This window comes from Luteococcus peritonei (genome assembly GCF_039526385.1).
Classification (GTDB): Bacteria; Actinomycetota; Actinomycetes; order Propionibacteriales; family Propionibacteriaceae; genus Luteococcus; species Luteococcus peritonei.
On record NZ_BAAAIX010000003.1, the window covers coordinates 1 to 55,299 of the forward strand.

57 protein-coding genes and 4 tRNA genes are annotated in these 55,299 nt (G+C 68.0%); 49 read left to right on the plus strand and 12 right to left on the minus strand.

Translation table 11 applies throughout. The features are described from left to right. Positions 1-125: 125 nt before the first annotated feature. Positions 126-208 (plus strand) — tRNA-Tyr (locus tag ABD073_RS00975). A gap of 56 nt (positions 209-264) precedes the next feature. On the opposite strand, the gene deoD is transcribed toward ABD073_RS00975, so the two are convergent. Next, positions 265-984, minus strand: coding sequence for a purine-nucleoside phosphorylase (gene deoD / locus ABD073_RS00980; protein WP_343871845.1), 720 nt, complete (start codon positions 982-984; stop codon positions 265-267). Positions 985-1,200: 216 nt separating this feature from the next. Here deoD and ABD073_RS00985 point away from each other — a divergent pair. The 12 genes from ABD073_RS00985 to rplA all read left to right on the plus strand — a co-directional run bounded on the left by ABD073_RS00985 (position 1,201) and on the right by rplA (position 7,869). Then, positions 1,201-1,273, plus strand: a tRNA-Thr gene (locus tag ABD073_RS00985). 68 nt (positions 1,274-1,341) lie between these two features. Next, a tRNA-Met gene (locus tag ABD073_RS00990) sits at positions 1,342-1,416 on the plus strand. A gap of 57 nt (positions 1,417-1,473) precedes the next feature. Next, positions 1,474-1,644: a 50S ribosomal protein L33 gene (gene rpmG, locus ABD073_RS00995; RefSeq protein WP_343871846.1), complete on the plus strand. Its 171-nt coding sequence runs from the start codon at positions 1,474-1,476 to the stop codon at positions 1,642-1,644. 121 nt (positions 1,645-1,765) lie between these two features. Further along, complete coding sequence (locus ABD073_RS01000) at positions 1,766-2,203, plus strand: FAS1-like dehydratase domain-containing protein (protein WP_343871847.1); 438 nt, start codon at positions 1,766-1,768, stop codon at positions 2,201-2,203. Next, on the plus strand, positions 2,200-2,628 hold the full coding sequence (locus tag ABD073_RS01005) for a MaoC/PaaZ C-terminal domain-containing protein (RefSeq protein WP_343871848.1): 429 nt from the start codon (positions 2,200-2,202) through the stop codon (positions 2,626-2,628). The genes ABD073_RS01000 and ABD073_RS01005 overlap by 4 nt, the downstream gene beginning before the upstream one ends. Continuing rightward, entirely contained in the window at positions 2,625-3,767 is a 1,143-nt protein-coding gene (locus ABD073_RS01010; RefSeq protein WP_343871849.1) for a UDP-N-acetylmuramate dehydrogenase, read from the plus strand. The genes ABD073_RS01005 and ABD073_RS01010 overlap by 4 nt, the downstream gene beginning before the upstream one ends. A 199-nt stretch (positions 3,768-3,966) precedes the next feature. Next, positions 3,967-4,761 carry a WecB/TagA/CpsF family glycosyltransferase gene (locus tag ABD073_RS01015; RefSeq protein WP_343871850.1) on the plus strand — a complete coding sequence of 265 codons (795 nt, stop codon included), beginning with the start codon at positions 3,967-3,969 and terminating at the stop codon, positions 4,759-4,761. Positions 4,762-4,829: 68 nt separating this feature from the next. After that, positions 4,830-4,902, plus strand: a tRNA-Trp gene (locus ABD073_RS01020). 126 nt (positions 4,903-5,028) lie between these two features. Next, a complete protein-coding gene (gene secE / locus ABD073_RS01025) occupies positions 5,029-5,637 on the plus strand; it encodes a preprotein translocase subunit SecE (RefSeq protein WP_343871851.1) in 609 nt (202 codons plus the stop codon). 26 nt (positions 5,638-5,663) lie between these two features. Continuing rightward, positions 5,664-6,500 (plus strand): transcription termination/antitermination protein NusG, encoded by an 837-nt coding sequence (gene nusG, locus ABD073_RS01030; protein ID WP_343871852.1) that lies wholly within the window; start codon positions 5,664-5,666, stop codon positions 6,498-6,500. A 97-nt stretch (positions 6,501-6,597) separates the two neighbouring features. Beyond that, entirely contained in the window at positions 6,598-7,026 is a 429-nt protein-coding gene (gene rplK, locus ABD073_RS01035; protein ID WP_343871853.1) for a 50S ribosomal protein L11, read from the plus strand. Positions 7,027-7,167: 141 nt separating this feature from the next. After that, complete coding sequence (gene rplA, locus ABD073_RS01040) at positions 7,168-7,869, plus strand: 50S ribosomal protein L1 (RefSeq protein ID WP_343871854.1); 702 nt, start codon at positions 7,168-7,170, stop codon at positions 7,867-7,869. 238 nt (positions 7,870-8,107) lie between these two features. Here rplA and ABD073_RS01045 read toward each other — a convergent pair whose 3' ends face one another. After that, a complete protein-coding gene (locus ABD073_RS01045; protein ID WP_343871855.1) occupies positions 8,108-8,845 on the minus strand; it encodes a C40 family peptidase in 738 nt (245 codons plus the stop codon). A 743-nt stretch (positions 8,846-9,588) separates the two neighbouring features. Here ABD073_RS01045 and rplJ point away from each other — a divergent pair. The 9 genes from rplJ (at position 9,589) to tuf (ending at position 24,025) form a co-directional block, all read left to right on the plus strand. After that, positions 9,589-10,281, plus strand: coding sequence for a 50S ribosomal protein L10 (rplJ, locus tag ABD073_RS01050; protein ID WP_343871958.1), 693 nt, complete (start codon positions 9,589-9,591; stop codon positions 10,279-10,281). Between the two features lie 14 nt (positions 10,282-10,295). Further along, positions 10,296-10,694: a 50S ribosomal protein L7/L12 gene (gene rplL / locus ABD073_RS01055; protein WP_343871856.1), complete on the plus strand. Its 399-nt coding sequence runs from the start codon at positions 10,296-10,298 to the stop codon at positions 10,692-10,694. A gap of 358 nt (positions 10,695-11,052) precedes the next feature. Beyond that, entirely contained in the window at positions 11,053-14,538 is a 3,486-nt protein-coding gene (gene rpoB, locus ABD073_RS01060) for a DNA-directed RNA polymerase subunit beta (RefSeq protein WP_343871857.1), read from the plus strand. A 113-nt stretch (positions 14,539-14,651) separates the two neighbouring features. Then, entirely contained in the window at positions 14,652-18,533 is a 3,882-nt protein-coding gene (locus ABD073_RS01065; protein WP_343871858.1) for a DNA-directed RNA polymerase subunit beta', read from the plus strand. Positions 18,534-18,608: 75 nt separating this feature from the next. Then, positions 18,609-19,256, plus strand: coding sequence for an MOSC domain-containing protein (locus ABD073_RS01070; RefSeq protein ID WP_343871859.1), 648 nt, complete (start codon positions 18,609-18,611; stop codon positions 19,254-19,256). Between the two features lie 273 nt (positions 19,257-19,529). Then, positions 19,530-19,901 carry a 30S ribosomal protein S12 gene (rpsL, locus tag ABD073_RS01075; protein ID WP_077340453.1) on the plus strand — a complete coding sequence of 124 codons (372 nt, stop codon included), beginning with the start codon at positions 19,530-19,532 and terminating at the stop codon, positions 19,899-19,901. Then, the gene (gene rpsG, locus ABD073_RS01080; protein ID WP_343871860.1) at positions 19,901-20,371 is read left to right on the plus strand and encodes a 30S ribosomal protein S7; all 471 of its coding nucleotides are present in this window, start codon (positions 19,901-19,903) and stop codon (positions 20,369-20,371) included. Before rpsL ends, rpsG begins: the two co-directional genes overlap by 1 nt. A gap of 177 nt (positions 20,372-20,548) precedes the next feature. Then, positions 20,549-22,597, plus strand: coding sequence for an elongation factor G (fusA, locus tag ABD073_RS01085; RefSeq protein ID WP_386751653.1), 2,049 nt, complete (start codon positions 20,549-20,551; stop codon positions 22,595-22,597). 234 nt (positions 22,598-22,831) lie between these two features. Then, complete coding sequence (gene tuf / locus ABD073_RS01090) at positions 22,832-24,025, plus strand: elongation factor Tu (RefSeq protein ID WP_343871862.1); 1,194 nt, start codon at positions 22,832-22,834, stop codon at positions 24,023-24,025. A gap of 181 nt (positions 24,026-24,206) precedes the next feature. Here the strand turns inward: tuf and ABD073_RS01095 are convergent, their stop codons facing one another. Then, on the minus strand, positions 24,207-24,767 hold the full coding sequence (locus ABD073_RS01095; protein WP_343871863.1) for a LysM peptidoglycan-binding domain-containing protein: 561 nt from the start codon (positions 24,765-24,767) through the stop codon (positions 24,207-24,209). Positions 24,768-24,876: 109 nt separating this feature from the next. After that, positions 24,877-27,144 (minus strand): malto-oligosyltrehalose synthase, encoded by a 2,268-nt coding sequence (treY, locus tag ABD073_RS01100; protein ID WP_343871864.1) that lies wholly within the window; start codon positions 27,142-27,144, stop codon positions 24,877-24,879. Positions 27,145-27,280: 136 nt separating this feature from the next. Here treY and ABD073_RS01105 point away from each other — a divergent pair, with 136 nt between their 5' ends. Next, positions 27,281-27,712, plus strand: coding sequence for a DUF4112 domain-containing protein (locus ABD073_RS01105; RefSeq protein WP_343871865.1), 432 nt, complete (start codon positions 27,281-27,283; stop codon positions 27,710-27,712). A 23-nt stretch (positions 27,713-27,735) separates the two neighbouring features. On the opposite strand, the gene ABD073_RS01110 is transcribed toward ABD073_RS01105, so the two are convergent. Then, entirely contained in the window at positions 27,736-29,436 is a 1,701-nt protein-coding gene (locus ABD073_RS01110) for a glutamine--tRNA ligase/YqeY domain fusion protein (RefSeq protein ID WP_343871866.1), read from the minus strand. Positions 29,437-29,493: 57 nt separating this feature from the next. Between ABD073_RS01110 and gltX the strand changes: the two genes are divergently transcribed. After that, positions 29,494-30,963: a glutamate--tRNA ligase gene (gltX, locus tag ABD073_RS01115; RefSeq protein ID WP_343871867.1), complete on the plus strand. Its 1,470-nt coding sequence runs from the start codon at positions 29,494-29,496 to the stop codon at positions 30,961-30,963. 34 nt (positions 30,964-30,997) lie between these two features. Here the strand turns inward: gltX and ABD073_RS01120 are convergent, their stop codons facing one another. Continuing rightward, the gene (locus ABD073_RS01120) at positions 30,998-31,687 is read right to left on the minus strand and encodes an exonuclease domain-containing protein (RefSeq protein WP_343871868.1); all 690 of its coding nucleotides are present in this window, start codon (positions 31,685-31,687) and stop codon (positions 30,998-31,000) included. Position 31,688: 1 nt separating this feature from the next. After that, positions 31,689-33,590: a DUF294 nucleotidyltransferase-like domain-containing protein gene (locus ABD073_RS01125; protein WP_343871869.1), complete on the minus strand. Its 1,902-nt coding sequence runs from the start codon at positions 33,588-33,590 to the stop codon at positions 31,689-31,691. Between the two features lie 359 nt (positions 33,591-33,949). Here ABD073_RS01125 and rpsJ point away from each other — a divergent pair, with 359 nt between their 5' ends. From rpsJ to ABD073_RS01250, 25 genes are all read left to right on the plus strand, one after another. Continuing rightward, positions 33,950-34,261: a 30S ribosomal protein S10 gene (gene rpsJ, locus ABD073_RS01130; protein ID WP_015071250.1), complete on the plus strand. Its 312-nt coding sequence runs from the start codon at positions 33,950-33,952 to the stop codon at positions 34,259-34,261. An 11-nt stretch (positions 34,262-34,272) separates the two neighbouring features. Beyond that, entirely contained in the window at positions 34,273-34,935 is a 663-nt protein-coding gene (gene rplC, locus ABD073_RS01135) for a 50S ribosomal protein L3 (RefSeq protein WP_343871870.1), read from the plus strand. After that, positions 34,932-35,630 (plus strand): 50S ribosomal protein L4, encoded by a 699-nt coding sequence (gene rplD / locus ABD073_RS01140; RefSeq protein ID WP_343871871.1) that lies wholly within the window; start codon positions 34,932-34,934, stop codon positions 35,628-35,630. The genes rplC and rplD overlap by 4 nt, the downstream gene beginning before the upstream one ends. Next, on the plus strand, positions 35,627-35,938 hold the full coding sequence (gene rplW / locus ABD073_RS01145; protein ID WP_343871872.1) for a 50S ribosomal protein L23: 312 nt from the start codon (positions 35,627-35,629) through the stop codon (positions 35,936-35,938). Before rplD ends, rplW begins: the two co-directional genes overlap by 4 nt. 35 nt (positions 35,939-35,973) lie before the next feature. Then, the gene (gene rplB / locus ABD073_RS01150; RefSeq protein ID WP_343871873.1) at positions 35,974-36,810 is read left to right on the plus strand and encodes a 50S ribosomal protein L2; all 837 of its coding nucleotides are present in this window, start codon (positions 35,974-35,976) and stop codon (positions 36,808-36,810) included. A gap of 18 nt (positions 36,811-36,828) precedes the next feature. After that, positions 36,829-37,110, plus strand: coding sequence for a 30S ribosomal protein S19 (rpsS, locus tag ABD073_RS01155; protein WP_094763869.1), 282 nt, complete (start codon positions 36,829-36,831; stop codon positions 37,108-37,110). A 28-nt stretch (positions 37,111-37,138) separates the two neighbouring features. After that, positions 37,139-37,564, plus strand: a complete 426-nt coding sequence (rplV, locus tag ABD073_RS01160; protein WP_343871874.1) for a 50S ribosomal protein L22 — start codon at positions 37,139-37,141, stop codon at positions 37,562-37,564. Between the two features lie 2 nt (positions 37,565-37,566). Beyond that, complete coding sequence (rpsC, locus tag ABD073_RS01165) at positions 37,567-38,400, plus strand: 30S ribosomal protein S3 (protein WP_343871875.1); 834 nt, start codon at positions 37,567-37,569, stop codon at positions 38,398-38,400. A gap of 2 nt (positions 38,401-38,402) precedes the next feature. Further along, a complete protein-coding gene (rplP, locus tag ABD073_RS01170) occupies positions 38,403-38,822 on the plus strand; it encodes a 50S ribosomal protein L16 (RefSeq protein ID WP_343871876.1) in 420 nt (139 codons plus the stop codon). Continuing rightward, a complete protein-coding gene (rpmC, locus tag ABD073_RS01175; protein WP_343871877.1) occupies positions 38,822-39,049 on the plus strand; it encodes a 50S ribosomal protein L29 in 228 nt (75 codons plus the stop codon). The genes rplP and rpmC overlap by 1 nt, the downstream gene beginning before the upstream one ends. 2 nt (positions 39,050-39,051) lie before the next feature. Further along, positions 39,052-39,336 (plus strand): 30S ribosomal protein S17, encoded by a 285-nt coding sequence (gene rpsQ, locus ABD073_RS01180; protein WP_343871878.1) that lies wholly within the window; start codon positions 39,052-39,054, stop codon positions 39,334-39,336. A gap of 253 nt (positions 39,337-39,589) precedes the next feature. Then, on the plus strand, positions 39,590-39,958 hold the full coding sequence (gene rplN / locus ABD073_RS01185) for a 50S ribosomal protein L14 (RefSeq protein WP_343871879.1): 369 nt from the start codon (positions 39,590-39,592) through the stop codon (positions 39,956-39,958). A gap of 1 nt (position 39,959) precedes the next feature. Next, complete coding sequence (rplX, locus tag ABD073_RS01190) at positions 39,960-40,331, plus strand: 50S ribosomal protein L24 (RefSeq protein WP_343871880.1); 372 nt, start codon at positions 39,960-39,962, stop codon at positions 40,329-40,331. Then, positions 40,331-40,969, plus strand: a complete 639-nt coding sequence (rplE, locus tag ABD073_RS01195) for a 50S ribosomal protein L5 (RefSeq protein WP_343871881.1) — start codon at positions 40,331-40,333, stop codon at positions 40,967-40,969. Before rplX ends, rplE begins: the two co-directional genes overlap by 1 nt. A gap of 11 nt (positions 40,970-40,980) precedes the next feature. Then, positions 40,981-41,166: a type Z 30S ribosomal protein S14 gene (locus ABD073_RS01200; protein ID WP_343871882.1), complete on the plus strand. Its 186-nt coding sequence runs from the start codon at positions 40,981-40,983 to the stop codon at positions 41,164-41,166. Between the two features lie 181 nt (positions 41,167-41,347). Next, a complete protein-coding gene (gene rpsH, locus ABD073_RS01205) occupies positions 41,348-41,755 on the plus strand; it encodes a 30S ribosomal protein S8 (RefSeq protein WP_343871883.1) in 408 nt (135 codons plus the stop codon). Between the two features lie 27 nt (positions 41,756-41,782). Further along, on the plus strand, positions 41,783-42,325 hold the full coding sequence (gene rplF / locus ABD073_RS01210) for a 50S ribosomal protein L6 (protein ID WP_343871884.1): 543 nt from the start codon (positions 41,783-41,785) through the stop codon (positions 42,323-42,325). Positions 42,326-42,327: 2 nt separating this feature from the next. After that, positions 42,328-42,711: a 50S ribosomal protein L18 gene (rplR, locus tag ABD073_RS01215; RefSeq protein ID WP_343871959.1), complete on the plus strand. Its 384-nt coding sequence runs from the start codon at positions 42,328-42,330 to the stop codon at positions 42,709-42,711. 23 nt (positions 42,712-42,734) lie between these two features. Further along, positions 42,735-43,346 carry a 30S ribosomal protein S5 gene (gene rpsE / locus ABD073_RS01220; RefSeq protein WP_343871885.1) on the plus strand — a complete coding sequence of 204 codons (612 nt, stop codon included), beginning with the start codon at positions 42,735-42,737 and terminating at the stop codon, positions 43,344-43,346. Continuing rightward, positions 43,346-43,528 (plus strand): 50S ribosomal protein L30, encoded by a 183-nt coding sequence (rpmD, locus tag ABD073_RS01225; RefSeq protein WP_343871886.1) that lies wholly within the window; start codon positions 43,346-43,348, stop codon positions 43,526-43,528. Before rpsE ends, rpmD begins: the two co-directional genes overlap by 1 nt. A 1-nt stretch (position 43,529) precedes the next feature. Then, positions 43,530-43,970, plus strand: a complete 441-nt coding sequence (gene rplO / locus ABD073_RS01230; protein ID WP_343871887.1) for a 50S ribosomal protein L15 — start codon at positions 43,530-43,532, stop codon at positions 43,968-43,970. Between the two features lie 350 nt (positions 43,971-44,320). After that, the gene (locus ABD073_RS01235; protein ID WP_343871888.1) at positions 44,321-45,301 is read left to right on the plus strand and encodes an ABC transporter permease; all 981 of its coding nucleotides are present in this window, start codon (positions 44,321-44,323) and stop codon (positions 45,299-45,301) included. Between the two features lie 10 nt (positions 45,302-45,311). Further along, positions 45,312-46,319, plus strand: a complete 1,008-nt coding sequence (locus ABD073_RS01240) for an ABC transporter permease (RefSeq protein ID WP_343871889.1) — start codon at positions 45,312-45,314, stop codon at positions 46,317-46,319. Then, the gene (locus ABD073_RS01245; protein ID WP_343871890.1) at positions 46,316-48,577 is read left to right on the plus strand and encodes an ABC transporter ATP-binding protein; all 2,262 of its coding nucleotides are present in this window, start codon (positions 46,316-46,318) and stop codon (positions 48,575-48,577) included. The genes ABD073_RS01240 and ABD073_RS01245 overlap by 4 nt, the downstream gene beginning before the upstream one ends. A gap of 228 nt (positions 48,578-48,805) precedes the next feature. Further along, positions 48,806-50,518, plus strand: a complete 1,713-nt coding sequence (locus ABD073_RS01250; protein WP_343871891.1) for an ABC transporter family substrate-binding protein — start codon at positions 48,806-48,808, stop codon at positions 50,516-50,518. A gap of 78 nt (positions 50,519-50,596) precedes the next feature. On the opposite strand, the gene ABD073_RS01255 is transcribed toward ABD073_RS01250, so the two are convergent. The 5 genes from ABD073_RS01255 to ABD073_RS01275 are packed head-to-tail and all read right to left on the minus strand — an operon-like array spanning position 50,597 to position 55,255. Further along, positions 50,597-51,175, minus strand: a complete 579-nt coding sequence (locus tag ABD073_RS01255) for a hypothetical protein (RefSeq protein ID WP_343871892.1) — start codon at positions 51,173-51,175, stop codon at positions 50,597-50,599. Positions 51,176-51,216: 41 nt separating this feature from the next. Beyond that, positions 51,217-52,275, minus strand: a complete 1,059-nt coding sequence (locus ABD073_RS01260) for an ABC transporter ATP-binding protein (protein WP_343871893.1) — start codon at positions 52,273-52,275, stop codon at positions 51,217-51,219. Next, a complete protein-coding gene (locus ABD073_RS01265) occupies positions 52,268-53,314 on the minus strand; it encodes an ABC transporter ATP-binding protein (protein ID WP_343871894.1) in 1,047 nt (348 codons plus the stop codon). The genes ABD073_RS01260 and ABD073_RS01265 overlap by 8 nt, the downstream gene beginning before the upstream one ends. 8 nt (positions 53,315-53,322) lie before the next feature. Beyond that, the gene (locus ABD073_RS01270; RefSeq protein ID WP_343871895.1) at positions 53,323-54,333 is read right to left on the minus strand and encodes an ABC transporter permease; all 1,011 of its coding nucleotides are present in this window, start codon (positions 54,331-54,333) and stop codon (positions 53,323-53,325) included. Further along, entirely contained in the window at positions 54,326-55,255 is a 930-nt protein-coding gene (locus ABD073_RS01275; RefSeq protein ID WP_343871897.1) for an ABC transporter permease, read from the minus strand. The genes ABD073_RS01270 and ABD073_RS01275 overlap by 8 nt, the downstream gene beginning before the upstream one ends. Positions 55,256-55,299 lie beyond the last annotated feature (44 nt).

Consider the following 55,299-nt stretch of genomic DNA (forward strand, 5'->3'; position numbering starts at 1 on the left):
ACCGCCTCCGCTGCCTACTCATCGCCGGCGGCCTCGACACGTGACCCCCACCTCAAGTCCGAAGAGCCAGTTTGGCGGCGCGGCTCGAGGCTGCTAGTGTTTGTCCTCGCTGGGAGACCAGCAATGGCAGGTTGCCCGAGTGGCCAAAGGGAGCAGACTGTAAATCTGTCGGCGTACGCCTACCTAGGTTCGAACCCTAGACCTGCCACTCGAAAGCCCCGGATCTGATGATCCGGGGCTTTCGTGGTGTCGGGCCGGCGCGGCTCAGGCGAGCAGCCCGGCCGCGGCGATCTGCAGGGCATTGCCGAAGCTGGTCTCGCGCTCCTCGGCGCTCATGTCACCGGCGCCGTTGGTGAGATGGTCGCTGACGGTCAGCACGGTGAGCGCCTCGGCGTCCTCGGCCAACGCGCAGCCGAAGAGCGCCGCGGACTCCATCTCGACGCCCAGCGTCCCCAGCTTGTCCAGGCCGGCGACGATGTCGGGGCGGTCCAGGTAGAAGAAGTCGCTGGAGTAGACCGGGCCGACGTGCACCTGCACGCCCTCGGGGGCGGAGGCGCGGGCCTGGTCCACGGCTCCGCGCAGCATGTCGAAGCTGGCGGTCAGCGAGAGGTGCACGTCCGGCACCAGGATGGTCGAGATCGACGAATTGGTGTGGGCGGCGTTGGCGATGATGACATCGCGCACCTTGACCTTCGACGAGATGCCGCCGGTGGTGCCCACGCGGCAGATCCGGCGCACGCCGTAGAAGCGGAAGAGCTCGGTGGCGTACAGCGCCGTGGTGGGCACGCCCATCCCGGAGGCCATCACGCTCATCGGGGTGCCCTGGTGGCTGCCGGTGTAGATCTCGTTGCCGCGCACCTCGCTGACCAGGCGGGCGTCGTCCAGGAAGGTCTCGGCGATGCGGCGGGCGCGACGCGGGTCGCCGGGCATCAGCACCAGCTCGGCGATGTCGCCCTTCTCGCAACCGATGTGGGGAGTGGCCATGGTGGTTCCTTTCGGCCGTGACGGGGATGGGGCCGGGGCCCCTGGCAGGCCCCAGACTACGGGTGTACGGCGGGCCGGGAGCCCCGATTGGCGCCGGGGCCCGGTGTCCTCTAGCATTGTGCGGGTCGCCCGGAGCAGCTTGTTGCCGAGCCGGACGGCGCCGAAGGACTGGATTTGAAGTGAGCTCGCTCACCATGTAAGTTAGCTCCTCGGCAAGCCCCTATAGCTCAGTAGGTAGAGCGTCTCCATGGTAAGGAGAAGGTCAGCGGTTCGATTCCGCTTGGGGGCTCTGATTGTTCCTGGGCCTGCCGTCAACCCAAACGGTTTCGGGTCACCGAAGCGGCCCGGAGACAATATGGCGGGGTAGCTCAGGGGTAGAGCAAGCGGCTCATAATCGCTGTGTCGCGGGTTCGATTCCCGCCTCCGCTACCAGCACGGAAGACCTGCCGGCCGGCAGGTCTGCGCACACCAGCACATGAAGGACTGAAGATGGCCAAGAAGGGCGGGGACATTCGTCCCAAGATCACGCTTGCCTGCACCGAGTGCAAGGAGCGCAACTACATCACGAAGAAGAATCGTCGCAACGATCCTGATCGTCTGGAGCTGCAGAAGTTCTGCCCCAAGTGCAGCAAGCACACCGCTCACCGCGAGACCCGCTGAGCATCTGACTCTTCACGCAGGAGCCGTCACCCATGGGGTGGCGGCTCCTGCGTCGTTCCCGGTCCGGTGCCGATGGGCGGGTCAGCGACGCCCGGGGCGTCGGTTCGATAGCCTCGGCTGCATGCCGATCACCCCCGAGCACGTGGGCCGCAGCTACCCGCCCACCGAGCCCTATCGCGTCAGCCGCGCCAAGATCGCCGAGTTCGCCCAGGCCCTCGGCGGTCGTGACGGCGGCGACCCGAACCCGGCCTATGCCGGCTCCTCGCCGGTGGCGCCGCCCACCTTCGCCATGGTGATCGGGGCCCGCGCCTGGCAGGCCCTGTTCGACGATCCGGAGCTCGACCTGGCCCTGATGCGGACCATGCACGCCGACCAGCGCTTCGACTGGGCACGACCGATGCGCGAGGGCGACGACGTCGTGGCGCGGCTGACGATCGAGAAGGTCCGCAGCCGCGGCGCCACCGACATGGTCACCGTCGCGGTCCGGATGCAGACCGTCGACGGCGAGGACCTGTGCATCGCCACCAGCCAGCTGATCCACACCCGGGAGGACGCATGAGCTTCGACCCCGCCGCGGTCGCCGTCGGCGACCAGCTGCCAGGCCTCGAGGTGCGCCTGGGGCGCCCCGAGGTGGTGCGCTACTCCGGCGCCTCCACCGACCTGAACCCGATCCACTTCAGCGACCGCCACGCCCGGGCCATCGGCCTGCCGGGTGTGGTGGCCCACGGGATGTGGACCATGGGCACCGCGCTGCGTGTGGTCACCGACTGGTGCAGCGATCCCGGCCTGGTGCAGAGCTACTTCGTCCGGTTCACCCGGCCGCTGCAGGTGCCGGACGACGACGAGGGCCTGCTGGTCCGCTTCGGCGGCACGGTCACCCAGGTGGCCGACGGGGTGGCCACCGTGCAGCTGGAGGCCACCAGCGGCGACGAGAAGGTACTGGGCGCCGCCCGTGCCGAGGTGTGGTTGGAGGAGGCACGATGACCATCCCGATCGGGGGATTCTCCCTGGACGACGACACCGGCTGCGACATCACCCATGTCCCCGGGCCGGATCACCAGCCCGAGAGGGGCAGCGACAGTCCGGTGCTGGCCGAGCACACCACCTTCCGGCTCGGCGGGCCTGCGCGTCGCCTGGTGGTCGCCACCTCCGAGCAGGAGCTGCTGGCCGCAGTGCGCGAGGCCGACGCCGCCGGTGAAACGCTGTTGGTGCTCTCGGGAGGTTCCAACCTGCTGGTGGCCGACGAGGGCTTCGAGGGAACGGTGGTCAAGGTCGCCACCCGCGGCATCCGCGCCGACGTCTCCGGCTGCGGGGGAGCGGTGGTCACGGTGGCCGCCGGCGAGCCCTGGGACGACTTCGTGGCCTACACCCTGGAGCAGGACTGGTCCGGCCTGGAGACGCTCTCCGGGATCCCGGGCCTGGTCGGCTCCACCCCGATCCAGAACGTCGGGGCCTATGGCAGCGATGTCTCCCAGGTGGTCTACCGGGTGCGGACCCTGGACCGGGTCACCGGCGAGTACCGCACCTTCACCGCGGGCGAGTGCGACTTCTCCTACCGTGACTCAGTCTTCAAGCGCACCCGGATGCCGCAGGGCGGGCCGACCGGCCGCTACGTGGTGCTCGAGGTGGTCTTCCAGCTCGAGCTGGCCTCCCGCAGCATCCCGATCCGCTATGCCGAGCTGGCGCGGCGTCTCGGTGTCGAGGTGGGGGAGCGCAGCACCATCCACGCGGTCCGTGAGGCCGTTCTGGAGCTGCGCCGCGGCAAGGGCATGGTCAGCGATCCCACCGACCACGACACCTGGAGCGCGGGCAGCTTCTTCACCAATCCGGTGCTCACCCCCGAGCAGGCCCAGCTGCTGCCCCCCGAGGCGCCGCGCTTCGACGCCGGCGGCGGGATGGTGAAGTCCTCGGCCGCCTGGTTGATCGATCATGCCGGCTTCGCCAAGGGCTTCGGCCAGGGGCCGGCCAGGCTCTCGACCAAGCACACGCTGGCGCTGACCAACCGGGGCGGGGCCAGGACCGCCGACGTCGTGGAGCTGGCCCGCAGGGTGCGCGACGGGGTCGAGCAGGCCTATGGAGTCGTCCTGGAGGCCGAGCCGGTGCTGGTGGGCTGCTCGCTCTGAAGAAGTTGAGCGAAGTTGAGGATCTGCTGTCTGGGCAGCGCAGGATGCACGCTCACCAATGGCCAGTCAGGGCTTCCGCGGCCGCTTCGGATGTCCTTGTTGGCGCCCGCTTGTCGTAACCTCGAAGGCACGCGAAGATCTCGCGCGTCCGGACGGGACGGCCAGCGTGCCGCCCCCGGGCAGTGACTCGGGGAGCAACATGCACACCAGGACCAGCCCTGACGCGGAGCTGCAGACCGTCGACGTCGACGGGATCCCGCTGCACGTGCTGACCCAGCAGGAGACCGTCCAGCAGGTGATGCACGAACTGGACCAGGGCCGCGGTGGCCTGCTGCTCACCGCGAACGTGGACATCATGTACCGGCTGCGGATGCCCAGGCATCGCGACGTGCTGGATGGCTCCACCCTGATCGTCGCGGACGGCATGCCGGTGGTCTGGGCCTCCCGCCTGCAGGGAACCCCGCTTCCGGAGCGGGTGACCGGCGCGGACCTGGTCTGGGACCTGTCGCGCGAGGCCGCCCGGCGCGGGCGGACCGTCTTCCTGCTGGGCGCCGCTCCCGGGGTCGCCGAGCGAGCCGGCGTGGAGTTCGAGCGCCAGTTCCCCGGTCTGGAGGTGGTGGGTCACGACGCCCCGCCGAAGGGCTTCGAGCAGGACCCGGCCTACATGGCCGACCTGGTGGCCCGGATGCAGCAGCTCTCGCCCGACCTGTGCTACGTCGCCCTGGGCTTCCCCAAGCAGGAGCGGGTGGCGCTCATGCTGCGTGAGTCGTTGCCCAAGACCTGGTTCATGGGCTGCGGTGCGGCCCTCGACATGGCGGCCGGCGAGGTCAGGCGGGCGCACCCCAAGCTGCAGGACCTGGGTGCCGAGTGGGCCTTCCGCCTGCTGCAGGAGCCGCGTCGCCTGGGCCGGCGCTACCTGCTCGACGACATCCCCTATGCCGTCTCGCTGGTGGGACGCGCCGGGCTGAAGCGGCTGCGCGCCGCGCGCGGCTAGGCCCGGTTCGACTCCCCGGGCGAAAGCGCCTATACTTTTCATCTTGGTGGCACCTTCGGGGCCATCGAAGGGCAATAGCTCAATTGGCAGAGCAGCGGTCTCCAAAACCGCAGGTTGGGGGTTCAAGTCCCTCTTGCCCTGCGAAGCAGGTTCACACCTGCCGACCAGTCCAGGCCCGCCAGGGTCAGCCAGTCGATCCCGACCGGATCACCGACACGAGCCGAGAGGCGCGAACGAAGGAATACCGTGGCCGACGAGCAGACCCCCATGTCGCATGATGACGCGGTGGACCCGTCGGAGCCCGACTTCGAGGTGGCTGATCACCGGCCCGAGCCCGAGGCCGACCCTGAGGTGGTTGCTGACCAGGCCCGTCGCTCGCGTCCCCGTCGCCGCACTGCCGTGCCGGCCCAGGACCAGCCCGCGGACGAGCAGCCGGCCGCCGAGCGCGGAGAGGGTGGCGGTGCCACCGCGGCCCGGCCCGTGATGCCTCGTCCGGTGCGCCGGACGCGACCTCTCGACGAGCAGGCAGCCCCCGAGAGCACGGGCGAGGCCGACGAGCCCGAAGACCACACCGGTTCCGCGGCCGCACTGCAGCAGGTGCGCCCGGTGCGTCGTTCCACCGAGGTGGAGGCCGCGCCGGCCCGCTCGCGCGGTGGCCGCCAGCAGGCGACCACCTCTGGCAAGACCCGGCGCACCACCCCCGCAGCCTTCGTGGGGCAGTCCGCCGACGAGCTGCGCAAGGTGATCTGGCCCACCGGATCCCAGCTCAGCCAGTACTTCGTGGTGGTCCTCGCCTTCGTCCTGTTCATCGTCGCCTACGTGGGCGTGCTGGATCCGATCTTCGGTTGGGTCCTGCTGCAGGCCTTCGGCAAGTGACCCCGCCCCAACAACGGAGATTCCACGTGACCAACAATCCTGAGTTCGACGAGTCCGTCGACGAGACTCCCGAGGTCGAGATCGATCTGGGGCAGCTCGACGATGCCACCGAAGAGGCACCCGAGCAGGAGCTGAACCTCGACTTCGGTGAGGATGTCTCCGCCGAGGCCGACGACATCCAGCTCAACCTGGGCTTCGACGAGGAGGAGTCCGCCGACGAGCAGGCCGTCGCCGATCCCGACCAGGACGAGGCCCTGGAGGCCGCCCTGGAGGAGCTGCGCAGCGAGCTGCGCACCAAGTTCGGCGAGTGGTACGTGGTCCACACCTACTCCGGCATGGAGAACCGTGTGAAGCAGAACCTGGATGCGCGCGTCCAGACGCTGAACATGGAGGACTACATCTTCGAGACCGTCGTCCCCACCGAGACCGCGGTCGAGATCCGCAATGGTGCCCGCAAGACGGTCACCCGCACCGTCCTGCCGGGCTACGTGCTGGTCCGCATGGACCTGACCGACGAGTCCTGGGGCACCGTGCGCCACACGCCCTCGGTCACCGGTTTCGTGGGCCAGGGCCAGACCCCCGTGCCGCTGAGCCTGGACGAGGTCGAGAAGATGCTGACCCCCTCCGTCGTGGCCAAGGTGGCTGCCGAGCAGACCACCCCCAGCCCGAAGACCCGCAAGAAGGTGGAGGTCGTCGACTTCGAGGTCGGCGACTCCGTCCAGGTGGTCGACGGACCCTTCGCAGGCGTCCACGCCACCATCACCGAGATCAACGTGAACAGCCAGCGGCTCAAGGCCCTGGTCGAGATCCTGGGTCGCGAGACCCCGGTCGACCTGACCTTCCCGCAGATCGCCCGCATCTGAGCGGTCGGCGTCACGCGGCCGATCCGCCAGGTCGGCCACCGCAAGAACAGCGGCCGCACATCCCGTGCGACCCAGCCAAGGAAAAAGGACCCAACACATGCCTCCCAAGAAGAAGGTAGCGGCGCTCGTCAAGGTCGCCCTGCAGGCGGGTGCAGCCACTCCCGCACCGCCGGTCGGTACCGCTCTCGGCCCGCACGGCGTCAACATCATGGAATTCTGCAAGGCGTACAACGCCAAGACCGAATCCCAGCGCGGCAACATCATCCCCGTCGAGATCACCATCTACGAGGACCGCACGTTCACCTTCATCACGAAGACGCCCCCGGCGGCCGAGCTGATCAAGAAGGCTGCGGGCCTGTCCAAGGGCTCCGCCGTGCCGCACAAGGACAAGGTGGGCAAGCTCACCAAGGACCAGGTGCGCGAGATCGCCACGACCAAGCTCCCGGACCTCAACGCCAACGACGTCGAGGCCGCGATGAAGGTCGTCGAGGGCACCGCCCGCTCCATGGGCGTCACCGTCGAGTGACACCCCTCTCGTGACCTGCGGCCATGACGCAGCCACGAGACCCGCTCCGCACGGAGCACCTGGCAGGGCCGGCGCGGCCCGTACCAGAACCTGGTGGATCAGCCCACGAGGCTGACTGCAATACGAACGAAGGAACCAGACATGAAGCGCAGCAAGGCCTACCAGGCCGCCGCCGAGAAGCGTGACGAGAACGAGCTCTACTCCCCGGAGCAGGCCCTCGAGCTCGTCAAGACCGGCGCCTCGGCCAAGTTCGACGAGACGATCGATGTCGCCATGCGACTCGGCGTCGACCCCCGCAAGGCGGACCAGATGGTCCGCGGCACCGTCAACCTCCCCCACGGCACCGGCAAGACGGCAAGGGTCCTTGTCTTCGCCACGGGCCCGAACGCCGAGGCCGCCAAGGCCGCGGGCGCGGACGAGGTTGGCAACGACGACCTGATCGAGAAGGTGGCTGGCGGCTACCTGGACTTCGATGCAGTCGTGGCCACCCCGGACCTGATGGGCAAGGTCGGTCGCCTGGGCCGCGTGCTGGGCCCCCGCGGTCTGATGCCGAACCCCAAGACCGGCACCGTCACCATGGACGTGGCCAAGGCCGTCAGCGACATCAAGGGCGGCAAGATCGAGTTCCGCGTGGACCGCCACGCGAACCTCCACTTCCTGATCGGCAAGGCCTCCTTCGACGCCAAGCAGCTGCAGGAGAACTACTTCGCGGCCCTGGACGAGATCCTGCGTCTCAAGCCGAACGCCTCGAAGGGTCGCTACATCAAGAAGATCACGGTCTCCTCGACCATGGGCCCCGGCGTGGCCATCGACCCCGCCAAGGTCAAGCCCGCTGAGGCCTGATCCCCAGAGCTCCACGACGTATCCCCCGTCGGCCACCGGCCGGCGGGGGATTCGTGCGTCCTGGCCGGGCCTGGTCCCGGAAGGTGTCCGAGGTGCGCCGGCTGCGGGGGAGCGCGACCCCGGTCCTGCCGCTGTGACAGGGCCCGGGGGTGCGGGGGCCCGGCTGTCGGAACCGTCCGGGAATGCAGGAAGGCCCGGCCTCCCCCCGAGGGGAGCCGGGCCTTCTGCCGAGAAGGGATCAGGCGGGGCGCACGGCGGCGGTGAAGCCCATCGAACTCATCTTGACCTTCTTGACGTTCTGGCCGGTGCGCGGGGCGTGGATCACGTAGCCGTTGCCGACGTACATGCCCACGTGGCCGCCGCCGTAGAAGACGACGATGTCGCCGGGGCGCAGGCTGGACCTGCTGACCTTCTTCAGACCGCGCCACTGGGCGCCGGAGGTGCGGGGGATCTTCACGCCGGCGGCCTTCCAGGCAGCACCGGTCAGGCCGGAGCAGTCGTAGCTGGAGGGGCCGGTGGCGCCGTAGCGGTAGGGCTTGCCGATCTGCGCGTAGGCGAAGTTCACGGCCTTCTGCGCACGGCTGCTGGTGCTCTGGGCGGCGACGCGCTTCTTCACCTTCACGCCGGCGCCGACGCGCAGGGCGTGGCGGGTCTGGGGGCCGGTGTTGCCGGTGGTGGAGATCTTGCGGGAGGCCTGGTAGGCGCGAACGGCCTTGGTGGTCTGGCTGTCGTAGACGCCGGTGACCTTGACGCTGATGCGGACCTGCTTGAGGGCCTGCTGCAGGTTGCGCACCGCGGTGCCCTTGCTGCCGGGGACCAAGGTGGTCGGAACCTTCTTCGCGTAGGCCATCGAGCAGTACACATTGGGGGTGCTCGAGCAGACGGCTGCCTGGGCGGGGGTCGCCCCGGCGAGGCTGCCGGCGCCGACGGCCAGGGTGGCGGTGGCGGCGATGGCAGAGGTGCGGATCTTGGACATGGTCTCCCTTGAATGGTGCGCGGTCATCGAGTGGGTCGGTGACCGTTCGTCTTTCGCGGTACGTGGATGGCCCTTGCGGACCGACCTGAGGAACAGTACGTGGCTGAATGTTCTGGGACAACTCTCAGACTCCATTAAGACTTCTCAGCCGCCCACGCCAACTGTTTACGCCCAGCGGTGAACCGGGCTGAAAGCCCTTGTCTGCTTGGTTTCTTCGTTCGCGCTGAGGTGAACAACTGTGAAATTCATCACACATGATGGGCGGGCGTCCGAGTTGAGACTTCCCGGGCCGCCGTCGTCCGAGGTCCTCACCGGGCCCGTCGGGGCGGCAACTTTCTCAGGATCTCCGGGTCAGCGGGTCCGCTCGCTCGGGGGCGCGGGCGCCGGTGGTCCTCGCGCGCGTGTGTGCGGCGTCACAGGTGGTGCTGGGAGCCGAGCCGAGCCGCGCCGTCGGGTCAGAGGGGGAGTGGCCCGATTTGGTCGGGGCCCGTCGCTGGCCTAGAGTAGGAGGGCCGAAGACCGCTGGCAGCACAAAGTATCCGTCTCTTGACGGGTCGCCCGCGCAGGTGAACGCAGTACAACTCCCAGTTCCGGGGACCATGTCCGCATGGCTGTCGGATCCGGAAGTTGCCCCGCGCCACCTGGGCGACGGGGCTTTTTTGTTGCCCCGTGCCAGTGGGAAGGGCACCGGCGATCTGTCCCCGTGGCGGATCGCGAATCACAGGAAGTGGGAAGGAGACCCAATGGCGAGGCCAGACAAGGCAGCTGCGGTCAGTGAGCTGAAGGAGAAGTTCTCCAGCTCCGAGGCAGCCGTGCTGACCGAGTACCGCGGACTCACCGTGAGCGACCTGAAGGAACTGCGTCGGTCGCTCGGCGAGAACGCCACGTACGCCGTTGCGAAGAACACCCTGACCACGATCGCGGCCAAGGATGCCGGCATTGAGGGGCTCGACGAGCAGCTCACCGGTCCCACCGCCATCGCCTTCATCAACGGTGACGTTGCCACCGTTGCGAAGGGTCTGCGCGACTTCGCAAAGGCTAACCCCCTCCTGGTGATCAAGGGTGGTGTCATGGACGGAAAGGTCCTTGACGCCAACGAGGTCAAGAAGCTTGCCGACCTCGAGTCCCGCGAGGTCCTCCTCGCGAAGATGGCCGGCGCGCTGCAGGGCAGCCTGCAGCAGGCCGTCTCCCTGTTCGCCGCTCCGCTCTCCCAGGCCGCTCGCGCCCTGGGTGCGCTGGAGTCGGCCGCTCAGGCCGATCCCTCGATCATCGCCGGCGCCGGTCAGGCGCCTGCGGCAGACCAGGACGCCGAGGAGCCCAGCTCCGAGGCACCCGCCGCTGATGCGGCAACCGATGCAGCTCCTGCTGCTGACCAGGCAGCGGCCGCTGCCGATGCTGATACCACCGACGCGGCTGACGCTGCATCTGACAAGTAAGGAAAGGACCAGTCATGGCCAAGCTCAGCACTGAAGAGCTCCTTGATGCCTTCAAGGAGATGACCCTGATCGAGCTCAGCGAGTTCGTCAAGCAGTTCGAGGATGCCTTCGGCGTCACCGCTGCCGCCCCCGTCGCCGTTGCCGCCGCTCCCGCGGCCGGTGGCGCCGCTGGTGGCGACGACTCCGCCGCCGACGAGGGCTCCGACGAGGTCGACGTGATCCTCGAGTCCGCCGGCGACAAGAAGATCCAGGTCATCAAGGAGGTGCGCGCGCTCACCAGCCTGGGCCTCAAGGAGGCCAAGGACCTCGTCGAGGGTGCGCCGAAGCCCGTCCTGGAGAAGGTTGCCAAGGACGCCGCCGCCAAGGCCAAGGAGCAGCTCGAGGCTGCCGGCGCCACCGTCACCGTCAAGTGACGACATCCCCTGCGGGGGAGCGCTGAAGAACCACCGACGGGGTGGCCGGGAGACCGGCCACCCCGTCGTCGTCCATCCGGACCCGACCTGTCGCGCTGGTCCGGACGCGCCGGGGCGGGGATCTTGGAGCCTCCCGGTACGAGGGGTAGAGTTGGTCGAACTCGGGCAGGCTGCCGGGCGCAACGGGGCGCCGGGGCGGCAGAAGGGTCCGCGGCACCGCCGTGCACCCGTATTGATTTATTGCTGAAGAACGCGTATCGTGGCTTTTTGCCCCATCGCCAAACTGTCGACCCGTGGCTTGACACGGGCCGTTCTGCATGCAAAGAACCCTTTCCGAGTTCTTGGAAGGACCAATATCTTGGCCGCCTCGCGCACTGCGTCGAAGAACACCAACGTCGTCTCCTCCAGCGGACGAATCTCCTTCGCGAAGATCCACGAACCGCTCGAAGTTCCCAACCTGCTCGACCTCCAGACGAAGTCCTTCGACTGGCTGATCGGCAACGAGGCCTGGCGCGCGAGCGTCGACGAGGCCCTCGCCGCCGGCCGCACCGATGTCAACACCAAGTCCGGGCTGGAGGAGATCTTCGAGGAGATCTCCCCGATCGAGGACTTCTCCGAGACCATGTCGCTGAGCTTCCGCGACCACCGTTTCGAGAGCCCCAAGTACTCCGTCGACGAGTGCAAGGACCGCGACGTCACCTACGCCGCCCCGCTGTTCGTCACCGCCGAGTTCATGAACAACGACACCGGCGAGATCAAGAGCCAGACGGTCTTCATCGGCGACTTCCCGCTGATGACCGACAAGGGCACCTTCATCATCAACGGCACCGAGCGCGTCGTCGTCTCGCAGCTGGTCCGTTCGCCCGGCGTCTACTTCGAGCAGACCCCGGACAAGACGTCCGACAAGGACATCTTCACGTGCAAGATCATCCCCTCGCGCGGTGCCTGGCTGGAGTTCGAGGTGGACAAGCGCGACATGGTGGGCGTCCGCCTGGACCGCAAGCGCAAGCAGAACGTCACCGTGCTGCTCAAGGCCCTGGGCTGGACCGACGAGCGCATCCTCGAGGAGTTCAGCGAGTACGAGTCGATCCGCCAGACCCTGGAGAAGGACCACGTCTCCACCCAGGACGAGGCGCTGCTGGACATCTACCGCAAGCTGCGTCCGGGCGAGCCGCCGGCCCGTGACGCCGCCGAGGCGCTGCTGAAGAACTACTACTTCAACCCGAAGCGCTATGACCTGGCCAAGGTTGGTCGCTACAAGATCAACAAGAAGCTGGGCCTGGGCCTGCCCTTCGACCAGCAGGTGCTGACCGTCGACGACATCGTCGCCGCCATCCACTACGTGGTCGCGCTGCACGAGGGCAAGACCGAGATCGAGCGCGACGGCGCCCAGGTGATCGTCGAAGAGGATGACATCGACCACTTCGGCAACCGTCGCCTGCGCACGGTCGGCGAGCTGATCCAGAACCAGCTGCGCACCGGCCTGGGTCGCATGGAGCGCGTGGTGCGCGACCGGATGACCACCCAGGACATCGAGGCCATCACCCCGCAGACCCTGATCAACATCCGTCCGGTGACCGCCGCGCTGAAGGAGTTCTTCGGAACCTCCCAGCTCAGCCAGTTCATGGACCAAAACAACCCCCTGGCCGGCCTGACGCACAAGCGTCGTCTGTCCGCGCTGGGCCCCGGTGGTCTGTCCCGTGACCGCGCCGGCATGGAGGTCCGTGACGTCCACCCCTCGCACTACGGCCGCATGTGCCCCATCGAGACCCCTGAAGGCCCGAACATCGGCCTGATCGGATCGCTGGCCTCCTTCGCCCGGGTGAACGCCTTCGGCTTCATCGAGACGCCCTACCGCAAGGTCGTCGACGGTCACGTGACCGACCAGATCGACTACCTGACGGCCGACGAGGAGGACCGTTACGTCATCGCCCAGGCCAATGCCGAGGTGGACGAGAACGGCCAGTTCACCGAGGACCGTGTCCTGGTGCGCATCAAGCACGGCGACGTGGACACCGTCCCGCGCACCGACGTCGAGTACATGGACGTCTCGCCGCGCCAGATGGTCTCCGTGGCCACCGCGCTGATCCCCTTCCTGGAGCACGACGACGCCTCGCGAGCCCTGATGGGCGCCAACATGCAGCGCCAGGCCGTGCCGCTGCTGCGCAACGAGGCCCCCTTCGTCGGCACCGGCATGGAGTACCGCTCGGCCATCGACGTCGGCGACGTGACCGTCGCCGCGAAGGCCGGCGTGGTGATGAATGTCTCCGCGGACCTGATCGACGTGGCCTGCGACGACGGCACCTACCAGACCTACAAGCTGCAGAAGTTCAAGCGCTCCAATGCCGGCACCTGTATCAACCAGCGCCCGCTGGTCACCCAGGGGCAGCGTGTCGAGGTCGGCACCCCGCTGGCCGACGGTCCCTGCACCGACGGTGGCGAGATGGCCCTGGGCCGCAACCTGCTCGTCGCCTTCATGAGCTGGGAGGGCCACAACTACGAGGACGCGATCATCCTCTCGCAGCGCCTGGTCCAGGACGACGTCCTCACCTCGATCCACATCGAGGAGCACGAGGTCGACGCGCGTGACACCAAGCTCGGCCCCGAGGAGATCACCCGGGACATCCCGAACGTCTCCGAGGAGATGCTGGCCAACCTGGACGAGCGCGGCATCATCCGGATCGGCGCCGAGGTCGGCACCGGCGACATCCTGGTGGGCAAGGTCACCCCGAAGGGCGAGACCGAGCTGACCCCCGAGGAGCGCCTGCTGCGCGCCATCTTCGGCGAGAAGGCCCGCGAGGTGCGCGACACCTCGATGAAGGTGCCCCACGGCGAGACCGGCGTGGTCATCGGCGTGCGCGTCTTCGACCGCGAGGAGGGCGACGAGCTGCCTCCGGGCGTCAACCAGCTGGTCCGCGTCTACGTGGCCCAGAAGCGCAAGATCTCCAATGGTGACAAGCTCGCCGGCCGTCACGGCAACAAGGGCGTCATCTCGAAGATCCTGCCGGTGGAGGACATGCCCTTCCTGGAGGACGGCACCCCCGTCGACATCGTCCTGAACCCGATGGGCGTGCCCTCGCGCATGAACGTCGGCCAGGTGCTCGAGAACCACCTCGGCTGGATCGCCAAGACCGGTTGGGACATCGAGGGCATCGAGGGCGAGTGGGCCGAGCGCCTGCGCGACGTCGGCCTGGGCCATGTGGACGGCGACGCCCGCCTGGCCACCCCGGTCTTCGACGGCGCCAACGAGGCGGAGATCTCCGGCCTGCTGGCCAATGGCATCCCGACCCGCGACGGCGACCGGCTGGTCGACGCCGATGGCAAGGCCCGCCTGTTCGACGGCCGCTCCGGCGAGCCGTACCCGGAGAAGGTCGGCGTGGGCTACATGTACATGCTCAAGCTGCACCACCTGGTGGACGACAAGATCCACGCCCGTTCCACCGGCCCGTACTCGATGATCACCCAGCAGCCGCTGGGCGGCAAGGCGCAGTTCGGTGGCCAGCGCTTCGGTGAGATGGAGGTGTGGGCCATGGAGGCGTACGGCGCCGCCTGGGCCCTGCAGGAGCTGCTGACCATCAAGTCCGATGACGTCCCCGGCCGCGTGAAGGTCTACGAGGCCATCGTCAAGGGCGAGAACATCCCGGAGCCCGGCATCCCGGAGTCGTTCAAGGTCCTGGTCAAGGAGATGAAGTCGCTGTGCCTGAACGTGGAGGTCCTCTCCAGTGACGGCACCGTGGTCGAGCTCCGCGACAGCGAGGACGACTACCGCTCCGCCGAGGAGTTCGGCATCGACCTCTCCCGTCGTCCCGGCAGCGACTCGTTCGCCGTCGTCGACGAAGTCTGAGTCCACCTCAGTCCCTTGGTGCGCCCCCCGGTTCCGGCCGGGGGAGCGCGCCACCCGAACTCAGACATCGCATCAAGGCACCTGCGCCACAAGGCAGGGGAAAGAGAACCAACGTGCTGGACGTGAACTTCTACGACGAGCTGCGGATCGGTCTGGCCACCGCCGACCAGATCCGCGAGTGGTCGCACGGCGAGGTCAAGAAGCCCGAGACCATCAACTACCGCACCCTGAAGCCGGAGCGTGACGGCCTCTTCTGCGAGAAGATCTTCGGCCCCACCCGTGACTGGGAGTGCAACTGCGGCAAGTACAAGCGCGTGCGCTTCAAGGGCATCATCTGCGAGCGCTGTGGCGTCGAGGTCACCCGCTCCAATGTGCGTCGCGAGCGGATGGGCCACATCGAGCTGGCCGCCCCCGTGACCCACATCTGGTACTTCAAGGGCGTCCCCTCGCGGCTGGGCTACCTGCTCGACATCGCCCCGAAGGACCTGGAGAAGGTCATCTACTTCGCGGCCTACATGATCACCCAGGTGGACGAGGACGCCCGTCACCGCGACCTGCCCTCCCTGGAGGCGAAGGTCGAGAACGAGCGCAAGCAGCTCGAGAAGCGCCGCGACGCCGACATCGAGGCCCGGATGGGCAAGCTCGAGGCCGACCTGTCCCAGCTCGAGTCCGAGGGCGCCTCGGCCGACGTGGTCAAGAAGGTCAAGGCCGGTGGCGAGAAGGAGCTCAAGCAGCTGCGTGACCGCAGCCAGCGCGAGCTGGACCGCCTGGACGCCGTGTGGAGCCGTTTCAAGAGCCTCAAGGTCCAGGACCTCGAGGGCGACGAGATCCTCTACCGCGAGATGAAGAACCGTTTCGGCAAGTACTTCGAGGGCTTCATGGGTGCCGAGGCGATCAAGCGTCGCCTGGCCACCTTCGACCTGCCCGCGGAGGCCGAGAACCTCAAGGAGACCATCCAGAACGGCAAGGGCCAGCGCAAGACCCGGGCCCTGAAGCGCCTCAAGGTCGTCTCCGCCTTCCTGGACACCCGCAACTCGCCGGCCGGCATGGTGCTGGACGCCGTCCCGGTCATCCCGCCGGACCTGCGGCCGATGGTGCAGCTCGACGGTGGCCGCTTCGCGACCTCTGACCTGAACGACCTGTACCGCCGCGTGATCAACCGCAACAACCGCCTCAAGCGCCTGCTCGACCTCGGTGCCCCCGAGATCATCGTGAACAACGAGAAGCGCATGCTGCAGGAGGCCGTCGACTCCCTGTTCGACAACGGTCGTCGCGGCCGTCCGGTCACCGGCCCGGGCAACCGCCCGCTGAAGTCCATCAGCGACATGCTGAAGGGCAAGCAGGGTCGTTTCCGCCAGAACCTGCTGGGCAAGCGCGTCGACTACTCCGGCCGGTCGGTCATCGTGGTGGGCCCGCAGCTCAAGCTGCACCAGTGCGGCCTGCCCAAGGCCATGGCCCTGGAGCTGTTCAAGCCCTTCGTGATGAAGCGCCTGGACGACCTGAACTACGCCCAGAACATCAAGAGCGCCAAGCGCATGGTCGAGCGCCAGCGCCCGCAGGTCTGGGACGTGCTGGAAGAGGTCATCAAGGAGCACCCGGTGCTGCTGAACCGCGCACCCACGCTGCACCGTCTGGGCATCCAGGCCTTCGAGCCCCAGCTGATCGAGGGCAAGGCGATCCAGCTGCACCCGCTGGTCTGCACCGCCTTCAATGCCGACTTCGACGGTGACCAGATGGCAGTCCACCTGCCGCTGTCCGCCGAGGCCCAGGCCGAGGCGCGCATCCTGATGCTGTCCACCAACAACATCCTGAAGCCCGCCGACGGCCGTCCGGTCACCCTGCCCACGCAGGACATGATCATCGGCATGTACTTCCTCACCCAGGAGCGTTCCGGCAAGGGCGAGGGCAGCGCCTTCTCCTCGATCGCCGAGGCGCTGATGGCCTTCGACCGCAAGGAGCTGCTGATCGGTGCGCCGATCAAGCTGCGCCTGTCCGGCATCGTGGCCCCCGAGGGCGCCACGGTGAACTCCGACGGCACCGTCACCCTGGGGACCACGCTGGGCCGCGCCATCTTCAACGAGGCGCTGCCGCTGGACTACGCCTACATCAACGAGACCGTGGGCAAGAAGCAGCTGGGCGCCATCGTGAACGACCTGGCCGAGCGCTACCCCAAGGTCCTGGTGGGCCAGACCCTGGACAACCTGAAGGACCTGGGCTTCTACTGGGCCAGCCGTTCCGGTGTGACCGTCTCGATCGGCGACGTGCAGACGCCGCCGAACAAGCCGGAGATCATCGCCGGCTACGACGCCAAGGCCGCCAAGATCGACAAGCTCTACGAGCGTGGCGCGGTGACCGAGGACGAGCGTCGCCAGGAGCTGATCCAGATCTGGACCGACGCGACGGCCGAGCTGACCGTGGCCATGGAGAAGAACTTCACCGAGACCAACCCCATCTACATGATGGTGGCCTCGGGTGCTCGAGGAAACATGACCCAGATGCGCCAGATCGCCGCCATGCGTGGCCTGGTGGCCAACCCGAAGGGCGAGATCATCGCCCGTCCCATCAAGTCGAACTTCCGTGAGGGCCTGTCGGTCCTGGAGTACTTCATCTCCACCCACGGTGGCCGCAAGGGACAGGCCGACACCGCTCTGCGCACCGCCGATTCGGGCTACCTGACCCGTCGTCTGGTGGACGTCAGCCAGGACGTGATCATCCGCGAGGAGGACTGCGGCACCGAGCGCGGCCTCACCAAGGAGATCGCCGAGACCGACGAGACCGGCGCGCTGCGCATCCTCGGCAACGTGGAGACCGCGGTCTACGCCCGTACCCTCGCCGTCGACGTGACCGACGACAAGGGCGCCGTGGTGGTGCCGGCCGGCACCGATCTGGGTGACCTGGAGATCGAGGCGATGGTCGCTGCCGGGATCTCGACGGTCAAGGTGCGCTCCGTGCTCACCTGTGAGGCCGCCACCGGCACCTGCGCCATGTGCTACGGCCGTTCGCTGGCCACCGGCAAGCTGGTTGACGTGGGCGAGGCCGTCGGCATCGTCGCGGCCCAGTCCATCGGCGAGCCCGGCACCCAGCTGACCATGCGTACCTTCCACACCGGTGGTGTGGCCGGTGACGACATCACCCAGGGTCTGCCCCGAGTGGTCGAGCTCTTCGAGGCCCGCCAGCCCAAGGGCAAGGCCCCGATCGCCGAGGCCGCCGGCCGCGTCACGATCGAGGAGGGTGACCGTTCCCGCAAGATCGTCATCACCCGTGATGACGGCCAGGAGGACCTGGAGTACCCGGTGCCGCGCCGTGCCCGTCTGGACTTCGAGGACGCCAACGGCGTCAAGCACTCGATCAAGGACGGCGACCACGTCGAGGCCGGCGAGCAGCTCACCGCGGGCACCATGGATCCCCAGGACGTGCTGCGCGTGCGCGGCGTCCGCAAGGTCCAGGAGCACCTGGTGGAGGAGGTCCAGCGGGTCTACGGCACGCAGGGCGCCCCGATCCACGACAAGCACATCGAGATCATCATCCGCCAGATGCTGCGTCGCGTGACCGTCATCGACTCCGGCGACACCACGATGATGCCCGGTGAGCTCGTGGACCGTCCCACCTACGAGGCCCAGAACCGCAAGGCGCTGGCCGAGGGTGCGAAGCCTGCTGAGGGTCGTCCGGTGCTGATGGGCATCACCAAGGCCTCGCTCGCCACCGAGTCCTGGCTGTCGGCGGCCTCCTTCCAGGAGACCACCAAGGTGCTGACCGATGCCGCGATCCACGGCAAGTCGGACTCGCTGCTGGGTCTGAAGGAGAACGTCATCCTGGGCAAGCTGATCCCGGCCGGCACCGGCCTGGAGCGCTATCGCAACATCCGGGTGGAGCCCACCGCGGAGGCGAAGGCCACGGCCTTCACCATGAGCTACGACCCGTTCGACTACGACTTCGGGTCGGGCACGGGCGCGGCGGTCCCGCTGGAGGATCTCGACTTCGGCGACATGCGCTGAGTCACCTGCTGCACCCGACGGGGGCGCGTCCACCAGGACGCGCCCCCGTCGGCATGTCCGCACTAGGCTTCCAGGGTGCACATCCTGTCGACCAATCTGGGCACCGCGCGGCCCAACCCGGCGCTGCGGCCCGAGTTCACCGGCCACCACAAGCAGCCGGTGGACCAGCTGGTGGTCTTCGACCCCGGCCCGCGTGGGGGAGAGCACGCCTCGGGCGTGGTCGGTGACTACATCGGGGACCTGGAGCACCACGGCGGCGACATGAAGGCCGTCTACGCGGTGGGGCGCGAGGAGCTCGACGCCTGGTCCGAGCGCCTGGGGAGCCCGCTCGCGAACGGCTGGATGGGGGAGAACCTCACCACGGCGGGCGTCGACCTGCCCTCGGCGGTGGTCGGCAGCCGCTGGGAGGTCGGCACCGCCCTGCTGCAGGTCAGCCTGGCCCGCATCCCCTGCCGTACCTTCCAGGCCGTCGCAGGCCGCGAGGGCTGGATCAAGGAGTTCACCCTGGCCGGGGGAGCGGGCACCTACCTGCGCGTGCTGCGCGGTGGCACCATCCGCCCCGGCGACGAGCTGCGCCTCGTGCACGTGCCCGAGCACGGGGTCACGGCCCGCGAGCTCTTCCGGGCCCGCACGCTGGAGCCCGGGCTGGCGGGCCATGTGCTGCGCGCCGCCGGGGACCTGGACGAGCACAACATCGAGATCCTTCGTTCCAGGGCAGGCTGAGGGGCGCTGGAGAGGGCTGTTGGGGAGCCCGGCCATTTTGACCCGCGGCGCGCCAGCGACTAGATTGGACCACTGTGCTCGATTGAATCGGGCCTTGTGCGTGCCCTGGCAGTGGGGTCCGGCTCCTAAACGTTGCGAGGAGAAGGACAACGGTGCGGAGTTCGCACTGCAGACAGCTGCGCCAGACGACGGATAACGGTGGTCCTCGACTGATCGCGCGGAAGCTGCAAAGCCAGGGTAAGACCATCCAGACAACGAAAGAGATACCAGCCGGTGCCTACCATCCAGCAGTTGGTCCGCAAGGGCCGCACTGACAAGGTCAGCAAGAACAAGACTCCCGCGCTCAAGGGTTCGCCCCAGCGTCGTGGCGTGTGCACTCGCGTGTACACCACCACCCCGAAGAAGCCGAACTCGGCGCTTCGCAAGGTTGCCCGTGTCCGCCTCTCCTCCGGGATCGAGGTGACCGCCTACATCCCCGGTGTCGGCCACAACCTGCAGGAGCACTCGATGGTGCTCGTCCGCGGCGGTCGTGTGAAGGACCTGCCCGGCGTCCGCTACAAGATCATCCGCGGCTCCCTCGACACCCAGGGTGTCAAGGGCCGCAAGCAGGCCCGTAGCCGCTACGGCGCCAAGAAGGAGAAGTAATGCCTCGCAAGGGACCGGCGCCCAAGCGCCCCGTCATGGTGGATCCGGTCTACGGCTCCCCGCTCGTCTCCCAGCTGGTCAGCAAGATCCTGCTGGACGGCAAGAAGACCACCGCCCAGGACATCGTCTACACCGCTCTCGAGGGCACCCGCGAGAAGACCGGCGTCGACCCGGTGCAGACCCTGAAGCGCGCGCTGGACAACATCAAGCCCTCGCTCGAGGTCAAGAGCCGTCGCGTCGGTGGCGCCACCTACCAGGTGCCGATCGAGGTCAAGCCGGCTCGCGCCACCACGCTGAGCATGCGCTGGCTGGTCAGCTTCTCCCGCGCCCGTCGTGAGAAGACCATGGCCGAGCGCCTGATGAACGAGATCCTGGACGCCTCGAACGGTCTGGGCGCCTCGGTCAAGAAGCGCGAGGACACGCACAAGATGGCCGAGGCCAACAAGGCCTTCGCCCACTACCGCTGGTGATCCTCAGCCCCGTCGCCGAGCAGTCGGCGGCGGGGCACCATCACGTCCGGGCCCGGGTAGACTCAGGTACCGGACGTCTTTTTACCCTCCTGTTCAAACCCATAGAAGATTTGAGGTTGAAGCCCTGTGGCCATCGACTTGAAGATTGACCTGGCCAAGGTCCGCAACATCGGCATCATGGCCCACATCGACGCCGGCAAGACCACCACGACCGAGCGCATCCTGTTCTACACGGGCATCACCCACAAGATCGGTGAGGTCCACGACGGCGCTGCCACCATGGACTGGATGGAGCAGGAGCAGGAGCGTGGCATCACGATCACCTCCGCCGCCACCACCTGCTTCTGGCACGACACCCAGATCAACATCATCGACACCCCCGGCCACGTGGACTTCACCGTCGAGGTGGAGCGCTCGCTGCGTGTGCTCGACGGTGCCGTCGCTGTCTTCGACGGTGTGGCCGGCGTCGAGCCGCAGAGCCAGACCGTGTGGCGCCAGGCCAGCAAGTACGGCGTTCCCCGTATCTGCTACATCAACAAGCTGGACCGCACCGGTGCCTCCTTCGACCACTGCGTCAAGACCATCCGCGAGCGCCTGAACGCCACCCCGGCGATCATCCAGCTCCCCATCGGCGCCGAGAGCGACTTCCTGGGTGTCGTCGACCTCGTCGAGATGAATGCCAAGACCTACCGTGGCGAGACCACGATGGGCGAGATGTACGAGGTCGAGGAGATCCCGGCCGACATGGTCGAGAAGGCCCAGCAGGCTCGCGCCGAGCTGCTCGAGGTCGTGGCCGAGGCCAATGACGAGCTGATGGAGCTCTTCCTGGAGGGCGAGGAGCCCACCATCGAGCAGCTGAAGGCCGGCATCCGCCAGGGTGTGCTCGAGAACAAGTTCAACGCCGTGGTCTGCGGCACCTCCTTCAAGAACAAGGGTGTGCAGCCCCTGCTCGACGCCATCGTCGACTACCTGCCCTCCCCGCTGGACGTCCCGGCCATCGAGGGCTTCAAGCCCGGCGACGAGTCGGTCGTCCTGGAGCGTCACCCCAACAACGAGGACCCGCTGTCGATCCTGGCCTTCAAGATCGCCGCCGATCCCCACCTGGGCAAGCTGACCTTCATCCGCGTCTACTCCGGTGTCCTGGAGGCCGGCACCCAGGTGCTGAACGCCACCAAGGGCAAGAAGGAGCGGATCGGCAAGATCTACCAGATGCACGCCAACAAGCGTGAGGAGATCGACCGCATCGGCGCCGGCATGATCTGCGCCGTGATGGGCCTGAAGGACACCACCACCGGTGAGACCCTGTGCGACCCCGCCAACCCGATCATCCTCGAGTCGATGGAGTTCCCGAACCCCGTCATCGAGCAGGCGATCGAGCCGAAGACCAAGTCGGACCAGGAGAAGCTCGGCGTCGCCATCCAGCGTCTCGCCGAGGAGGACCCGACCTTCCGCGTCCACACCGACGAGGAGACCGGCCAGACCATCATCGCCGGCATGGGCGAGCTGCACCTCGAGGTGCTGATCGACCGCATGAAGCGTGAGTTCAAGGTCGAGGCCAACATCGGCAAGCCCCAGGTGGCCTACCGCGAGACCCTGCGCCGCCCGGTGCAGAAGGTCGAGTACACCCACAAGAAGCAGTCGGGTGGTTCGGGCCAGTACGGCAAGGTGATCGTCGACCTGGAGCCGCTGGAGCCGGGCTCGGGCTACGAGTTCGTCAACGCCGTCACCGGTGGCCGCATCCCCAAGGAGTACATCCCCGCGGTGGACGCCGGCATCAAGGACGCCATGCAGTTCGGCGTGCTGGCAGGTTACCCGGTCGAGGACATCCGCGTCACCCTGACCGACGGCGCCTACCACGACGTCGACTCCTCGGAGATGGCCTTCAAGATCGCCGGCTCGATGGTCTTCAAGGAGGCTGCCCGCAAGGCCGACCCGGCCCTGCTGGAGCCGATGATGGCCGTCGAGGTGACCACCCCGGAGGACTACCTGGGCACCGTCATCGGTGACCTGAACGCCCGCCGCGGTCACATCCAGTCGATGGACGAGCTGCACGGCAACCGCGTGGTGCGCGCCCTGGTGCCGCTGAGCGAGATGTTCGGCTACGTCGGCGACCTGCGCTCGAAGACCTCGGGCCAGGCCTCGTACTCGATGGAGTTCGACTCCTACGGCGAGACCCCCAAGACGGTCTCCGACGAGATCATCGCCAAGGCACGCGGCGGCGAGTGAGCAAGCCCTGATCCTGCGGTGGCCGGGGGATTCGTCCCCCGGCCACCGCAGATCCGCACAGACGAACCAGTTTGACTCTGGCGCGCCGGTGCACAAAACTTGGACGGTACCCTTGGCCGGCTTCGGCTGGCCTGGGGGCCGAGCCAGACAAGACCACGGTGCGGGACCCACCCGAGCCGGATGCAAACTAGTACGCCTCGCTGAGAGCGTGGCGGCAATCCAGAAGGAGCCCAAGTGGCAAAGGCCAAGTTCGAGCGGACTAAGCCGCACTGCAACATCGGCACCATCGGACACATCGACCACGGCAAGACCACCCTCACCGCGGCGATCTCCAAGGTGCTCCACGACAAGTACCCGGATCTCAACGAGACCTTCGCTTTCGAGAACATCGACAAGGCTCCCGAAGAGCGCCAGCGTGGCATCACGATCTCGATCGCTCACATCGAGTACCAGACCGAGAAGCGCCACTACGCGCACGTTGACTGCCCCGGCCACGCCGACTACGTCAAGAACATGATCACCGGTGCTGCCCAGATGGACGGCGCCATCCTCGTGGTCGCCGCCACCGACGGCCCCATGCCGCAGACCCATGAGCACGTGCTGCTCGCCCGCCAGGTCGGCGTGCCCGCCATCGTCGTCGCCCTGAACAAGTGCGACATGGTGGACGACGAGGAGCTCATCGAGCTCGTCGAGATGGAGGTCCGCGAGCTGCTGACCTCGCAGGAGTTCGACGGCGATGACTGCCCCGTCGTGCGCGTCTCCGCCTTCCAGGCCCTGCAGGGCGAGGAGAAGTGGGTCAAGTCCGTCGAGGACCTGATGGACGCCGTGGACGAGTACATCCCGCAGCCCGAGCGCGAGACCGACAAGCCCTTCCTGATGCCCGTTGAGGACGTCTTCACGATCACCGGTCGTGGCACCGTCATCACCGGTCGTATCGAGCGCGGCATCGTCAAGACCGGCGAGACCGTCGACATCATCGGCATCCGCGAGGAGAAGCAGACCAGCACCATCACCGGTGTCGAGATGTTCCGCAAGATCCTCGACGAGGGTCGCGCTGGTGAGAACGTCGGCCTGCTGCTCCGCGGCACCAAGAAGGAGGACGTGGAGCGTGGCATGTGTGTCATCAAGCCCGGCTCGACCACTCCCCACACCGACTTCGAGGGCAGCGTCTACATCCTGACCAAGGAGGAGGGTGGCCGTCACAAGCCCTTCTTCTCCAACTACTCGCCCCAGTTCTACTTCCGTACCACGGACGTGACTGGCGTCGTGCAGCTGCCCGAGGGCACCGAGATGGTGATGCCCGGTGACAACACCGACATGACCGTGCACCTCAACAAGCCCGTCGCCATGGAGGACGGCCTGAAGTTCGCCATCCGTGAGGGTGGTCGTACCGTCGGCGCCGGCCGCGTGACCAAGATCGTCAAGTGACCCTGCGTCACTGACACCTGGTCCGGCGACAAGCCAGACAGCAGCAGGGCCCCGATCCGCAAGGTTCGGGGCCCTGCTCGTCGTCCAGGGTCGGTGCGGGGGAGGGAGTCCCCGCCGCCCGGGGATGACGAAGGGCCGGCCCCGATGGGGACCGGCCCTTCGGCTCAGGCTGGGAGGAGGATCACTTCTCCGGGATGGTGAAGACCTGGCCCGGGTAGATCAGGTCGGGGTTCTTGATGTTGTTCGCGCGGGCGATGTCCATGTAGTTCACGCCGTACTTCTCGGCGATGGTGGACAGGTTGTCGCCGGGCTTGACGGTGTAGGTGCGCTTCGCGGCGGCGGCCTTCGCGGCAGCAGCCTTGTCCGCGGCCGCCTTGTCGGCAGCGGCCTTGGCCTTGGCGTCGGCGTCAGCCTTGGCCTTCGCGTCCGCAGCAGCCTTGGCCTTGGCGTCGGCCTCAGCCTTCGCCCTGGCGTCCGCCTCGACCTTCGCCTTGGCGTCGGCCTGGGCCTGGTCAGCAGCAGCGGCAGAGGCCTCGGCGGAGGTGCGAGCAGCCTCGGCGGCCTTGTCGGCGGCCTCCTGCTTCTGGAGGTCCTCGGCGGCCGCGCGAGCGGTCGCCTCGTTGGTGGCCTGGTCACGGTCGATCCGGGCCTGCTCCTCCGGGGTCTTCTCCGCGCTGGGGGCGGCGACCTTGTCGTCGTCGTGGCCGGTGAGCTTGTCCTTGATCTCGTCGAACAGTCCCATGGTTCTCTCCTTGCCGGGCCCCGGGCGGGCCCTTGACCGACCACGCTACAAGCACAGGCTCACCCTCAGGGGTGGGTGCGGGCATCTTCAGCCGGAGGCGTACAGAAGCTCAGTCGCGCACCAGCAGGGCCACCGGGCGCCAGTCGAGCAGCTGGCCCACCGGCACCTGGCCGTCGACCGTGGCGCCACCGATCTGGTCGGTCCAGCTGCCCGGCAGCTCAAGGGTGGTCTCGCCCCAGCCCCCGCGGCGCTGCAGGCCGACGGGCAGCCGGGTGGCCAGGGCCACCAGCCCGTCGCGCTCGAAGGCCAGCAGGTGCTCCGCCGCTTCGCCCTGCGCCCGCAGGGCCCGGTAGCCGGTGAACAGCTCCGGCCGGTCGCGACGCAGGCGCAGCGCGGTGCGCACCACCGTCTGCTTGAAGGCGGGATCGACGGCCTCGTGCGGTTCGGCGTCCAGCAGGGCCCGCAGCGCCTGGTAGTCCACCGGGCGGCGGTTGTCCGGGTCCACCAGCGAGTCCTCCCAGACCTCCGTGCCCTGGTAGACGTCGGGGACGCCGGGCATGGCGAGCTGGACCAGCTTGGCCGAGACGTCGTTGCTGTGGCCGGGTGCGGTGAGCAGCTGCTGGATCTGCTGCCAGGCCTGGCGCAGCACCTCGTCGTCGTAGGCGGCCTCGATGGCGGCGTGGACGCTGGCCTCGAAGGCCTCGTCGGGGCTCGTCCAGCCGGTGGCCAGGCCGGCCTCGCGCATGGCCTTGGTGGCGTAGTCGTGCAGCCGCTGGGGCGGTACGGCCCCCATCCCGGCCAGGGTCTGCGCCAGCAGGTGGGCGAAGGTGGGCTCGGCGATGCTGGTGCGTTCAGCGAAGGTGTCGGCGAAGCGGCTCCACTGCTCGGGGAGCTCGGCCAGCGCCGCCAGACGCGCCCGCACACCCTCGCCCCGCTTGGTGTCATGGGTGCTGAGCGCCGTCATGGAGCGGGAGAGCTCCGCCTCTCGACGTGCCATCGCCTCGTGGAAGACCTCGGGGGAGGTGCCGAAGCTGGCGGGATTGCCGCCCACCTCGTTCAGCGCCACGAAACGGTTCGCCCGGTACCAGGCGGTGTCCTCCACGCCCTTGGCCATCACGGCACCGGTGAACTGCTGGAAGCGACGGGCGGCCTCCCGCGAGGCGTCCAGCAGCTGCGGCTGCAGCACGTCCAGCACGTCGTCGAGCTCGGCCACCTCGCGCCGGGTGCGCTGCAGGGCGTCCACCAGGGCCTGGTTCTCCTCGGGGAGGTAGGTGCGGTAGACCTCGAGCCGGGCGGCCACCTCGAGCAGTGCCCGGGCGGCTCGGTCCCGCTCGATGCCGTCCAGGTCCAGCAGCTCGAGCAGGCGACGGGTCTCGGCCCCGAACTGGGTGCTGGCCACCATCAGCTTGCCCTGCAGCATGTGCTGCTCCACGGTGAGCTGGTCACCGGTGCGGCGGCGGTAGTCCTCGGTGAAGAAGCCCTCGGCGGCCGGGTCGACGAAGACCTGGTTCACCTCGGTCATCGCGTCGTAGCCGCTGGTGCCGTCGATCCGCCAGTCGGGCAGGGGCTCGCCGTGCTCCAGGATCTTCTCCGCCACCAGCCAGGCGCCGGGTGCCTGCGCGGAGAGCTGCTCGAAGTAGCCGCGCGGGTCACTGAGGCCGTCGGGGTGGTCCACGCGCAGCCCGGCCAGGCCGTCCTCGCGCACCATCCGCAGGACGCGCTCGTGGCTGGCTGCGAAGACCTCGGGATCCTCCTGGCGCACGCCGGCCAGGGTCGCGACCGTGAAGAAGCGCCTGTGGGTGAGCAGGTCGTTGCCCTGGCTGCCCGGCACCAGGCGGTAGTGCTGGCGGTCATGCACCTCGCGGGGGTCGTCGCCGGGGCGGGCCGTGCCCGCGGCGACCGGGAAGCGGTGCTCGTAGAAGGAGAGCTCGCTGGCGTCGGGGGAGAGTTCCAGCCGGTCCAGGTCGGACTCCTCGCCGAGCACCGGCAGCACGATCCGGTCGGCGGACCAGTCGATGTCGAACCAGGCGGCGTGGGCGGAGTCCTGGCCCTCGGCGAGCACGGACCACCAGGTGGGATTCTGCCAGGCGTTCTGGACGCCCAGGTGGTTGGGCACGATGTCCACCACCACCTCCAGCCCGGCCTCGCGAGCAGCGGCCACCAGCTCCTGCCAGCCCTGCTCGCCCCCTCGCTGGGGGTCGACGATGGTGGGGTCGGTCACATCGTAGCCGTGGCCGGAGCCCTCGGTGGAGGCGAGGACGGGGGAGAGGTAGACCGCTCCCACCCCCAGCTCGGCCAGGTAGTCGACGACCGCGGCGGCGTCCTGCAGCCGGAAGTCGGGGGTGATCTGGAGGCGGTAGGTGGAGGTGGGGGTCATGTCCTCCACCCTAGTGGTGGAGCTTGGAGCCACCTGTCATGGTGGAGGCATGGACAGGCGTGAATGGCAGCAGGCCACGGGGCAGCGCAGGCCGCGGTCAGGGGCTCGCGAACCCGGGACGGCGACCTCTGCCTCGATGGCACGTCTGCTCGACGACCTGCTCCGGATCCCCGGCACCAACATCACCCTGGGCGCGGACGCCCTGCTGGGACTGGTGCCCGGTGTGGGGGACGCGGCCACGACGGCGATGGCCGGGCTGATCCTGGTGGACGCGGTCCGCGCCGGGGTCCCGCTGCCGGTGCTGGCGCGGATGGTGACCAACTGCTGCCTGGACGCACTGGTCGGCCAGATCCCGATGGTGGGGGACCTGGCCGACATCGGCTTCCGGTCGAACCGGATGAACCTCAAGCTGCTGGAGCGGGCCGTCGCGGACCCGGACCGGGTCCGGCGCAGCTCGATTGCCTATGTGGCGACCGCCGTCGGCCTGGTGGTGCTGGCGCTGGGCGTGATGCTGGCCGGCACCCTGTTCGCCCTGTGGTGGGTGGGCAAGCTGCTCGGACTGTTCTGAGACCGCGGCTCTTCTCGGCCGGACTACTTCTTGGCGGCAGACTTCTGGATGCTCGCCCACTCGTCGCGCAGGCCCACCGTGCGGTGGAAGAGCATCGGCTGGTCAGGATCGCAGGCGAAGTAGCCGGTGCGCTCGAACTGGACCACCTCACCCGGCGCGGTCTCGGCCAGCGCGGGCTCGGCCTTGCAGCCGGTCAGGATGGTGCGCGAGTCCGGGTTCAGGTCGTCCAGCGGCTCGCCGGTGGCCTCGCCGGGGTGCTCCGCGGTGAAGAGCCGCTCGTAGAGCGCGACCGTGGCATCCACTGCATGGGTGTCGCTCACCCAGTGCATCGTGGACTTCACCTTGCGCCCGTTGGGGGCGTCGCCGCCGCGGGTCTCGGGATCATAGGTGGCCAGCACCTCCACCACCTGGCCGTTCTCGTCCTTGACCACGTCGGTGGCCTTGACGAAGTAGGCGCCGCGCAGCCGGACCTCGCGGTCCAGGGTGAGGCGGAAGTACTTCGGCGGTGGGACCTCGGCGAAGTCCTCCTGCTCGATCCACAGGCTGCCGCTGAAGGGTACCCGGCGCAGCCCGTCCTCGGGACGCTCAGGATTGTTGGTGACCTCGAACCACTCCACGACGGGGCTGCCGTCGGCCTCGGTGGGCCAGTTGGTGAGGGTCAGCTTCAGCGGACGCAGCACGGTCATCCGGCGCTGGCTTGAGTAGTTCAGCTCGGTGCGCACATAGCTCTCCAGCTCCTCGATGGAGCGACGCGAGTTGGTGCGGGTGGTGCCGGTGCCGTTGCAGAAGTTGCGCAGCGCCGCGGCCGGGTAGCCACGACGACGCAGCCCGCGCAGGGTGGGCATGCGGGCATCGTCCCAGCCGTCCACCAGCCCGTCGGTGACCAGCTGGCGCAGCCGACGCTTCGAGGTGACAGTGTGGGTCAGCTCCAGGCGGGCGAACTCGATCTGCTTCGGCTTGTCGCCGGGCAGCGGCAGGTGCTCCAGGAACCAGTCGTAGAGCGGGCGGTGGGAGTCGAACTCCAGGCTGCACAGCGAGTGGGTGACGCCCTCGATGGCATCGCTCTGGCCGTGCGCCCAGTCATAGGTGGGGTAGATGCACCAGGTGCTGCCGGTGCGGTGGTGCTCGGCCTTGCGGATCCGGTACATGATCGGGTCGCGCAGCTGCATGTTCTCGTGCTGCATGTCGATCCGGGCGCGCAGCACGTGGCTGCCCTCCTCGAACTCGCCGGCGCGCATCCGTCGCAGCAGGTCCAGGTTCTCGGATGCCGGGCGGTCGCGGAAGGGGGACTCGATGCCGGGCCTGCCGAAGCCGCCGCGCTGCGCCGAGATGGTCTCGTTGTCCTGCTCGTCGACATAGGCGAGGCCCTGCTCCACCAGGTGCTCGGCCCAGTCATAGAGCTGCTCGAAGTAGTCGCTGGCGTGCACCAGCTCGGCCGGGGTGTAGCCCAGCCACTCGATGTCGGACACGATCGAGTCGACGTACTCGGTCTCCTCGGTCTCCGGATTGGTGTCGTCGAGGCGCAGCTTGCAGATGCCGCCAAAGTCCTCGGCGATGCCGAAGTCCTCGATGATGGCCTTCGCGTGGCCGATGTGCAGGTAGCCGTTCGGCTCGGGCGGGAAGCGGGTCTGGACGCGCTGGCCGTAGGTTCCCTGCTCGTTGTCACGACGGATGATGTCGCGGATGAAGTCGTTGGTGGGAGCCACAGGTTCAGGCGCAGTCATGGCGGCAAAACTAGCATGCGGCACCTGCTCGGCCGGCGCCGGTAGGATCGAGCCATCATGACTGAACAGCCCACTCCCGCCCGTCTGCGCGTCGCCCCTTCGCCCACCGGCGATCCCCACGTCGGGACCGCCTACATGGCCCTGTTCGACAAGGCCTGGGCCCGTCGCACCGGCGGCGCCTTCGTGCTGCGCATCGAGGACACCGACCAGGCCCGGCTGGTGCCCGGCTCGGAGCAGCAGATCTACGACACCCTGGAGTGGCTGGGCCTGTCGCCCGACGAGGGGCCGCAGCAGGGCGGGGACTTCGGCCCCTACCGGCAGTCCGAGCGGCTGGACACCTACCGGCCCTTCGTCGACCAGCTGATCGCCGACGGCCACGCCTACCACTGCTGGTGCAGCCCGGAGCGGCTCAAGCAGATGCGCGAGCAGCAGCAGGCCGAGAAGCGCGAGGTGATCGGCTACGACCGGATGTGCCTGGGCATGACGCAGCAGGAGCGCTCCCAGCTGCCCGGCTACCAGGAGACCCCCGTGGTGCGGATGCTGGTGCCCGACGACGTCGAGCTGGTCTTCGACGACCTGATCAACGGCGAGACCGCCGCCCCGCGCCCCGACGACCAGGTGATCCTCAAGACCGACGGTTTCCCCACCTACCACCTGGCCGTGGTGGTGGACGACCACCTGATGGGCATCACCCACGTGGTGCGTGGCCAGGAGTGGATCAGCTCCACCCCCAAGCACCTGCTGCTCTACACGTGGCTCGGCCTGCCGGCCCCGCGCTTCGCCCACATGCCGCTGATCCGCAATACCGACAAGTCCAAGATCAGCAAGCGCAAGAACCCCGCCGCACGACTCACCTGGTTCCGCGAGCAGGGCTACCTGAGCGAGGCGCTGCTGAACTTCCTGATGCTGCTCGGCTACCCGCCGGTCCACGAGGGCGAGGAGGTGCAGAGCTTCGACGACTTCGTGGCCGCCTTCGACTGGTCCAAGGTCAACTCCGGCGGCCCGGTCTTCGACATGGACAAGCTGAACTGGCTCAACGGGCACTACATCCGCAGCCTGTCGGCCGAGCAGCTGGCCGCCCGGATCGAGGCCTACTGGGCCGAGCGCGGCGAGCCGGCCCTCGACGAGCGCGGCCGTGCGCTGCTGGTGGGCGCGGCCCCGCTGGTGCAGGAGCGCCTGGTGACGCTGTCCGAGGCGAAGGAGAAGCTCGCCTTCCTGTTCGCCGCCGATGCCGAGATCGAGCCTGACGAGGCCGCCGTGGCCAAGCTGCCGGAGAATGCGGCGCAGGTGCTGGACGCCTCGATCGCCGTGCTGGAGGGCCTGGAGCCCTTCGACGCCGAGACCATCCAGGCGGCACTGCGCGCCAAGCTGGTGGAGGACCTGGGCATCAAGCCGAAGTTCGCCTTCGGCCCGGCCCGCGTGGCCATCACCGGTACCAATGTCAGCCCGCCGCTCTTCGAGTCGATGGAGCTGCTGGGCCACGCCTCCTCGCTGGCCCGCCTGCGCCGCTTCCGCGACAGCCTGTGAGCCGACGGACCGGGGGCAGCCTCCGGGCCCGGGATCAGCGCAGCTGCTTCAGCGTGCTCTGCCAGCCCAGCTCGCTGACCTGGGCCAGGTAGAGCTCGGCGCAGGCCAGCGCATCGGTCAGCGCCTCGTGGGCCTGGTAGTGCGGCAGGCCATACTGGTCCCGCGCCGCCCACAGCCGCAGCGAGCCGGGCGGGGGCTCGTCGTCGAAGCCCTTGGTGAGCAGCCGGTACTGCAGCTGCAGGGTGTCGACGGCGGGGATCTCGATCCGGTGGCCGAAGACCTGTTCGACGGCGCGCTGCAGGAAGCCGGTCTCCATGGCCGCGTGGTGGGCGAGCAGAACCCGTCCGGCCAGTGCCTGCAGCAGCTGGCCCAGCGCCTCGGCGGCCTCCATGCCCTGGGCGAGCTGGTCGTCGGTGATCCGGTGGATGGTGGCGCTCTGGCCCACACCGGCCTCCTGCCCCACCCCGTCGCCCTGGCGCAGCACCAGGTGGCCGGCGCCGCCCAGGGCGATCGCCGGGCCGTCGACCGGCACGAAGCCGATGCTCAGCAGCCGGTCGGTGGCCGGGTCCAGTCCGGTGGTCTCCACGTCGACGGCCAGCAGCCGGAGCCGCTCCGCCGGGGTGGAGGACGGCGGTGAGCCCGCCTCGGCCCAGTCACGCAGCGGACCGGGCGGCAGCGAGGCGGCCTGTCGTTCGGGGGAGGGGGAGCGTCGGAAGAGGGCCATCTCAGCTCATCAGGTGGGTCTGGTAGGTGTAGGCGAGGCCCTCCTGGGCGGTCCGGATCAGGGAGAAGGCGTCCTTGAGGTGCCGCTTGTCGAAGCTGCTCAGCTCGTCGGCCCGCACCAGGTTGTCGGGCACCTGGCCGGCGTCGAGCTGTTTGGCCTGGTGGGCCAGGCGCACGTGGCTGATGAACTCGAAGGCATCGGCCAGCTCCTCCAGGCTCTGGCTCTCGGTGAGCCGGGCCACGGTGTGGAGACGGTCCAGCGTCCCCACCTGGTCCAGGCCGTGGGCCAGGGCGTGCACCCGGGCGATCTCGATCACCGCATGGACACCATTGGCCTTCAGGTCGAAGGTCTCGTGCTCCTCGCCGCGACGGGCCAGCACCAGTCCGCGGAAGAAGCCCACCGGTGGCTGGCGCTCCACCGCCTGGGCGGCCAGCTGGCCCAGGAAGCGCTTGGAGGCAGGCGTGGCGGCCAGCACGTCCTGGCGCACCTCGGCCAGCAGGCCGGGATCGCCGTGCACGGTACGGGCGTCGAAGAAGATCTGGCAGTGCATCACCGCATCCGGGTCCGGCTCGTTGATCCAGTGGGCGAACTGGCGCCGCCAGCCCCGCACGTCCTTGCGCCAGGCCGGGTTCGCCGCCATCACCTCGCCGCGACAGCGGGGATAGCCGCACTGCTCCAGCCCGTCGGTGACCCGCTCGGCCAGCGCCGCGAACCAGGCCTGCGCCGCCCCGTCGTCCACCAGGCCGTCGGCCATCACCAGGGCGTGGTCCTGGTCGGAGTTCACGCTCGACTCCCGGCGGGCCTGTGAGCCCAGCGTGATCCAGGCCCAGGGGCCGGGGGCCGGTCCGAGCTCCGCCTCCGCGAAGCCGATCAGCCGACGGGTCAGGGCATCGGCCACCGTGGTGAGCAGCCGTGTGATGTCGTCGGCCGAGGCGTCCTGGCGCAGCAGCTGGCCCACCAGGCCGTGGGAGCGGTGCGCGATCCGGGCCAGCTCCGAGACCTCCTGCTGGCGGGCGATGTCGCCCACCATGAAGACCGGGTCGGCCTGCTGCAGCCGCACGATGTCGCCGGCGGTGACCACGCCGAGCGCCCGTCCGTCCCGCACCACGGGCAGGTGGTGCACCCCGCGGGTGGTCATCTCGAGCAGCGCCTCGAAGGCCTGGGTGCCGGGCTCCACCTGCACCGGCTCGGCGGTCATCACCTCGGACAGCGGCCGTTCGGGGTCCACACCGGCCGCCACCACCTTGGAACGCAGGTCACGGTCGGTGACGATGCCCACCAACCGACCGTCGTCCACCACCAGCAGGGCGGAGATCCGGTGCCGGGTCATCAGCTGGGCCGCCTCGCGGATGCTGACCTCGCTGGTGGTGGTCACCGGCTCGCGGGTGGCGAGCTCGTCGACGCTGGTGCGCAGCCAGGCGGCCGAGCGGTCCTGGGCCGAGGACTGCACCGCCACCGCCTGGCGCAGCCGGCCACGGGCCTGGGCGTCGTAGAAGGTACGCACCTGCTCGTGGTGCTCGACCAGGTGGTGGAAGACCTCCGAGCCCATCACCAGGACCAGGCTGTCCTCGATGGTGGTGATGTCATAGCGTGAGGGAGCCCGCGAGAGCAGCGAGGAGGCGCCGAAGCTGCCACCCGGCTCGGTGCGCTCCACCAGGGCGCCGGAGGAGTCCACGATGTCGCAGGCCCCGCTGCGCAGGATGTGCAGCACGTTGTTCGGCTTGCCCACCTCCATCAACCGGGTGCCGCGGCGGTGGTAGCGCATCTGGAGCCGGGTGGGCAGCTCGTCGAGCAGGCGGTCGGGCAGGGTGGCGAAGGGCTCGTGCGCGGCCAGGAAGTCGCGCACCTCTCGAAGCTCCACGTCCATGCGGTCCTCGTCTCCGGCGTCGTTGTCGGTGGCCACCAATGTCCCAGCTGGGCAGCAGCTCGGCAAGGGCTGCGGGTGGGGGAGCGGGGCCACGCCGATTTGGCATGACGGCGCAGGCATGACAGAATCGTCAAGTTGCTCCGATGGGGTTTGCCCCTGGGCAGTCGTCGCTGGTCGGCACTGAGGAGAGCACCACACAACGGAAGAGTGCGTTTGTGAGTGCCATGAGTCAGTGCGACACGCCCGACCGCGGGGGTCGGAGGTGAAGGGTGTTGGGTCCGCAAGGACAGCCACCCGCGCCACCGCCATCCGAGGAGCATGCCGAGTCCCACCCGGGCCTCGGAGCGAAAGCCGGAATCCTCCGGACCAAGCTTGGACGAGTAGAAGGAACAACTGTGGCGGGACAAAAGATCCGCATCAGGCTCCGTGCCTATGACCATGAGGTCATCGACTCGTCGGCGCGCAAGATCGTCGACACGGTGACCCGTACGGGTGCCAAGGTTGCCGGCCCGGTGCCGCTGCCGACCGAGAAGAACGTGTTCTGTGTGATCCGTTCGCCCCACAAGTACAAGGACAGCCGCGAGCACTTCGAGATGCGTACCCACAAGCGGCTCATCGACATCCTCGATCCCACCCCGAAGACCGTCGACTCGCTGATGCGTCTCGACCTCCCGGCCGGTGTGGACATCGAGATCAAGCTCCCGTGAGGTCTGTGAACATGACTGCTACCGAACGCAAGGTCAAGGGCCTGCTGGGCACCAAGCTCGGCATGACCCAGCTGTGGGACGAGAACAACCGCGTCGTCCCCGTCACCGTGATCCAGGCCGGCCCCTGTGTCGTCACCCAGGTCCGTACCCCCGAGGTCGACGGCTACAACGCCGTCCAGCTCGGCTTCGGCGCCGTGAAGGCCAAGAAGGTCACCAAGCCCGAGGGCGGCCACTTCGACAAGGCCGGCGTGACCCCGCGCAAGCACCTCGTCGAGCTGCGCACCGCTGACGCCTCGGAGTACACCCTCGGCCAGGAGATCACCGCGGAGGCCTTCGAGGCCGCCGACGTGGTCGACGTCACCGGCGTCAGCAAGGGCAAGGGCACCGCTGGTGTCATGAAGCGCCACGGCTTCCACGGCCTGCGCGCCACCCACGGTGTGCACCGCAAGCACCGTTCTCCCGGTTCCATCGGTGGTTGCTCGACCCCCGGCCGTGTCTTCAAGGGCATGCGCATGGCGGGTCGCATGGGCAACGACAAGGTGACCGTGCAGAACCTGAAGATCCATGCTGTCGACGCCGAGCGCGGCCTGATCCTGGTCCGTGGCGCGATCCCGGGCAACACGGGCTCGCTGGTCGTCGTCCGCAGCGCTGCCAAGAAGGGTGATGTCGCATGAGCGAGTCGCTGAAGGTCGACGTCCTCGACGTCGACGGCAAGAAGTCGGGCACCGCCGAGCTCCCCGCCGAGCTCTTCGACGTGCAGACCAACATCCCGCTGATCCACCAGGTCGTCGTGGCCCAGCAGGCCGCTGCCCGCCAGGGCACCCACGCCACCAAGACCCGCGGCGAGGTCCGCGGCGGTGGCATCAAGCCCTGGCGCCAGAAGGGCACCGGCCGCGCCCGTCACGGCTCGCGTCGTTCGCCCATCTGGGTCGGCGGTGGCACCGTGCACGGCCCGCAGCCCCACGGCTACGCGCAGCGCACCCCCAAGAAGATGATCGCGGCCGCCGTCAAGGGCGCCCTGTCCGATCGCGCCCGTGACGGCCAGGTCTTCGTGCTGGACCAGATCGTCTCCGGTGAGACCCCCTCCACCAAGGCGGCCCTCAAGGCGCTGTCCAGCGTGGGCGACGTCAGCAAGCTGCTGGTCGTCATCGACCGTGGCGAGGACGTTGCCTGGCTGAGCCTGCGCAACATCCCCACCGTGCACGCCATCGCCGTTGACCAGCTCAACGCCTACGACGTGCTCGTCAACGACGGCGTGGTCTTCACCAAGGCTGCCCTCGACACCTACACCGCTGGCCCCGCCAAGGGTCGCAGCGTCAAGGCAGTGGCCACCGAGTCCGAGGCCGCCGCAGAGGAGACCGAGAAGTGACCGAATCTGTCAAGATCCGCGACCACCGCGACATCCTGCTCGCGCCCGTCGTGAGCGAGAAGAGCTACGGCCTGCTCGACGAGAACAAGTACACCTTCCTCGTCGCCCCGCATGCCAACAAGACCGAGATCAAGATCGCCGTCGAGGCCATCTTCGACGTCAAGGTCACCGGTGTGAACACCATCAACCGCCAGGGCAAGACGCGCCGCACTCGCTTCGGTATGGGCAAGCGCCCGAACACGAAGCGCGCCATCGTGACGGTGGCCGAGGGTCAGCGCATCGACATCTTTGGAGGTCCGGTCGCCTGACCGGACGGACACTGAGACAAGGAATCTGAGACCTCATGGGTATCCGTAAGTACAAGCCGACTACGCCGGGCCGTCGTGGCTCCAGCGTTGCCGACTTCGTCGAACTGACTCGTTCCACGCCGGAGAAGTCGCTGCTCGCTCCGAAGCCGAAGACCGGTGGCCGCAACAACAGCGGACGCATCACCACCCGTCACATCGGCGGTGGCCACAAGCAGGCCTACCGCATCATCGACTTCAAGCGCTACGACAAGGACGGCGTGCCGGCCAAGGTCGCTCACATCGAGTACGACCCCAACCGCACCGCCCGCATCGCGCTGCTGCACTACGCGGACGGCGAGAAGCGCTACATCATCGCTCCCCAGGGCTTGGCCCAGGGCGCGACCGTGTCTGCCGGCGAGAGCGCCGACATCAAGCCCGGCAACAACCTGCCGCTGCGCAACATCCCCGTCGGCACCACGGTGCACGCGGTGGAGCTGCGTCCCGGTGGCAGCGCCAAGCTCGGCCGCAGCGCCGGCGCGGCGATCCAGCTGGTCGCCCGCGAGGGCAAGTACGCCACCCTGCGCATGCCCTCGGGCGAGATGCGCATGGTCGACGTCCGTTGCCGCGCAACCGTTGGCGCCGTCGGCAATGCCGAGCAGTCCAACATCAACTGGGGCAAGGCTGGCCGCAGCCGCTGGAAGGGCGTCCGCCCGACCGTGCGTGGTGTGGTCATGAACCCGATCGACCACCCGCACGGTGGTGGCGAGGGCCGTACCTCGGGTGGTCGTCACCCGGTGTCGCCCTGGGGCAAGCCTGAGGGTCGCACCCGCGACAAGAACAAGGCCAGCAGCCGCCTCATCGTCCGTCGCCGCAAGTCCGGCAAGAAGCGCTGATTGGGAGCCTGAGAGAAAATGCCACGTAGCCTCAAGAAGGGTCCCTTCGTCGACGAGCACCTGACCAAGAAGGTCGATGCCCAGAACGAAAAGGGAACCAAGAACGTCATCAAGACCTGGTCCCGCCGATCGATGATCGTGCCGGACATGCTGGGTCACACCATCGCCGTTCACGACGGCCGCAAGCATGTCCCGGTCTTCGTGACCGAGTCCATGATCGGCCACAAGCTGGGCGAGTTCGCTCCGACGCGTACCTTCAAGGGTCACGTCAAGGACGACAAGAAGGCGCGCCGCCGCTGAGCGGGCGAGACAAGGAACAGATCAAGCAATGAGCAACAACGAAAGCCGGCCCAGCCGTCGCGCTGCCCTGCTCGGGGATCGTCCTGGCTCGTACGCGATTGCGCGTCACGTCAGGATGAGCCCGACCAAGGTGCGCCGCGTCGTCGACCTGGTGCGTGGGATGGACGTCAACGACGCCCTCGTCACGCTGAAGTTCGCCCCGCAGGCGGCCTCCGAGCCCGTCTACAAGGTGGTGGCCTCGGCCGTCGCCAACGCCGAGAGCACCGAGAGCCTCCGGGCTGACGACCTGTTCGTCTCCCAGGCATTCGTCGACGAGGGTGTGACCATGCGTCGCATCCGTCCCCGCGCCAAGGGTTCGGCCAGCCGAATCCTGAAGCGTGCGGCCCACATCACCGTGGTCGTCGAGCCCAAGAGCAACAAGTCCGTCAAGTCTGAGAGCAAGAAGGGAGCCTGAGCATGGGCCAGAAGATCAACCCGCATGGCTTCCGCCTCGGCATCACCACTGACCACAAGACCCGCTGGTACGCCGAGAAGCAGTACGCAGCCTTCGTCGGTGAAGACGTCAAGATCCGCCAGTACCTGCTCAAGAACCTTGAGCGTGCCGGCATCTCCTCGATCGAGATCGAGCGTCGTTCCGAGCGCGTGACCATCTTCCTGTACGCCGCCCGTCCGGGCATCGTCATCGGCCGCAACGGCGCCGAGGCGGAGCGCGTCCGTGGCGCCCTGGAGAAGCTGACCGGCAAGCAGATCCAGCTGAACATCCTCGAGGTCAAGAACCCCGAGATCGATGCCCAGCTGGTGGCGCAGGGCGTGGCCGAGCAGCTCGGCGCCCGCGTGGCCTTCCGCCGCGCGATGCGCAAGGCCCAGCAGACCGCCATGCGCTCGGGTGCCCAGGGCATCCGGATCAAGTGCTCCGGCCGTCTGGGTGGCGCCGAGATGAGCCGATCCGAGGGTTACCGCGACGGCCGCGTGCCGCTGCACACCCTGCGTGCGGACATCGACTACGGCTTCTACGAGGCCCGCACCACCTTCGGCCGGATCGGCGTGAAGGTGTGGATCTACAAGGGTGACGTCACCGGCACCCGCGCCGAGCGCGCCGCCCAGAAGGCTGCCCGCGCCGCTGCCCCCGGCAACCGTCAGCGCCCGGGTCGCCGTGGCGAGCGCGGTGGTCGTGGGGACCGTCCGGAGCGCGGCGGCCGCCGTCGCGCCGAGGAGGCGCGCAATGACAACAACGCCGAGGCCCCCAAGGCTGATGCCCAGGCCCCGGCGACCGAGAACGCAGGAGCCTGAGCATGCTGATTCCTCGTCGTGTTAAGTACCGCAAGCAGCACCACCCCAAGCGTGATGGCATGGCCAAGGGTGGCACCAAGCTGGCCTTCGGTGACTACGGCATCCAGGCGCTGGAGAGCTCGTACCTGACCAACCGTCAGATCGAGGCCGCTCGTATCGCCATGACCCGTCACATCAAGCGTGGTGGAAAGGTGTGGATCAACGTCTACCCCGATCGCCCGCTGACCAAGCACCCTGCCGAGTCCCGCATGGGCTCCGGCAAGGGCTCGCCCGAGTTCTGGGTGGCCAACATCAAGCCGGGACGCGTGCTCTTCGAGCTCTCCGGTGTCGATGAAGAGGTCGCTCGCGAGGCCATGCGCCTGGCAATCCACAAGCTGCCCTTCAAGGCTCGCTTCATCAAGCGCGAAGCAGGTGACATCTGATGGCCAAGACCACCGCCGCCGATCTGCGCGGCCTGAGCCGTGAGGACCTCAACTCCAAGGTCCTCGAGCTGAAGGAGGAGCTGTTCACGCTGCGCTTCCAGGCCGCCACCGGCCAGCTCGAGTCCCATGGACGTCTGCGTGAGGTCCGCAAGGACATCGCCCGGATCTACACCGTGCTCCAGGAGCGCAACCTGGGCATCGTCGACGACCCTGAGAAGAAGGCCTGAGCATGAGCGAGAACACCACCGCCGAGACCTCGGCGCGCACCTCGACCCGCAAGGTTCGTGAGGGCGTCGTCGTCTCCGACAAGATGGACAAGACCATCACCGTCGCCGTCGAGGACCGGGTCAAGCACCCCCTCTACGGCAAGGTCATGACCAAGACCGAGCGCCTCAAGGCGCACGACGAGAACAACGAGGCCGGTGCCGGCGACCGCGTGCGGATCATGGAGACCCGCCCGCTGTCGGCCACCAAGCGCTGGCGTCTGCTCGAGATCGTCGAGAAGGCCAAGTGACCTGCCGGCCAGGCGCCTGAGGGGCGATTCGCCCCACAGGCGCCTGGTCGTCTAAGCTTGACAAGTTGCTTGCAACGGCTCCGTCCCCGTCAGGGTGCGGAGCTCGTTGTGGGTCTTGCCGGGGCGGTTCGCCGCCCCACTGCCTGCGCTCCCGTGAGGGAGCGGGGCTGTCCACCCCTCCTGGCCAAATCCAGGGGGAACATTTCGAGCTCCACCAGGCCCTGCGGGGAACCGGTGGGGCAGAGGAGAACAAATGATCCAGCAGGAGTCGCGGCTCAAGGTCGCCGACAACACTGGTGCCAAGGAGCTCTTGTGCATCCGTGTTCTCGGTGGCTCGAAGCGCCGCTACGCCGGTCTCGGCGACACCATCGTGTGCAGCGTCAAGGACGCCATCCCCGGTGGCAACGTCAAGAAGGGCGAGGTCGTCAAGGCCGTCATCGTTCGTACCGTCAAGGAGCACCGTCGTGCTGACGGTTCCTACATCAAGTTCGACGAGAACGCCGCCGTCATCCTGAAGAACGACGGGGAGCCCCGCGGCACCCGCATCTTCGGCCCGGTTGCCCGTGAGCTGCGCGAGAAGCGCTTCATGCGCATCGTCTCGCTCGCCCCGGAGGTGATCTGACATGAAGTCCATGCACGTGAAGAAGGGTGACCGCGTCAAGGTCATCGCCGGCAAGGACAAGGGCAAGATCGGCGAGATCATCGCCGTCGACGCCGAGCGCAATCGCGTCACCGTCGAGGGCGTGAACATCGTCAAGCGCCACCTGCGTGACCAGGCCACCCAGTCCGGCCAGCAGACCAAGGGCGGGATCATCGCCTCCGAGGCCCCGATCCACGTCTCCAACGTCCAGCTGGTCATCGGGACCGGCAAGGACGCCAAGGTCACCCGCGTGGGCTACAAGCGCGTCGAGGTCACCAAGCGTCGTCCCGACGGCAGCGAGTACACCGCCACCCGCAGCGTGCGCATCGCGCGCAAGACGGGGGAGGAGATCTGATGAGCACCGAGACCACCAGCCAGAGCTTCGCTCGTGAGCTGCCCCGACTGAAGCAGAAGTACCGCGAGGAGATCGTCCCCGCGCTGCAGGGCGAGTTCAACTACGCCAACCCCATGCAGATCCCCGGCCTGGTCAAGATCGTGGTGAACATGGGCGTGGGTGACGCCGCCAACGACTCCAAGGTCATGGACGGCGCCATCAAGGACCTGACCGCCATCACCGGCCAGAAGCCCCAGGTGACCAAGGCCCGCAAGTCGATCGCCCAGTTCAAGCTGCGTGAGGGCCAGCCCATCGGCTGCCACGTCACGCTGCGTGGCGACCGGATGTGGGAGTTCGCCGACCGTCTGCTGACCCTGGCCCTGCCCCGCATCCGCGACTTCCGCGGCCTGAACGGCAACCAGTTCGACGGCCTGGGCAACTACACCTTCGGCCTCAACGAGCAGGTCATGTTCCTGGAGATCGACCAGGACAAGATCGACCGGGTCCGTGGCATGGACATCACCTTCGTGACCTCCGCCACGAACAACGAGGAGGGTCGGGCGCTGCTGAAGCACCTGGGCTTCCCCTTCAAGGAGGTCGACGACCCCAAGGTTCGCAAGGTTCGCCGCGGTCCGGCGTACTACAAGAAGAAGAAGTGAGGCGCTGAGACATGGCGAAGACTGCTCTCAAGGTGAAGCAGGCCCGCAAGCCGAAGTTCGGCGTGCGTGCCTACACCCGTTGCCAGAAGTGCGGCCGGCCGAAGTCGGTCTACCGCAAGTTCGGCCTGTGCCGCGTCTGCCTGCGCGAGATGGCTCACAAGGGCGAGCTGCCCGGTGTGACCAAGTCGTCCTGGTGACCCAGGCCTCACGCTGACCACATGTGCCGGTGGCGGGGGAGTGATCCCCCGCCGCCGCCACCAGCAGGATGAGAGGTCCTGCACCCCAAACCTCCCCGCCGCCGGTGGGGAACAAGCGCGAAAGGTCATGTCTGGGTGTACCCGGCCATGAAACCGTCGCGAGAAAGAAGTTCGCACAGCCATGACAATGACTGACCCGATCGCAGACATGCTGACCCGTCTGCGCAACGCCAACCAGGCGTTCCATGACCAGACCTCCATGCCGCACTCGAAGATCAAGGTGGGAATCGCCGAGATCCTCAAGGCAGAGGGCTACATCACCGATTTCGAGGTCTCCGAGCCCGCCGAGGGCGAGGTCGGCAAGACCCTCACGATCACCCTGAAGTACGGCGACGACCGCAAGCGCGCGATCGCCGGCCTGCGTCGTATCAGCAAGCCCGGCCTGCGCGTCTACGCGAAGTCGACCGCGCTGCCGAAGGTGCTGGGTGGGATGGGCATCGCCATCATCTCCACCTCGCAGGGCCTGCTGACCGACCGGCAGGCGCACAAGAATTCCGTGGGCGGCGAAGTGCTCGCCTACGTCTGGTGACCCGACGAGACTGAAAAGGAGAATTTGATGTCACGAATTGGCAAGCTCCCGATCACCGTCCCGTCCGGTGTCGAGGTCAAGCTCGATGGCCAGAACGTCGAGGTGAAGGGCCCCAAGGGCACCCTGAGCCACGTCGTTCCCGAGCCCATCAAGATCCAGAAGAATGACGACGGCCAGCTCGAGGTCGTCCGTCCCAACGACGAGCGCGAGAGCCGCTCGCTGCACGGCCTGACCCGTACCCTGGTCAACAACATGGTCGTGGGCGTCACCGAGGGCTTCGAGAAGAAGCTCGAGATCGTCGGCGTCGGCTACCGCGTGATGGCCAAGGGCCCCAAGCAGCTCGAGTTCGCGCTCGGCTTCTCGCACCCCGTCATCATCGATGCCCCCGAGGGCATCACCTTCGTCGTCGAGAAGCCCACCGCCTTCAGCGTGCAGGGCATCGACAAGCAGGTCGTCGGCGAGGTCGCGGCCAACATTCGCAAGCTCCGCAAGCCCGAGCCGTACAAGGGCAAGGGCGTGCGATACGCCGGCGAGAACGTGCGCCGCAAGGTCGGAAAGGCTGGTAAGTGACCATGGGTATCTCTCTGGCAGTCCGCAAGGGACTGGCGCCGAAGACGGCCTCGCGACTGCGTCGCCAGGCTCGTGGGCGCAAGAAGGTCCACGGCTCGGCCGAGCGTCCGCGCCTGGTCGTCACCCGCTCCGCCCGTCACATCACCGTCCAGGTGATCGACGACGTGAAGGGCCACACCCTGGCCTCTGCGTCCACCATGGAGGCCGCGCTGCGCGGCGCCCAGGGCGACAAGTCTGCCAAGGCTGCGAAGGTCGGCGAGCTGATCGCCGAGCGCGCGAAGGCCGCTGGCGTCGAGAACGTGGTCTTCGACCGCGCTGGCAACAAGTACCACGGTCGCATCGCCGCGCTGGCTGACGCCGCGCGCGAGGCTGGCCTCGGGTTCTGATCACGACTGAAAGGCAAGAGACGATGAGTGAAACTCAGCGCCGCGCAGGCGGTGCCGGAGGCGGCGAGCGTCGGGGTCGTGAGGACCGTCGGGGCAACAACCGTCAGCAGGAGGCAAAGTCCGAGTACCTGGAGCGCGTGGTTGCGATCAACCGCGTGGCCAAGGTGGTCCAGGGTGGCCGCCGCTTCAGCTTCACCGCGCTGGTCGTGGTGGGCGACGGCGAGGGCACCGTGGGCGTGGGCTACGGAAAGGCCAAGGAGGTGCCCGCGGCGATCGCCAAGGGTGTCGAGGAGGCCAAGAAGCACTTCTTCAAGGTGCCGCTGGTGCAGCGCACCATCCCGCACCCGGTGCAGGGCGAGAAGGCTGCTGGTGTCGTGATGCTGCGTCCGGCTTCGCCCGGTACCGGTGTCATCGCCGGTGGTTCCGCCCGCGCCGTCCTGGAGTGCGCCGGCGTGCACGACGTGCTCGCCAAGTCCCTGGGCTCTGCCAATGCCATCAACGTGGTCCACGCCACCGTTGAGGCACTGCAGAGCCTCGAGGAGCCCGAGCAGGTGGCCAAGCGTCGCGGCATGTCCGTCGAGGACGTCGCCCCGGCCGCCCTGCTGAAGGCTCGCAAGGAAGGGGTGACCAACTGATGGCACGCCTCAAGGTGACCCAGATGAAGTCCGGAATCGGCGGCCTGAAGGCCCACAAGGACACGCTGCGCACGCTCGGTCTGAAGCGGATCGGCGATGTCGTGGTGAAGGAGGACCGTCCCGAGATCCGCGGGATGGTCAAGGCTGTGCAGCACCTCGTTGCTGTGGAAGAGGTTGAGTGACATGGCGTTGAAGGTTCATCACCTGCGTCCTGCCCCCGGTGCCAAGACCGCCAAGACCCGCGTCGGTCGTGGTGAGGGCTCCAAGGGCAAGACCGCTGGTCGCGGTACCAAGGGTACCGGCGCACGGAAGAACACCCCCGAGAACTTCGAGGGTGGCCAGATGCCGATGCACATGCGTCTGCCGAAGGTGAAGGGTTTCAAGAACCCCTTCCGCGTCGAGTTCCAGCCCGTGAATGTCGGCACCATCGCCGAGCTGTTCCCGCAGGGAGGTGCCGTCTCCGTCGAGGACCTCGTGGAGAAGGGCGCCGTCCGCAAGGGCCGCCTCGTCAAGGTGCTCGGCAGCGGCGACATCCAGGTGGCGGTGCAGGTGAGCGCTGACGCGTTCACCGCCTCCGCCAAGGAGAAGATCGAGAAGGCCGGCGGTTCGATCACCGAGCTGTGATCCGCACCGGTCCCTGACCAGGGGGCGGCGACACATCGCGTGTCGCCGCCCCCTGGTCCTTTTGCACCCGGCCCCGGGCCGGTTGTGGCCCGCGAGGCTGCGGCGGAGTGAAGTGCCTGGCGAGCGCCGCCCAGCGGGGTGCAGCATCGCCCTGGACCAACGACCGACCCCGGTGCAGAGGCCGCCGGGGATTTTCACTACAGTGAGCGCTCAAGTGAACAAAAGTTGTCGGTCCCGTGCCCTTCGGGCGGGCTGCATCACCTTGACTGGGCCCAGAGGGCGGGGCATTGTTGCGCAGGCGACAAGGGTCCGCCCGTGCGACCACCCGCACCCACACAGAAAGGACGTCCGTGCTTCGTTTCCTGCTTCGGCGTCTTGCGAACTATCTGCTGCTGCTCTTCCTGGCGGTCTCGCTGGCCTACATCCTCGCGTCCATCTCGATGGATCCGCGCAATGCCTTCGACTGGACGAACCCGAATCTGAACCGGGACGCGGTCAACGCCACGCTGACCGCCTACAACATCAACCCGGACACCTCCGCGCTCACCCGCTACACGCGGTGGTTGGGCATGGTCTCGCACTGGGACTGGGGGATGACCCCGAAGGGGGACTCGGTCAACGAGCTGATGGGCACCAAGGTGTGGGTCTCGCTGCGGCTGGTCACGCTGGGCACGCTGCTGGGCATGGTCTGTGGCGTGGCGCTGGGCGCCTGGACCGCGGTGCGGCAGTACTCCTGGGTGGACCGTGGATTCTCCCTGCTGGCCCTGCTGCTGATCTCCACCCCCACCGTGGTGCTGGCCGTCGTGCTGCAGATGCTGGCCACCCAGGCGAACACCATGATGGGCTATCCCGTCTTCGAGTTCATCGGTGAGACCGGTCAGTCCGACGGGACCACCTTCGGCCGGCTGGTGGACCGGGCCCAGCACCTGCTGCTGCCCACGCTGTCCCTCTCGCTGATGCAGATGGCCGGCTACTCCCGCTACCAGCGCAACCTGATGCTGGACACCCTGGGCGCCGACTACGTGCGCACCGCGCGCGCGAAGGGCCTGCGCAAGGGCAAGGCGATCCGGCACCACGCGCTGCGCAATGCCATCATCCCGATGGCCACCCAGCTGGCCTTCAGCGTGGCGCTGGTCTTCACCGGCGCCGCCATGACCGAGCGGATCTACGGCTGGCACGGCATGGGGGCCTACTCGGTGGACTCGATCACCGCCCAGGACATCAACGGCACCGTCGCCGTGGTGGCCTTCTCCGGAATCTGCGTGCTGGTGGGTGCCCTGCTGTCCGACATCCTGATCGCCGCCATCGACCCGCGCGTGCGCGCCAACTAGGAGAGCTGGCATGACGAACTTCGAACCGGAGCCCGGCGCCAAGGCCGAGGAGAAGGCCACTCCCAAGGCCGCCTCCGAGATGGCCGAGCTGGAGCCGCAGTCCACCGTCGTCGCGGCCGATGCCGAGGACGCCGCTGCCGAGAGCGACGACCAGCACATCTCGCGCGGACGCCTGATCGCCAAGCGCTTCTGGCGCCCGTTGGGCGCCAAGATCGGCGTGGCGATGCTGTCCGTGATCATCCTGCTGGCGCTCTTCGGCCCCTACATCGGCCAGTGGCGCTATGACGACGTGGACAGCGAGTGGTTCCTCTCGCCGCCGTCGAACCTGCACTGGTTCGGCACCACGCAGGGTGGCCGCGATGTCTTCGCGATGAGCATGGAGGGCCTGCGCAAGTCGTTGATCATCGGCTTCTCGGTGGCCATCCTGCAGGTCCTGCTGGCCTCGCTGATCGGAGCCTCCGCGGCCTTCTTCGGCGGCCGGGTGGAGAAGTCCATCCTGTGGCTGATCGACCTGATGCTGGTGATCCCCTCCTTCCTGCTGATCGCGATCATCAGCCAGAACACCGGTGGTGACAAGGGCTCCACCTGGCTGTTCATCCTGATGCTGGTGGCCTTCAGCTGGATGCTGAGTGCCCGTGTGGTGCGTGCCATGACGCTCTCGGTGGTCAACCTGGACTATGTCAACGCCGCCCGCTTCATGAACGTGCCGAGCTGGACCACCATCACCAAGCACGTGATCCCGAACATCTCGTCCTACCTGATCATCGACGGCACGCTCGCCGTGGCCGGCGCGATCATCAGCGAGACCGCGCTGAGCTACTTCGGCTTCGGCGTCCAGGCCCCGGAGACCTCGCTGGGCACCCTGCTCAGCGAGGGCACCCAGACCGCCACCACCTTCCCCTGGGTCTTCCTGGCGCCGGCCGCGCTGCTGGTGCTGACCCTGCTGAGCGTCAACTTCATCGGTGACTCGCTGCGCGATGCCATCGATCCTTCCTCGAAGTCCGGAGGCCAGGCATGAGCCACGAAGCCCACCAGAGCGCACCCCGACGCGCCCAGCAGGCCGGCGAGCCGCCGCTCGACCAGGAGACCGCGCCGGTGCAGTCACCGGTGGTCGAAACCGAGGCGGGCCCCGTGGTGCCCGCCAGCGACTCGGCCGCCGGGCGCAAGGCCAGGCTCCGCCCCGAGAAGGAGAAGGGGCTGCCGCAGCCCACCCCCGGGGTGCCGGTGCTGCAGATCGACGACCTGAACGTCCGCTTCCCCTCGGAGGACGGCGTGGTCCACGCCGTGCGCGGGGTGAACCTGTCGGTCAACGGCGGGGAGGTGCTGGGGATCGTCGGCGAGTCCGGCTCCGGCAAGTCGGTCACCTCCATGGCCGTGATGGGCCTGCTGGACGAGAATGCCCGGGTGGACGGCTCGGTGAGGCTGCACGGCACCGAGCTGCTGGGCCGCGACGACAACTGGATGTCCAATGTGCGTGGCCGCAAGGTGGCCATGGTCTTCCAGGATCCGCTGAGCGCGCTCACCCCCGTCTACACCATCGGCGACCAGATCATCGAGGCGCTGCAGATCCACCAGCGGATGACCGATGGCCAGGCCCAGGCCCGGGCCCTGGAGCTGCTGCGCATGGTGGGCATCCCCAACCCCGAGGTGCGGATCAAGGCCTTCCCGCACGAGTTCAGCGGTGGCATGCGGCAGCGCGTGGTGATCGCCATGGCGATCGCCAACGACCCCGACCTGATCATCGCCGACGAGCCCACCACCGCCCTCGACGTGACCATCCAGGCGCAGATCATCGACCTGCTCAAGGTGGCCCAGCGCGAGACCGGTGCCGCCGTGGTGATGATCACCCACGACCTGGGCGTCGTGGCCGGCATGGCGGACAAGGTGGCCGTGATGTACGCCGGACGCGTGGTCGAAGCCGGCACCGTGGACGAGATCTTCTACTCGGCGCGGATGCCCTACACCATCGGTCTGCTGGGCGCCTTGCCGCGACCCGACCAGAACCGGGACGAGATGCTCACCCCGGTGGAGGGCAACCCGCCCTCGCTGCTAGCCCTGCCGCCCGGCTGCCCGTTCGCGCCGCGCTGCCCGATGGCCACCGAGCAGTGCGCCGCCGGTGAGCCGGCGCTGCTGCCCACGGACGCCCCGAACCACCTGGCCGCCTGCATCTATGCCGACCGGATCGCCGCCGAGCAGCTGGACTACTCCACGATCTACCCGGTGCCGAAGCTGCGCAGCCACCCGCTGGCCGACCTGCCGCGGTCCGAGCGCGAGCAGGTGCTCGACGTGAAGGGCCTGGTGAAGACCTTCCCGTTGATGAAGGGCGCGGTCTTCAAGCGACGCGTGGGCACCGTGCACGCCGTGGACAGCATCGACCTGGACATCCGCGCCGGGGAGACGCTGGGTCTGGTGGGGGAGTCCGGCTGCGGCAAGACCACCACCATCATGAGCATCCTGAACCTCAAGGCGCCCGAGCAGGGCCGCGTGGTGGTGATGGGCAAGGACGTGGCCGAGCTCTCGCGCGCCGACCGCAAGAAGGTCCGTGAGGACCTGCAGGTGGTCTTCCAGGACCCGATGGCCTCGCTCGACCCCCGGATGCCGGTCTTCGACATCCTGGCCGAGCCGCTGCGCCACAACGGCTACCCGAAGGACAAGCTCAAGGGTCGGGTGCGCGAGCTGATGAAGCTGGTGGGTCTGGAGCCGGCGCACGCCAACCGCTATCCCCGCAACTTCTCCGGTGGCCAGCGCCAGCGCATCGGCATCGCCCGCGCCCTGGCCCTGGAGCCCAAGCTGCTGGTGCTGGACGAGCCGGTCAGCGCGTTGGACGTCTCGATCCAGGCCGGCGTGCTGAACCTGCTGGAGCAGCTGCGCGTCGAGATGGGCCTGAGCTACCTGTTCGTGGCCCATGACCTCTCGGTGGTGCGCCACATCGCCACCCGGGTGGGCGTGATGTACCTGGGCCACATCGTCGAGATCGGCGACGTGGACGACGTCTTCGACGCCCCGCAGCATCCTTACACCCAGGCCCTGCTCTCGGCGATCCCGGTGCCGGACCCGGTCAAGGAGCGCTCTCGCGATCGGATCGTGCTGGCCGGTGACCTGCCCTCCCCGGCGAACCCGCCGTCGGGCTGTCCCTTCCACACCCGCTGCCCGAAGTTCAAGCAGGTGAGCGAGAGCGAGCAGCAGCGCTGCATCTCCGAGATGCCGGCGCTGATGGTGCAGGGGGCCGACCAGGAGGTGGCCTGCCACTATCCGCAGGCCCTGCAGGTCTTCTGAGGCCCTGCAGCTCTTCTGAGGCCCTGCGTCGACGGCCGGCAGCCCGCCACGGGCTGCCGGCCGTCGCGCGTTTCGACAATGAGCGGCTGATAAGCGCCGTCACGTTCCAGTAACGATCGGCCCCCGCGGACGGTCATGGGATTTTCGACCAGCCGGTTTTGTCCTACGTTGAGCGCATCGGACGCCGCAGACGGTCTGTGCGTCCCATCGATCACCTCGGAGGTCAACGTGCGCAAGTCCGCATCCGCGGTTGCCGTTCTCGCCGTCAGCGCTCTCGCGCTGACCGCCTGTGGAGCACCCAAGTCCAGCAGCGGTTCGGCCAGCCAGGGCGGTGACGGCGCCGGTCCCGCGCTGGCCGCGCTGAACATCAAGCCCCGCTCGGAGCTGAAGGAGGGCGGCACCGTCCGCTTCGCCATCAGCTACCTGCCCAGCAACTGGAACCTCAACAGCATCGACGGCAACGGTGTGGACAACAGCACCATCGCGAGCTACACCATGCCGGTGAACTGGGTCTACAACGAGGACGCCAGCTTCACCGAGAACAAGGACTTCCTGGAGTCCTACGAGGTGGTCGAGCCCAAGGACGGCAAGGGCCAGGTCGTGACCCTGCACCTGAACCCCAATGCCAAGTGGAACTCCGGCCGCACCATCGACTGGGCCGACTACGAGGCCACCTGGAAGGCCATGAACGGCTCCGACAAGGCCTTCAAGCCCGCCACCACCGACGGCTTCAACGAGATTGCCTCGGTCACCAAGGGCGAGAAGGAGACCGACGTCGTCGTCACCTTCAAGAAGTCCTACCCGGACTGGTCCAACGTCCTCAGCAGCATCCTCCCCAAGGAGGGCGTGGCCACCCCCGAGCTCTTCAACACCGGCTGGACCACCTACAAGGACGAGTGGCACACCGGACCCTTCGCCTTCGACAAGCTCGACAAGGCGCAGAAGATGATCACCCTGAAGCGCAATGACAAGTTCTGGGGTGACAAGGCCCTGCTGGACAGCGTCAGCTTCCGCCAGCTGGAGACCCCGGCCGACGTCAACGCCTTCGCCAACAACGAGATCGACGTCGTGGACGTCATGATCAACGCCACCGCGGTGAACACCGCCAAGAAGCGCGCCGATGCCGACATCCGTGCGGCGGGTTCGCGCCAGTGGCGCCACTTCACCTTCAACGGCAAGGCCGGCAACCTGGCCGACCAGAACGTGCGCCAGGCCATCGTGAAGGCCACCAACCGCGAGGCGATCGCCAAGTCCGACCTGGTGGGCCTGCCGGTCAATGCCTCCGAGCTGATGCTGGGCAACCACTTCTTCATGCCCGGCCAGGAGGGCTACAAGGACAACTCCGGCGACTTCAAGTACGACGTCGAGGCCGCCAAGAAGCAGCTCGACGAGGCCGGCTGGAAGCTTCCCGAGGGCAAGACCATCCGCGAGAAGGACGGCAAGCCGCTGACCGTGAAGTACACCGTGCTGACCGGCGTGCCCACCAGCGAGAACGAGGGCAAGCTGCTGCAGAAGGACCTGGCGGCCGTCGGCATCGACATGAAGTTCGTGAACATCGCCCCCGATGACATGAGCAAGACGCTGACCGCACACTCCTTCGAGATCATGGCCTTCACCTGGCAGGGCACCAACTACCCGATGGCCAATGTGCGCCAGATCTACGGCGCCAAGACCGAGGGTGACCCGGAGCCCAGCGAGTCGAACTACGCCCAGCTGGTGAACCCGGAGATCGAGAAGCTGATCCCGCAGATCGCCACCGAGGTGGACAAGACCAAGCGCCAGGACCTGACCAACCAGGCCGACAAGCTGATCTGGGACGAGGTGCACACCCTGCCGATCTACCGTCGCATCGGTTACGCCGCCACCCCGAAGAACCTGGCCAACTACGGCTCGGCCACCTTCCAGACCATCCCGGTCGAGGACATCGGCTACACCAAGTGATCGACGCGGCCTGAGCCGCAGATCTCTCCACTGCGGGGGCCGGAGGAGACTCCGGCCCCCGCAGTGCCGTGTCCGGCCTCAGAGCAGGATGGTGGCGGCGCAGCCGGCCAGCAGCACCAACAGCAGGACCAGCCGCTCCCAGCGCACCTGGACTCCGGTCTCGCCGGTTCGGGCGTCGGTGGCCCGGGCGGCGGCCTGCTCCTCGACGAGGCGGGCCGCTGCGGCCGCCGGGAGGTCCAGGCGCAGCACGACGGGCGTGGCGGTGCGGTAGTCGGGCACCGGCGTCGCCTGCGCCGCTCGGGGCCCATGGGTGGTCCTCAGACCGCCGCGGGCCGGTGCCGCCCAGGCCTTCCAGACCCGCCCCTGGGCGCGGACCTCCAGGCCCCAACGGGCCGAGGCCTGGTCCACGCCCCACCAGGGCAGGTGGACCCGACGGAAGGGATTGTCCAGCACCAGCTCGTCGGCCAGCACCAGCCGGCCCGAGCCCCACAGCAGGAAGCCCACCAGCACCACCAGGCCGAGCCAGGGCAGGGCCCGCAGCGCGGCCCAGGGACCGCCGGTGACCAGCTCGAGCAGCAGCAGGAGCAGGCCGAGCACGGCCAGCGCGATGCTGCCGAACCTGCCGGTGCGGGAGGAGACGACGACGGTGGGGCGCATGGGCTCCATTGTGGCCCACGCAGCCCACCGTCGAGATGGCCTCAGTCGTGCAGTCCGCGTCGTGCCTCGGTGGCCCCGCCGGCACGAACCGGCTCCACCGGCACCACCTCGCGCAGCTCCGCGTGGTGGCATGCGCTGTCGTGCGCACTGGTGCCGTCGGGGCGCGGTTCGAGCGCGGGCACCTCGGTGCGGCAGATGTCGGTGGCCTTCCAGCAACGGGTGTGGAAGCGACAGCCCGCGGGCGGGTTGGCGGGGGAGGGGACATCGCCCGAGAGCACGATCTGGTCGCGGCTGCCGCGCAGCGTCGGGTCGGGCAGTGGCACCGCACTGAGCAGGGCCTGGGTGTAGGGGTGCGTGGGCCGCTCGTAGATCTGCTGCTCGTCGCCGAGCTCCACCATCTTGCCCAGGTACATCACGCCCACCCGGTCGGAGATGTGGCGCACCACGGCCAGGTCATGGGCGATGAAGACATAGGCCAGGCCCAGCTCGTCCTGCAGCTTCTCCAGCAGGTTCACCACCTGCGCCTGCACCGAGACGTCCAGGGCGCTGACCGGCTCGTCGCAGATCAGCACCTTGGGGTTCAGCGCGATGCCACGGGCGATGCCGATGCGCTGGCGCTGGCCGCCGGAGAACTGGTGCGGATAGCGGTTGATGTGCTCCGGGTTCAGGCCCACCTGCTCCAGCAGCTCCTGCACCCGGGCGCGCCGGCCAGCCTTGCCGACCTCCTCGGGATGGATCTCGAAGGGCTCCCCGATGATGTCGCCCACCGTCATGCGCGGGTTGAGCGAGGTGTAGGGGTCCTGGAAGACGATCTGCACGTCCTTGCGCAGCTTGCGCATGGCCCCACCCGACTTGTCGTGGACGCTCTCGCCCCGGAAGTGCAGGGTGCCCTCGGTGGGCTCCTCCAGGCGCATCAGCAGCCGGCCCAGGGTCGACTTGCCGCAGCCGGACTCTCCCACGATGCCCAGCGTCTCGCCGGGGTAGAGGTCCAGGTCGACGCCGTCGACGGCCTTGACATGGCCCACGGTGCGACGGATGACGCCGTCCTTGATCGGGTAGTACTTCTTCAGACCCCGGGCGGACAGGATCGGCTCAGCCATGGAAGACCTCCTCGGCGAAGTGGCAGGCGCTGGCGCGGTCGGGCGAGGCGGCCGGGTCGACCACCGGCAGCAGGGCCGGTGGCTCCCCGCCGCGGCAGATCTCGGCGGCGCGCGGGCAGCGAGGGTGGAAGGCGCAGCCCGACGGGATCGCCATCAGGTTCGGCGGCAGCCCGCCGATGGCGCGCAGCTGCTGGCCCTTCTGGTCCAGCCGCGGGATGGAGTCGATCAGGCCGCGGGTGTAGGGGTGCGCCGGGCGGGCGTAGACGTCCAGCACGTCGGCGGTCTCCACCATCCGCCCGGCGTACATCACGTTGATCCGGTCGGCGACGTCGGCCACCACGCCCAGGTCGTGGGTGATCAGGATCAGGCCCATCCGGCGCTCCTCCTGGAGCTCCTTGAGCAGGTCCATGATCTGCGCCTGCACCGTCACGTCCAGGGCGGTGGTGGGCTCGTCGGCGATCAGCACCGCCGGGTCCAGCGCGATCGACATGGCGATCATGATGCGTTGGCGCATGCCGCCGCTGAACTGGTGCGGATAGGCGTCGACGCGCTGCTTGGCGGCCGGGATCCGCACCCGTTCCATCAGCTCGACGGCGCGCTGCCTGGCATCGGACTTGTTCATCCCCCGGTGCACCCGGAACATCTCGGCGATCTGCCAGCCCACCGGGAAGACCGGGTTGAGCGAGCTGAGGGCGTCCTGGAAGACCATGGCGATCTCGGCGCCACGGACGTGCTGGCGCTCCTTCTCCGGCAGGGCGAGCAGGTCGGTGCCGCAGTAGAGCACCCGCCCCTGGGGGATCCGGGCCGGCGGCGAGTCGAGGATGCCCATGATGGCCTGGGCGGTGACCGACTTGCCGGAGCCGGACTCACCCAGGATGGCGAGCGTCTCGCCCTCGTCGAGGGTGAAGTCGACCCCGTTGATGGCATGCGCCACGCCGGCGCGGGTGTGGAAGTCGACGTGGAGGTCCTCGACCTCCAGCAGCCGCCCGTCGGTCGGGGTCCAGGTGCGTCGGGCGGTCCTGGCCGAACTCTTCGACATCACAGCAATCACCGCAGCTTCGGGTCGAGGGCGTCGCGGATGACCTCGCCCAGCATGATGAATGCCAGCACGGTCAGCGACAGGAACAGGGAGGGGAAGGCGAGCATCCAGGGGGCCGAGGAGATGTAGCCCAGGCCGGAGGCCTCGCTGATGGCGATGCCCCAGCTGATGGTGGGCGCCTTCAGGCCGATGCCCAGGAAGCTCAGCGTCGCCTCGATGGCGATGTAGCTGCCCAGGTTGATGGTGGCCACCACCAGCACCGCGGCCATGGCATTGGGCAGGATGTGGCGGCTGATGATCCGCCAGGGGCTGGCTCCCAGGGCCCGCGCGGCCTGCACGTACTCGTTGGGCTTGACCTGCAGCACCGAGGAGCGCATCAGCCGCGCCAGGCTGGGCCAGCCGAGCAGCACCAGGGCGGCGACCACCTTGGCCACCACCACCAGGTAGGGGGTCTCGGAGGTGCTGGGGAAGGAGTAGAGGATGACGATGCCGCCGAGCAGCAGCGGGATGGCGAAGAAGACCTCGCCGATCCGGGAGAGCAGGGTGTCCACCCAGCCACCGGCATAGCCCGCGATGATGCCGATCAGACCGCCGAGCAGGGTGGTTCCCAGCGTGGTGAGCAGGCCCACCAGGATGGAGGAGCGGGCGCCGTGGATGGTGCGGGCGTAGATGTCGCAGCCCTGCACGTCGGTGCCGAACCAGTGCTGTCCCGAGGGGGCCTGGCGGGCGATGTTCAGGTTGCACAGGTAGGGATCGGTGCGGGTGAACATCTGCGGCACCAGCGCGATCGCCAGCAGCACCGCGATCAGGGCCACCGAGAACCAGAACATCGGCTTGTGCCGCATCTCGCCCCAGGCGTCGGACCACAGCGAGTTGCCCTTGTCCGGGTTGGACGGTGTGCCGCCCGGACCGGCGGCGGGATCGGAGGAGACCGGGATCAGCGAGGTGCCGGCGTCGGCGGGCTCCAGGGCCCCGGTGACCGAGGCCGAGGTGGGCGGGTTGAGGGTGTTGTCAGTCATGGGTGATCCTCGGGTCCAGGACGCTGTACAGGATGTCCACGATCAGGTTCATCAGCAGGTAGACCAGCACCAGGCAGGTCACCGCGCCGACCACCGAGACACCGTCGCGCTGTGAGATCGAGCGGACGATGAAGCCACCGATGCCGTTGATGTTGAAGATCCGCTCGGTGACGATGGCACCGCCCATCAGGGCACCGAAGTCGTAGCCCATGAAGGTGATCACCGGGATCAGCGAGTTGCGCAGCGCGTGCACGCTGATGGTGCGTGCGTTCGACAGGCCCTTGGCCTTGGCGGTGCGCACGTAGTCGGCGCGCAGGTTCTCCACCAGGTTGGTACGGGTGAGCCGGGCGACGTAGGCCACCGAGAGCGAGCCCAGCACCATGCCCGGCATCACCAGCTGCTGCCAGGTGCCCTGGGTGGCGGTGACCGGGAAGACCGAGTTGAGCCCGGTGCGCAGCACGGTGAACTGGGCCAGTCCGCCGATCACGAAGACCGGGATGGAGATGACGACCAGTGTGGAGACGGTCACAAGGCTGTCGATGAAGCGACCCTTGCGGATGCCCGCCAGCACGCCGGCGGTGATGCCGACGAGGGCCTCGAAGAGCAGCGCGATCAGGGCCAGCTTGAGCGTGGTGGGGTAGCGGAGCGCCAGCTCGGAGACCACGCTGTTGTGGTAGAAGTTCGTGCCCAGGTCGCCCTGCAGCAGCTTGCCCAGGTAGAGCAGGTACTGCACCACCAGCGGCTTGTCCAGGTTGTACTCACGCTTGAAGTTCTCGATGTAGGCGGGGGTGCAGTCACGCTCGCCGCAACGACCCACCCACGGGTCGCCGGGCAGTGCGTAGACGAGCACGAAGAGCAGGAAGGTCGCGCCGATGATCACCGGGATCATCTGGACCAGCCGCCGCAGGATGTACTTGGCCATCAACTCTCGCTTTCGACAGGGGCCCCACGCGCTCCGGTGGTGCG

What these genes read in the sequence shown, in the direction of transcription:
- ABD073_RS01105 (WP_343871865.1), top strand. Translation starts at nt 27,281, where the DNA reads ATGGCACGTCTGCTCGACGACCTGCTCCGGATCCCCGGCACCAACATC.
- rpmD (WP_343871886.1), top strand. Translation starts at nt 43,346, where the DNA reads ATGGCACGCCTCAAGGTGACCCAGATGAAGTCCGGAATCGGCGGCCTG.
- rpsS (WP_094763869.1), top strand. Translation starts at nt 36,829, where the DNA reads ATGCCACGTAGCCTCAAGAAGGGTCCCTTCGTCGACGAGCACCTGACC.
- rplA (WP_343871854.1), top strand. Translation starts at nt 7,168, where the DNA reads ATGAAGCGCAGCAAGGCCTACCAGGCCGCCGCCGAGAAGCGTGACGAG.
- rplK (WP_343871853.1), top strand. Translation starts at nt 6,598, where the DNA reads ATGCCTCCCAAGAAGAAGGTAGCGGCGCTCGTCAAGGTCGCCCTGCAG.
- ABD073_RS01005 (WP_343871848.1), top strand. Translation starts at nt 2,200, where the DNA reads ATGAGCTTCGACCCCGCCGCGGTCGCCGTCGGCGACCAGCTGCCAGGC.
- rplD (WP_343871871.1), top strand. Translation starts at nt 34,932, where the DNA reads ATGAGCGAGTCGCTGAAGGTCGACGTCCTCGACGTCGACGGCAAGAAG.
- ABD073_RS01120 (WP_343871868.1), bottom strand. Translation starts at nt 31,687, where the DNA reads ATGGCCCTCTTCCGACGCTCCCCCTCCCCCGAACGACAGGCCGCCTCG.
- rplE (WP_343871881.1), top strand. Translation starts at nt 40,331, where the DNA reads ATGAGCACCGAGACCACCAGCCAGAGCTTCGCTCGTGAGCTGCCCCGA.
- deoD (WP_343871845.1), bottom strand. Translation starts at nt 984, where the DNA reads ATGGCCACTCCCCACATCGGTTGCGAGAAGGGCGACATCGCCGAGCTG.
- rplX (WP_343871880.1), top strand. Translation starts at nt 39,960, where the DNA reads ATGAAGTCCATGCACGTGAAGAAGGGTGACCGCGTCAAGGTCATCGCC.
- rplV (WP_343871874.1), top strand. Translation starts at nt 37,139, where the DNA reads ATGAGCAACAACGAAAGCCGGCCCAGCCGTCGCGCTGCCCTGCTCGGG.
- rpsG (WP_343871860.1), top strand. Translation starts at nt 19,901, where the DNA reads ATGCCTCGCAAGGGACCGGCGCCCAAGCGCCCCGTCATGGTGGATCCG.
- rplJ (WP_343871958.1), top strand. Translation starts at nt 9,589, where the DNA reads ATGGCGAGGCCAGACAAGGCAGCTGCGGTCAGTGAGCTGAAGGAGAAG.
- rplO (WP_343871887.1), top strand. Translation starts at nt 43,530, where the DNA reads ATGGCGTTGAAGGTTCATCACCTGCGTCCTGCCCCCGGTGCCAAGACC.
- ABD073_RS01275 (WP_343871897.1), bottom strand. Translation starts at nt 55,255, where the DNA reads ATGGCCAAGTACATCCTGCGGCGGCTGGTCCAGATGATCCCGGTGATC.
- ABD073_RS01200 (WP_343871882.1), top strand. Translation starts at nt 40,981, where the DNA reads ATGGCGAAGACTGCTCTCAAGGTGAAGCAGGCCCGCAAGCCGAAGTTC.
- rplB (WP_343871873.1), top strand. Translation starts at nt 35,974, where the DNA reads ATGGGTATCCGTAAGTACAAGCCGACTACGCCGGGCCGTCGTGGCTCC.
- ABD073_RS01015 (WP_343871850.1), top strand. Translation starts at nt 3,967, where the DNA reads ATGCACACCAGGACCAGCCCTGACGCGGAGCTGCAGACCGTCGACGTC.
- rpsC (WP_343871875.1), top strand. Translation starts at nt 37,567, where the DNA reads ATGGGCCAGAAGATCAACCCGCATGGCTTCCGCCTCGGCATCACCACT.
- ABD073_RS01000 (WP_343871847.1), top strand. Translation starts at nt 1,766, where the DNA reads ATGCCGATCACCCCCGAGCACGTGGGCCGCAGCTACCCGCCCACCGAG.
- ABD073_RS01095 (WP_343871863.1), bottom strand. Translation starts at nt 24,767, where the DNA reads ATGGGACTGTTCGACGAGATCAAGGACAAGCTCACCGGCCACGACGAC.
- rplR (WP_343871959.1), top strand. Translation starts at nt 42,328, where the DNA reads ATGGGTATCTCTCTGGCAGTCCGCAAGGGACTGGCGCCGAAGACGGCC.
- ABD073_RS01265 (WP_343871894.1), bottom strand. Translation starts at nt 53,314, where the DNA reads ATGTCGAAGAGTTCGGCCAGGACCGCCCGACGCACCTGGACCCCGACC.
- rpmG (WP_343871846.1), top strand. Translation starts at nt 1,474, where the DNA reads ATGGCCAAGAAGGGCGGGGACATTCGTCCCAAGATCACGCTTGCCTGC.
- ABD073_RS01260 (WP_343871893.1), bottom strand. Translation starts at nt 52,275, where the DNA reads ATGGCTGAGCCGATCCTGTCCGCCCGGGGTCTGAAGAAGTACTACCCG.
- ABD073_RS01245 (WP_343871890.1), top strand. Translation starts at nt 46,316, where the DNA reads ATGAGCCACGAAGCCCACCAGAGCGCACCCCGACGCGCCCAGCAGGCC.
- secE (WP_343871851.1), top strand. Translation starts at nt 5,029, where the DNA reads ATGTCGCATGATGACGCGGTGGACCCGTCGGAGCCCGACTTCGAGGTG.
- fusA (WP_386751653.1), top strand. Translation starts at nt 20,549, where the DNA reads ATGGCCCACATCGACGCCGGCAAGACCACCACGACCGAGCGCATCCTG.
- treY (WP_343871864.1), bottom strand. Translation starts at nt 27,144, where the DNA reads ATGACCCCCACCTCCACCTACCGCCTCCAGATCACCCCCGACTTCCGG.
- rplF (WP_343871884.1), top strand. Translation starts at nt 41,783, where the DNA reads ATGTCACGAATTGGCAAGCTCCCGATCACCGTCCCGTCCGGTGTCGAG.
- ABD073_RS01010 (WP_343871849.1), top strand. Translation starts at nt 2,625, where the DNA reads ATGACCATCCCGATCGGGGGATTCTCCCTGGACGACGACACCGGCTGC.
- rpsQ (WP_343871878.1), top strand. Translation starts at nt 39,052, where the DNA reads ATGAGCGAGAACACCACCGCCGAGACCTCGGCGCGCACCTCGACCCGC.
- rpsH (WP_343871883.1), top strand. Translation starts at nt 41,348, where the DNA reads ATGACAATGACTGACCCGATCGCAGACATGCTGACCCGTCTGCGCAAC.
- gltX (WP_343871867.1), top strand. Translation starts at nt 29,494, where the DNA reads ATGACTGAACAGCCCACTCCCGCCCGTCTGCGCGTCGCCCCTTCGCCC.
- ABD073_RS01240 (WP_343871889.1), top strand. Translation starts at nt 45,312, where the DNA reads ATGACGAACTTCGAACCGGAGCCCGGCGCCAAGGCCGAGGAGAAGGCC.
- rplL (WP_343871856.1), top strand. Translation starts at nt 10,296, where the DNA reads ATGGCCAAGCTCAGCACTGAAGAGCTCCTTGATGCCTTCAAGGAGATG.
- ABD073_RS01045 (WP_343871855.1), bottom strand. Translation starts at nt 8,845, where the DNA reads ATGTCCAAGATCCGCACCTCTGCCATCGCCGCCACCGCCACCCTGGCC.
- rplP (WP_343871876.1), top strand. Translation starts at nt 38,403, where the DNA reads ATGCTGATTCCTCGTCGTGTTAAGTACCGCAAGCAGCACCACCCCAAG.
- rpsE (WP_343871885.1), top strand. Translation starts at nt 42,735, where the DNA reads ATGAGTGAAACTCAGCGCCGCGCAGGCGGTGCCGGAGGCGGCGAGCGT.
- ABD073_RS01255 (WP_343871892.1), bottom strand. Translation starts at nt 51,175, where the DNA reads ATGCGCCCCACCGTCGTCGTCTCCTCCCGCACCGGCAGGTTCGGCAGC.
- ABD073_RS01110 (WP_343871866.1), bottom strand. Translation starts at nt 29,436, where the DNA reads ATGACTGCGCCTGAACCTGTGGCTCCCACCAACGACTTCATCCGCGAC.
- rpmC (WP_343871877.1), top strand. Translation starts at nt 38,822, where the DNA reads ATGGCCAAGACCACCGCCGCCGATCTGCGCGGCCTGAGCCGTGAGGAC.
- rplN (WP_343871879.1), top strand. Translation starts at nt 39,590, where the DNA reads ATGATCCAGCAGGAGTCGCGGCTCAAGGTCGCCGACAACACTGGTGCC.
- ABD073_RS01270 (WP_343871895.1), bottom strand. Translation starts at nt 54,333, where the DNA reads ATGACTGACAACACCCTCAACCCGCCCACCTCGGCCTCGGTCACCGGG.
- rplC (WP_343871870.1), top strand. Translation starts at nt 34,273, where the DNA reads ATGACTGCTACCGAACGCAAGGTCAAGGGCCTGCTGGGCACCAAGCTC.